Origin of the sequence: Acidisphaera sp. S103, from assembly GCF_009765975.1 — a bacterium.
Classification (GTDB): Bacteria; Pseudomonadota; Alphaproteobacteria; order Acetobacterales; family Acetobacteraceae; genus Rhodopila.
On sequence record NZ_LMUJ01000103.1, the window covers coordinates 57,484 to 111,399 of the forward strand.

Consider the following 53,916-nt stretch of genomic DNA (forward strand, 5'->3'; position numbering starts at 1 on the left):
GGCGACCCCCGCCAGCAAGGCGGACAAGACGAAGGTGGAACGGGCGAGGCGGGCGGTGTCGATGCCCAGGCTCTCCGCCATGATGCGGCTTTGTGCCAATGCCCGCATCGCCCGGCCGGTGCGGCTGGTCAGCAGGTTGGCGCACAGCAGCGTGGCTCCGGTCAGCACGACACCGATCAAGGCCGCTTCGACGCCTGTCGTGATGCCGGGAAACAGCGGTGGAATCTGGCCAAAGCCGTTGAAGCCTCCAAGGCCTGGCACGATACCGAACAGATAGAAGAAGCTGGCGCACCACGCGATGGTGGCCAGCGGCAGGTAGTGACCGGAAATGCGGGACGTGATGAGGCCAAGCAGGAAGGCTGTGCCACCGGTGATTGCCAGGCCGACGGGCAGGCCGGCGAGGGGCGGGTAGCCGCCGTACCGGCTCATCCAGGCGGTGGTGTAGGCGGCGAGGCCGACAAAGGTGGCATGGCCGAAGGATGTCTGTCCGCTGATGCCGCTGAGGAGCACCAGGCCGAGGGCTGCGATCGCGGCGATGCCGACGAAGCCGGCCAGGGTGGCCTCGTATTCGGACAACACGAACGGCAGGGCCGCGCAGAACAGGAGGGCGATGACGGTGAGGGTCAGGGGACGAGGCAGGGTCATGTCAACGTGCCATGACATGGGGCCGCGGGATTGAATGCCTCATGCCCGGTCCTCGGGATCGCCGCGCGAGAGGGATAGCCAAATCATCACCGGTATCAGCAGTGAGAACACGATGATGTTGCGGTATTCGCTGGCCCAGAAGCCGGAGAACGACTCCAACAGTCCGACGATGAGCGCACCCGCCGCCGCCAGCGGATACGATGCCAAGCCGCCGATGACGGCTGCAACGAACCCTTTCAGCCCGATCTCGAAGCCGGTGTCATACGATAGCGGCGTGATCGGAGCGATCAGCAGGCCGCTGACCGCCGCCGCGAAGCTGGCCAGCGCGAACGCGGCACGTCCGCTCAGGGCGTGATCGACGCCGATCAGGCGGGCACCGAGACGGTCGGAAGCGGCGGCGCGCAGGGCCTTGCCATACAACGTGCGGACGAAGAACCAGCGCAGGGCGCCGACCATAACCAGGCAGACCAGCCCGACACACAGTGACTGGCCGGAGACCTCGATCGGGCCGGTGTCGAAGCTGGCATCGGTCAAGGCGGGTGTGGAGACGCCCTCGGCTCCGAAACAGTACAGCGCGATGCCGATCAGGACGAAATGCAACGCCATGGAGACGATCAGCAACGCCAGCATCGACGATTCGCCCAGCGGTTCGTAGGCAAACCGATAAAGTAACGGACCCAGCGCGGTGACGATGATGAGAGCGAGGAACATAGTGATCGGCGTGGGCGCGCCGTAGTGGGTGGCAGCCCATGTGGCAAGCGTCAGGATGGCAGGTGCGATGCCGTATGGCACAACGGCTTTCAGGCGCCCCCGTGCGAGGGACAGCACCAGCGCGATCGCGCAGAGGACGTCGAGCAGCCACAGCGTGCCGGGAATCTGGTGACCGATCATAGCGGCCAGGGACAGGGCCGCGAACGACACCAGATCGCCCTGCGGGATGAAGATCACACGGGTAACGGTGAACGCAATCAACAGGCCAACGGCGAGCAACACGTAGATCGCGCCCGTGGTCAGGCCATCCTGCAGCAGCGCCAGAAGGATCGTTTGGTCCATCGTGGGATCAGCGTGGGCGTGGCAAGCGTGCTGCCCTTATGGCCCGGACACGCCCCAGAGGCATCGGGATAAGGAGGGTACGGAGAAGTATTGGGCTAAGCGGCAGACTCTCACCGTCATGGCCGGGCGTGTCCCGGCCATCCGCGCTTCGTCGGCCAGTGCGAAGATGGCCGGGGCACGCCCGCCCATGACGGAAGGGCCGGAGTCGGTTCGGCCAGACAATTCCCCGTCCACCACTTATCCTGATGCCTATAGGGACAAGCCCGGCCATGATGGTGACAGCACTCCGGCAGAGTAAATTTCTCTCCCCGCGATCACTATCCTGACGTCTATCGGGCTTGGCCGGGCGAGCCATGAATTTGGAGGAATCAGCTCCGAAAGTCGTGGGTGGCCGGGACAATCCCGGCCACGGCACGGGGGATGGGAGGCAAAAGACGTGAACCATGTCTACGGTATCAGCTTCCACTTTCCGTCCACGGCCTGCACCAGGACGCGGGCTCGGTCATCCATCCCATTATGGTCGGTGGGTGACATTGTATAGACACCGTGCGTACCCACCAGGTCGTGGGTCTTTTCAAGGTTGGCGCGCAGGGCGACTCGGAACGCTTCGGTGCCGGGTGTGGCGGTCGTCAGCGTCGCGGGGATGGCTCCCTGGAGCAACAGGAATGCGTCCTCGCTATAGCCGGCGAACGGGCTGACCGAGTCGGGGCCGAATTTCGCGATCAATGCCTTCATGAAGGTCGTGGCGGGTCCACGGGACAGGTTGCTGTCAGGCAACTGATCGTACACCACGACGGGGCCGGTGACCGCGATGGTGCCGTCGACGGCCGCACCACCGACACGCAGGAAGGCCGGGCTGACCATGCCATGGTTGCCATAGATCAACCCTTTGTAGCCACGCCGATGCAGTGCGATATCGGGCAGCGCGCCGGGTGTGCCGGAGCCGCCGATCATCACCGCATCAGGCTTTTTGGTCATCGCCTTCAATACCTGCGATTCGGCGGAGGTATCGGTGCGGGCGTAGCGTTCATCCGCCACCACCTTCATACCGTTCTTGTCCGCGCCGGCCTTGGTGGCGTCATACACTTGGTCGCCAAATCCGTCGGAATAGCCGATATAGGCAATGGTCTTGACGCCGCGCTGCTTCATGTCGCCAATCACCGCGTTGACCATCAGGCTGACCGGCTGCACGGCAGAGAAGCTGTAAGGGTCTTTCACCGGATCGTAGTCCATCGGCGCGATGGCGATCATCGGTACCTTCGCGGCATTGGCGATCGGCTGCACTGCGAGGTCCGAAGAGGTCAAGGTCGGCCCGATAATGGCATCGACGTGATCTTCCTCGATCATGCGCTGAGCAATCGACACCGCCTGGCTGGCGTCGGCAGCGTCGTCACGGACGATGTAGGTCACGCTTTTGCCGTCGATTTCCGTGGGGAAGGTGGCGAACGCGTTGCGGTAGCCGACACCCAGCGCGGCGGTAGGCCCGGTGATCGAAATAATCGCGCCGATTTTTATCTGCGCGACTGCCGGGGTCGCCAACAACCCGCCGAGCGTGGCAGCGATTCCGAATAGTCGAACAACTCGCATCATAACCCCCACCCATTTATGCCGACCGGCGACCGTCATGGACGATTGGGCATGCTGTCCACGTTATCCCCAGGTTTAAATCGGGGATGCCGTCACAGGCACCGCACGTCAATTCCGTCGCTGGCCGGTATTGTTTGTACCTCATCACATTGCATGGGTGGGATGGCCGCCGCCAGCCCCGCCATGGCTTTTTGGGCGCGCGCGCTTACGCAATTCCAGCAGGTCCGCCCGTTCGCGCGCGGCGCTGCGCATCAGCGCGTCGCGGCCATATTCGTACTGCACCGGACAGGGGATATCGGTGACGCCGTAATCCGCGGCGGCCCGCATCGCGAAACCGGTATCGACCAGATGCGGACGCGCCAATGCGACCAGGTCTGCTCGGCCAGCGGCGAGAATCGTGTTTATCTGATCTGCTGAGGTGATAGACCCCACGCACATCGTGGATAATCCGGTCTCGTTCCGAATCATGTCGGAGAACGGAACCTGGAACATCCGTCCGTAGACCGGTGCGGCATCCGCCACGGTCTGGCCGGTGGACACATCGATCAGGTCGCAGCCATGTGCGGCGAAGGTGCGGGCGATGATCGCGACATCGGGTTCGGAGATTCCGCCGTCGGCCCAGTCGGTGGCGGACAGGCGTACCGACATCGGCTTGTCGTCCGGCCATACCGCGCGCATCGCGTCGAACACCTCCAGCGGGAAGCGCAGGCGATTCTCGACCGAACCGCCATACATGTCGGTGCGGGTGTTGGTCAGCGGCGACAGGAAGCTGGCCAACAGGTAACCGTGCGCGCAGTGCAGTTCCAGCATGTCGAAATTACAGCTTTCGCCACGAATCGCAGCCAGCCGGAAGTCCTCCACCACGCGGTCCATGTCGGAGCGGTCCATTGCTCGGGGCACCTGGTTTTCCGGCGTGTACGGGATGGCCGAGGCGGAGATGATGGGCCAGCCGCCCTGCGGCAGCGGGCGGTCCATCCCGTCCCACATCAGCCGTGTGGCACCTTTGCGGCCGGCATGACCGAGTTGCAGGCAGATTTTCGCCGATCCGTTGGCATGGGTGAAGCTGACGATCCGCGTCCAGGCGGCTTTCTGCGCATCGTTCCAAAGGCCGGTGCAGCCGGGTGTGATGCGGGCATCGGCCGATGGGCAGGTCATTTCCGTGTAGATCAAGCCGGAGCCCCCGGTCGCACGGGCGCCATAGTGGACAAGGTGCCAGTCGGTGGGCATGCCGTCCCGAGCGCTGTACTGGCACATGGGGGAAACGACCACGCGGTTGACCAGATTCATGCCGCGCAAGCGAAACGGCTGGAACATCGGCGGCCGGTGGATGTCCAGGGGTTGCGCATTGCCGGCGACCTCGTACGCGAACAGGGCGTCCACTTCCTTGATGAAGGCTGGGGCACGCAGGGCGAGGTCGTCATAGGTGATGGCTTTCGATCGCGTCATCACGCCGAACGCAAAGCGTGTCGGGTGCATGGGCCAGAAGCGGCGGACATGTTCGAACCACACCAGGGAGACATCGGCGGCGTGCTGGATTTTCTCGACGGCTTCGCGGCGGCCGTTTTCGAAGCGGGCGAGGCTTTGTTGGATGGAACCGCCAGCCACGACGGCCGCGTGCAGCGCGATTGCGTCCTCCATCGCCAATTTGGTCCCGGAGCCGATGGAGAAATGCGCTGTGGCCTTGGCGTCGCCCAGCAGTACCACGTTGCCTTTCGTCCAGCGGGCACAGCGGATCATAGGGAATTGCCGCCATTGGCTGCGATTGGTGATCAGCTTGTGGCCGGCGAGCTCCTCGGCGAAGACGTCTTCCATGAAGCGGGCGGATTCGGCCTCGGTCGCCTGGTCCAGGCCGGCGCGGAGCAAGGTTTCCGGTTCTACTTCCAGCACCCAGGTGCTGGCGCCGCGTTCGTATTGATAGCAATGGGCGATGAAGATGCCCTCGGGGCGTTCCTTGAAGAAGAAGGTAAAGGCATCGAACGGGCGGGTGCTGCCCATCCAGGCGAAACGATTGGGCCGCAGGTCGGTATTCGGCTGGAAATGCGCTTCGTGGCGCGCGCGGATCGCGCTGTTGATGCCGTCCGCCGCGACGATCAGGTCGGCGTCCGGGAAATCCTCCGGCCTGGCTTCCGTGTTAAAGACCAGTTCGACACCCAGCGCCTTGGCACGGTCGTGCAGCAGCATCAGCAGCGTGCGGCGGGAGCAGCCGCAGAATCCGTTGCCGCCAACACGATGTACCGTGCCCCGGACATGGATTTCGACGTCGTCCCAGTAGGCGAACGCATCGGTGATGGCGTTGTAGCTGGGCTCATCGGCGGCGGCGAAGGTGTCCAGCGTCTGGTCGCTGAAGACGACGCCGAAGCCGAATGTGTCGTTGGGGCGGTTGCGCTCCACCACCGTGATATGCGTGTCCGGACGATCCCGCTTCAGCAGGATCGCGAAATACAGGCCCGCTGGGCCACCGCCGATCACCGCAACGCGCATGCGCACCTCGTGATAGTTTAGGCCTAAATAGTTTAGGCTTGAAGTATTTTGGGTGCAAGGCTTATATGTTGGCATGGGAGCATCGGGATGATCGGCGATCGGCAACCGACGGCAGAAATTCTCACTGGGAACGGGCGAGCCGTGGCGCTGCCGCCAACGCATGCAACGGAACCTCGTTTGAATGCGTCATCGAGCGGAATATTAAGCCCTCAGTTGGCCTTTCAGGGTTCGCGCCAGTTAGACCCCAATTTGTTTTGGGTAAGAACCACGGAATTCGATCGCTTCACGACTTGCTCCAAGCCGATCTTCTTCTCGCACCCCCGGCTATGACATGAATAACGCCGAAACGACGACGCACATGGGGCCATTGGTTGGACGCCACGCGCTGGTGACAGGCGGTGGGTCGGGCATCGGTCTGGCGACGGCCGCTGCCCTGACCGCATCAGGCGCGTTGGTGACGGTACTCGGCCGCCGTGAAGCCGTGTTGCGGGACGCGGTTGCGGCCGGTCATGCGGCATTTTCCGTCGTTGCGGACGTTACCGATGAGAATGCCACGATTGCCGCGGTCGCGACGGCCACCGAATCGCATGGTCCCATCCTGCTCCTGATCAACGCCGCCGGCGCCGCCGAGACCGCCCCCTTTCACAAGACCTCTATCGCGATGTTCGAGCGAATGTGGCGGGTCAACGTCACCGGTGCGATCGTCACGACGCAGGCTGTGCTGCCGGGGATGCTCGCCGCGGGATTCGGGCGTGTGATCAACATCGCCTCGACGGCATCGTTGAAAGGGTATCGCTATGTCACCGCCTACGTCACGGCGAAGCATGGGTTACTGGGATTCACCCGAGCGCTGGCACAGGATGTGGCGGGCAGCGGGGTTACTGTGAACGCGGTGTGTCCGGGCTTTACCGACACTGACCTGGTCGCCGACAGCATAGCCCGGATTGTCGCCCGCACCGGTCGCTCATCGGAGCAGGCCCTTGCCGACCTGACGCGGGGCAACCCGCTTGGCCGCCTGATCCGGCCGGAGGAAGTGGCTGCCAGCGTGGTGTATCTCTGCCAGACGGCGGCGGCTGGTGTGAATGGGCAAGCGCTCGCGGTGGATGGGGGTGAGACATGACGCCTGACGACGGCCATACCGTGGTTGATTTGGAAACCGCGTTGGCCGGGACGCCTGCGGGTCATAAGGAGGACCTGCGCCTTTGGCTGCGCATGCTGTCCTCGGTCAACCTGATCGAGGCCGAGGTTCGCCGCCGCTTCCGGGAGCATTTTGGCACTACGCTGCCGCGCTTCGACCTGATGGCGCAGCTCGACCGGGAGCCGGATGGACTGACATTGGGCGAAATCTCCCGCCGGATGATGGTGTCGAACGGCAACGTCACCGGTCTTGCCGCCAGTTTGGTCGCCGATGGTTCGGTGGAGCGGCGGGCGCACGCGACCGACCGGCGGACCCAGTTCCTGGCCCTGACGCCACACGGGCGGCGCGTCTTCGCACGTCAGTCGGCCGCGCACGAAGGTTGGATCGCGGAACTGTTCGCCGGCGTGTCGTCCCGCGACCGAGCCTCGCTGCATCGGCTGCTCGGCGCCGTCAAAACCGGTGTGCGGCAGGCATTGAACGAGGAGTCAGAATGAACCTCTCGACCTATCAGGCCACCAGCTTGGCGTTTTCCGTCGATGGTCCGGTGGCGACGCTGACCCTGAACCGGCCGAAGCGGAAGAACCCGATCACCTTCGACAGCTATGCCGAAATGGCAGCGATCTTCCAGGCCGCGGTGACCGAGGACGCGATCCGCGTCTTCGTGGTGACCGGCGCCGGCGGCAATTTCTGCTCCGGCGGCGACGTGCATGAGATAATCGGGCCGCTGCTGGACCGCGACACCAAAGGATTGATGGCTTTCACCAGCCTGACCGGATCGCTGGTCAAGGCGATGCGCGCCTGTTCGCAGCCGATCGTCGCGGCGGTGGATGGCGTGGCGGCGGGGGCCGGGGCGATCATCGCCATGGCGAGCGACATGCGGATCGGCACGCCGCGCGCTCGTGTGGCATTTCTGTTCAACCGGGTCGGGCTGGCCGGTTGTGATATGGGTGCATGCGCCATCCTGCCGCGCATTGTTGGGCAGGGACGGGCCTCCGATCTGCTCTATACCGGGCGAGCGCTTGGGGCGGAGGAAGGGCTGGCCTGGGGTTTCTTCAATCGGATCGTGCCAGCCGAGACCTTGGCGGCCGAAGCCGCAACCCTGGCCACGAGCTTGGCTGAGGGGCCGAGTTTCGCCAACGCTATGACCAAACGCATGCTGCAGATGGAATGGGCGATGTCCGTCGATCAGGCGATCGAGGCGGAAGCGGTGGCCCAAGCGCTATGCATGACGACGGGCGATTTCCGCCGGGCCTATGAGGCATTTGTTGCCAAGCGCAAGCCGGTATTCGCCGGCGACTGAGGGGAGGATGCGGCGTGAGCGAACTGACTATCCTGCAACCAGACGGTTGGCCGGCGCCGCGTGGGTACAGCAACGGGATCGCCGGGACGGGTCGCATGGTGGTGATCGGCGGGCAAATCGGCTGGGACGAACACGGCCGCTTTCCCAACGGTTTCGTTGCGCAGGTGGCACAGGCGCTCCGCAACGTCCTGGCAGTGCTGCGGCAAGCAGGTGGCGGCCCGGAACACATCGCTCGACTGACCTGGTATGTCGTCGATATCGAAGAATACCGTCAAGCTCTGCCAGCCCTGGGTGCGGTGTATCGGGAGACTTTGGGCCGCTGGTACCCGGCAATGACGCTGGTCCAGGTCGGTGCGCTGGTGGAACGCGAGGCTCGGGTGGAGATTGAGGCGACGGCGATCGTTGATCCGACGGGGTAGGTTGGCCGGGGGGGTGGGGTAGATTGCTTACCCGGGTTACCGGCGAAATCGTTGGGCGCGTGACGTCCTGATCTTCCCAACGAGCCAGCTTTTTAGGTTCATGCTTCGGTCGTGGGCTGACTTCATCAGCATCATCGATGCCGTCTCAAATGCGGTGTCGTCCTTATCACAGCCGAGTTCCGGGCGAGTTCCCTGAAACGGTCGATTTGAAGTGTAGTCACTCCTCTGCGTCGTCTTCCGGCTCTGGAATTACGTCAGGCGCGTCATAGTCGATTTTTAATTGGCGATCATCTGTCGGCAATCTCAGTTGCCAGGTCGCAATCGGATTCAAATTGCAAAGTCGAGCACGTCGAGCGAGTCCACCATCATCCGTATAGACATCCTCCACCCCTGCGACTTTGAATATTGCGATAATCTGACGGTCCAATTTGATCTTCTGATAGGCTTCCGCGGGATTTTTGGGATCTCCGGCGGCAAATACCCCGCGGTTCAGAAAGGCCAACTCGATCGCACACCTAGAATCAAAGGATGCGACTTCGAAAAGCCTGGAGCGAGCAATGATATCAAAATAAAGCTAGGCGTTTGGCCCAATCGCGGTCAACAGTTCAGCCATAGCGGGAGTCGGGATGATTATTTTCTGGCGCGACTTTCCAAGCGAATCGACCAAATATTCCGCCCGACGCTTAGGCATGACGACCGGTTGCTTATTGGCGTCTGTAGGAAGGCGGCTATTCGGATTGAGCAAAATGCTCAACATGGTGTTGTCAAAGCCGACTGGCTTCACAGAACCGACTCGCGCTCAGCCCTCAGAATATCATCGGCATTGTCAGGCCACACCACAGGGGCCGCCCGTAGCTTCTGGAACACCTCATGCAAGGCCTCGTCATCCAACGGCTCATACGCTTGCACAAGCATTTTGCTCAGCTTCCATTCGCCCGCTGGGGTTCGGTCCCAACTACCGATGCCGGTTACCCGGATTGGCTCGAACAGAAGCTTTGCCATTGCCTTGGCCAACGTCTTTGGCGCACTGAATCCGGAAAAAACGTCGCCCGAGACATCTTGCATTTGGATGGGAATGAATTCGGCAACCCCACCCACCTTGGTTAAGGAGCCCTCAAAGCTACTTGCTTGTCGGATACCGGAGATCGTGCCGGTATCATCGGGTGTAGGCGGGAAATCCAGAATAATGCCGGTGCGGTCGTTCAGGCTTGCAGACTGACCACCATCCTTTCTGACCATCTGGCGTATTTGGCTATACGCACGCCTTTGCGTGATGGTGCCACGTCCGCTTCGAACGGCGGTTATGTTGTCCCGCGCTTGGATCGCGACGGGAATGGGCATTTTGAAGACGGGTTTCGTGCTGGAAGACCGAATATGCACTAGATGCATATCCTCGGGCACACCGACGACATCCGCGATTTGCTGCAAGTATTGGAGCAGCCGATCGAGGGGCATGGTTTCCGGCGTATAGGCCGGAATTACGAACTCCATCTCTTCAAAATCTGCCATCTTCAGTGGAATCTAGGGAAAGAGACGACCGCATGCAAGCGGCATGAGGGCGCCTCTCGGGTTGCAATCAACGTCCAAAACAAATGGCCGATCAGGATATATGCCCCCGCCCTCCCTTACCGCCTTTGCTGAACTTGGAAAATATAATATTGCCGCGCTACTCAGCACAAAAGCCACCAAAAGCTGGCCTCTGTTTCAACCTTCGGAAAAGCGAATTTCATTCGCCGCCAATGAACCGGCCACCCGGGCTATTAGCGGTGTTGTCGTAAGACCCGTGGTGGTTGCTGTAGACTGCTGCCGAGGCCATCTGGGCGATGTCGGCACTGAGGCTGAGAACAGTCAGCGCGGCGAGGAAGATGTTTTCCATCTGGATTCTCCATCTGGGGTCGGGCGGAATGTCCGGCTGCCTTAGAAAGCAGGGTGGTCTTACGCACTACGAATGATAATCTGGTTTTTTGTATGGGATTTATGCGTTAACCGATGAAGAAGGCGCTGCTTCCGCGTCAGGAATGGTCAGGGAACTGGAATGCAACCAAAGCCAGGACCAGCGCGATCGCCCAGGCCAGGTAGATCGCGATCAGCAGGTCCCGTGATTTCAGCCGCCGAGCCAGCCACCATCCTGACGGGGCGCCAAGCGCAATGGCGGCACCGGTTGCCGGCCAGCCAAACGTGTCGCCGGCGTAGATCGCCATGACGAAGCCGACGATCATCGCGATGAACACCGGCGGGATGCAGGCCAGGATCAGCATCTCGTGCCGCATCAGGGCGCTGGCGACGATCACGAAGCCAAACAGCGCCAGTGTCGGCAAATAGGCGAGGGCTTCCTCCACGCGGGTTCAGCTACCCACTTTCAGCGTCGACACCAGACCACGCAGGCACGCCAGCACGGATAGTGGGGTCAGCAGGCCGGTTTTGGGATTCTCGGGGGTCGGCACGTTTTCGATCGTCATGGTGAAGCGTGCGGCCTCGGCTTCGACGCGGATCGTGTGGGTGTTCCGGATAACCCCGGGATCGGCCCAGATGCGGACCTGCGTGCGGATCGGCCCGATGCCCGCCAGGGCCAAGGCGGCAGCCACGTTGACGTTGGCGGGAAAACCGGCGGCGGCGTCCAGGGCGTTGCCCTCGAACACCAGCAACGGCTGGGCCAGGTCCATCACGTCGATGCGGTGCTTTTCCAGATAGGGTGCGCCGATCAGGCCCATCGGCGGCTTGCGGGTCTCAATCGTGATGCTGTCGATCGGTCCCTCGGCCGCGGCGCGCACGGCGTCCAGGCCCAGTAGCGCACCGGTCGGCACGACAATGCGGGCACCGGTTTGGCGGGCCAGCTTGGCCAGGTGCATGCGGGGTAGTAATGCGCCAACCGAGGCGGGGATGAAAATCCGCCCGGCTTCCAGGGCCGGCAGGGCGATCCGCTCGAAGATCGATGCCGGCGCGGCCTCCACCACGATGTCGGCTTCGGCCAGTTCGGGAATTTCGACGATGCGCGGCATCGATTGGAATCCGGCCAAACTGGCTCGGGTTTTGACCGGATCGCGGCCTGCCACGGCGATCAGCCGCAAGCCGTCCACGCCGGCATCGAGTGCGCGGGCCAACGGCAATCCGATAGCGCCCAGGCCAGCGATCCCGACGGTCTTGCTCATGCTTTCAACCCTTTCGGTGGGCCGATCCTTGCCCGGTTCATTGTGAAGCGCAACACTTTCCAAACGAAACCGTCGCGCCTTTTTTTGTTCAGGAGGGCGATCGCAGGCGGTTGGCGTTATCGGAGACCTGCATCGCTCTCTGTCATCAATACATGCGGTTGTCTGTGCCCGAACGAGATCGCCGCGGGTGTTAACATTAGCGAAAGGATCGCCGGCACGCACGTCTAAATCCGCATAATCCGCGTGACGCATACTGATACGTTCAGCGAAATCACCGGCCCGTCGGAAACCGGGCATTGATGGCCGATCACACAACATATCCGCGCAGGCAGATGGTCAAACAGCGATCAAATAGTGCCGGACTCCCTGGCTGGACACGCAAGAAGACGTGGCGCCAACCGTGTGGCAAAGCCGCGTGGTGGGAACAGTGTGTGTCGCCGGAGGAGGTCATGCCGCGGGAGGCCGCCAATCCGGTGCGCCCCACCGCCTGACAGGTTCAGGCCGGCGGTTCGGTTCCCGATCATGAGAGGGGGGTGGGGCGAGCAACGGGACTCGAACCCGTGACATCCAAGACCACAACCTGGCGCTCTACCAACTGAGCTATGCCCGCCATCCAGGGGGCGGCGTTTAGGCTGGTTGGCATGTCCACGTCAAGTTTGGCGTCAGGTTCGGGGTTCCGGCGGGTAGGGCCGATAACCGCGGACCCTGCCGATGGCCGCGTAGTGGTGCTCGAGATCCAGGTAGTCGCCCTGTGCGACCTCGAACGCGGCGAGCGGGTATTGCCCGGCATACCAGGCCGGGTCGAACCGCATGGGGGAACGCCGTTCCGGAAACCCATGCCGGGCAAAATGCGCGCGCCCGAACCCCGGCCCCAGGTTCTGGGCGGCCGCGACGGCGGCCAGATCCTTGTTGACGTCTATGTAGAAGGCTTCATCGAACACGGCGAGGGCCTGGTTAAGGTCGCGCGGGAAGCGTGGCGCGGCGGCGAATTGCTGGCGCAGCGTCTCGTGCGGCATTTGCCGCCAATAGGGCGCGATCTGCCGGTGCGCCTCGGCGTGACGTTCCTGCGGGATGGCGTAATTGATGGGGAAGAGAAATAATTTATAGCGGGCGTCGCCGAACGGCAGCAAATCGACGTTTGATTTCTGCATCGGATTGTACAGGCCGCTGACGGCCAGAAAGATGTTGTCGGCGCTGCGCGACAGCCAAGCCGCGAGCCAGTTGAACGTCGAGACCCCGATAACGAGGTTCTGCGATTGCCGGATCGTTTCGAACTCGACGAGCGGATCGGGATTGTGGTCGCGAACGATCGCCTCGGGGAACGCTTTCCTGATCCTGTCCATGTACAGGCACGGGTGCGTCTGGCCGACGAAGACAGGCCGCAGGCCGGTCAGGTCGGCGACCTCGCGGTAGAATTCCACGGGCGTCAGCACGTAGTCGGGGTGCGGCGCATGCAGGATGTCCTCGGCGCGGATGGGGCAGACGAGGTATTCCGGGCCATAGCCCATTGGTTCGGTAAACGGCGACACGAAGACATCCTGGTACCGTTCGGAGGGCAGAAAATTCTCCATCCGCTGGCCGAAACCGGTCCATTCGACGCGCCTGATCCTGGCTGACCATGTCATATCGGCGAGGGCTGGCAGATCGATATGCTGTTCCCGTTTCTCGACGGCAACGGGGCCGGGCGAGTCGATCGGCGGGTGGTCGATACCCCAGGCTGGCATGCTGATGTTTGAAATCCGGCAGCCCTTGACCATGTGCGCGAATTTCAACGCGACCATGTATTCGATCATCAAATTCGCCAGCCGCCCCGCCGGGTTCAGGTGGAACACAGGGCCGTCCATGTCTTGGGCTCCGTCATGTTGCCGGTTGGGGTCGTTGTATCAAATCCGGATTGATACCGACTCCCTCGGGTGGGCCAATTCCCCCATTCGTCATTCCGGGGTCAAGCCTCGTTTTGTCCGCCGGGGCTTTTGAGCGTGGCGGGTCATGGCGTGACGGTTGCGGCGCCGATCGGCGGTCAGGCGGCCAGGGCGATCATGGCCAACCCGACGGCTGCCTGAGCCGGCTCGATCACCGGCAGTCGCACCGCGTCCTGGATTGCTGTCCTGTGATGCGCCATGCCGGTGCAGCCCAGGATCAGTGTCTCGGCCCCCATTGCCGCGAGGTCCCGCCCGGCCCCGATCAGGGCCTCGCGCGCCGCGTCCGGGTCCAGCAGCGTGTCCATCGGCAGGTTCAACGCCACTTCCCCCGCCAGCCGGTCTGCCAGCCCCATCGCCCGAAGCCCGAGGCGGTGCCGGGCCTTGGAGGACTCGACAAGGGCGATGACGCCGAATTTTTCCGCGCGCGCCACCGCGGCGGCCACTGCAGAGCGGAAGATCCCCAGGACCGGCCGGGTGGTGACCGCGCGCACTGCCTCGATCCCCGGATCGGAGGCGCAGGCGATGACGTAGGCGTCGGCGTCCGTCCGCTCCACCAGCCGGCACATCGGGTCCACCACCGCGTGCCAGTCCCGCCAGGAATAGATTGCGGGCGGCCCTTCCTGCAGCGTCACGACGTCCACGGCCGGGCCGCCAGCGTGGCGGAACGGGGCCAGAACAGCGGAAATTCCCGCGGAACAGGCCTCGGAGGAATTCGGATTGATCACCAGAATACGTGCCATGCGCTTAGTTTTCCGCCCCTGGCGGTTGGGATCAAGTGACCCGATATGGTGTTGCGCCGCAGCAAGGGCTATTCTGCGGCGTGGTTGACCGCCCGAGCGTTGTTGTCCCGGCCGGTGATCGGAAGGATCTGAATATGACCCCTGTTTCCTGGCAGCCTGACCGGTCTGCTGACCCCGGCTCCTGGCCCCACCCGCCCATGACGACTGCGATCGGCCGAGGCCTGCTGGGCCGCTGCCCGGCCTGCGGCAAGTCGCATCTGTTCAACAGCTTCCTGCGCGTCGTCTCCGAATGTTCCAACTGCGGCGCCCCGCTCGGCCTGGTACGCGCCGATGACGTGCCGCCCTATATCACCATCCTGATCACCGGCCACATCATCGTGCCGTTGCTGTTCATGGTCGATCGCATGGGCGAACCGCCGATCTGGTTGATGTCCGCCATTTTCCTGCCGCTGACGCTGCTTTTGACCATCGGCCTGCTGCAGCCGATCAAGGGCGGCGTCGTGGGCATCATGATGAACCTGAACATGCTGAAAAGCGACCCCGCCGCGACATGACCGGTTCGGCCGCCACCGCGTCTCGCCTGGATAGCGTTGTCCTGGATGGCGAATCGCCCAACAACCTGTCCCCGTATATCGAGGCGGATCGTGAACAGGCGGTGGCGGACCTGGCGGCGGCCAACCATTTCGCCCCGCTGATCGGTATCGACCGTCCTGGCCCGTACGCGCTGCATCTGTCGATCCAGGAAGGCCGCCTGATCTTCGACATCCGCGACGCCGCGGATGCGCCATTGACCGCGGTCGGCTTGGCGCTGGGACCCTTCCGGCGGCTGATGAAAGACTACCAGATGCTGGTGGACAGCCACATCAAAGCGGTCGAGGAAGGCCGCGAACAGCGCATCCAGGCCATCGATGTGGGCCGGCGCGGCCTGCACAACGAAGGTGCCGAACTGATGACCCAGCGCCTCGCCGAGAAGATCGACATCGATTTCGACACCGCCCGCCGGCTGTTCACCCTGGTCTGCGTGCTGCATCAACGGGTCTCCTCACGATGAAAATAGATGGCACCGCTTATCGCAGCGTCTGGGTTGACGCCGGCGACCGCTGGTCGGTCCATATCCTGGACCAGACCAGGCTGCCCTGGTCGCTGGAGGTGCTGCGGCTGACCTCGCGCGATGAGGCGGCGCACGCGATCAAGTCGATGCAGACCCGCGGTGCCCCGCTGATCGGCGCCGTCGCCGCGTACGGGCTGTGCCTCGCCTTGCGTGCCGACGCCTCCACCGACGCGATGGAGCGCGATGCGGCGCTACTGAACGCGACCCGCCCGACGGCGGTCAACCTGCGCTGGGCGCTGGATCGGATGCTGACGCGGCTGCGCAACACGCCGGCGTCCGACCGCGTCGCCGTCGCCTACGCCGAGGCCGCCCTGATCGCCGACGAGGACGCCGCCCAGAATGAGGCGATCGGCGGTCATGGACTGCCCCTGATCGAGGCCGCTGTCCGCCCCGGCCGGCCGGTGAACGTGCTGACCCATTGCAACGCCGGCTGGCTGGCCACGGTGGATTGGGGTACGGCTTTGTCGCCGATCTATACCGCGCACAACGCCGGCATCGACCTGCATGTCTGGGTGGACGAAACCCGCCCGCGCAACCAGGGTGCCGCGCTGACCGCGTGGGAACTGGGCAAGCACGGCGTCCCGCACACCGTCGTGGCGGACAACGCCGGTGGCCATTTCATGCAGCACGGCATGGTCGACCTGGTGATCGTCGGTGCCGACCGGGTGTCCCGCACCGGCGACGCCGCCAACAAGATCGGCACTTACCTGAAGGCGCTCGCCGCGCACGACAACAGCGTTCCGTTCTGGGTGGCGATGCCGTCGTCGACGATCGACTGGACGTTGGCCGACGGCGTGGCCGACATCCCGATCGAGGAGCGATCCGCGTCCGAGGTCACCGACATGACCGGACGGTTGCCCGATGGCTCGATCGCCACGATGCGGATCGTTGCCGCCGACAGTCCCGCCGCCAACCCGGCGTTCGACGTCACGCCGGCCAGGCTGGTGACCGGACTGATCACCGAACGCGGCCGGTGTTCGGCGTCGGCGGAGGGGCTGCTGGGATTGTATCCCGAACGGCGGGCCGGGTCCTCGATTTAACGATTTCGGCGGCGATCGTCCGCGATTTCAACGTCAATAGGCCCGGCACGTCTGCCGCCAACCGCGATCAGCAGGGTTTTCAGCGCCATACTTTCGCGGAATTGGGCCAACAGGAGTGCGGACAGGACAGACACAAGGACCCACCAGACGCATTGGTCGGTCAGCCACAGGTACACGTCCACGCGGTTCTGCGATGCTCGGAGCGCGCTGCCCCACATTGCCCAGAGGACCAGGCCGACGGCCATGTGCGCGATCCTGTCGTTTGCGTTTTCGGCAAGAGCCAGCAGGGCCGGAAGGACGAACAACAGATGAATCGCTCGGTACTGGTTGCTTTCGCCTGCCAGGAAGCAGCCAACCATAAGGATGGAGCCCACGGTGAGAAAAACCTGTTTCGCATCGCACATGCGCGTCAGGCCAGGCTGCAGCTTGTATGACCAATGGAATGCCCAGCGGGCCATCACCCCAACCAGGGCGGCTTCGATCAGGACCCTGGACCACATGGGCCAATGCATGTTCAAAGCGAAAACGGCTGGAATGTTGCCGGCGCCGAAACTATCGACCGTACCGGTTGGTACCAACCGCAGCCCGCGGATGAGGTTGACCCGATCAGGCAGAAAGCACGCCACCGCAACCGCCAGGGACAGCACCACGATCACGACGCAGCGCGACCATCGCTCTCGCCACGCCAGGATCAGCAGCGTCAGCGGATAAAACTTCAAGACCGCGCCCAAAACCGCGAATGCATGACCAAGCCGCCGCAGCCGCGACGAACGCAATGCCAGCCATCCCGCCAGTATGGCGAACATAAAGACCAGCACATCGTTATTGCCACGTTCCAGCGCGTAGCCCACGGCGGGGGAGATCGCGGCGAAAGTCATGATGACGGAGTCGATCGGCCGCCGGACGGGCGGTAGCATCGTCAGGCTGACGATGAACGTCAGATCCAGTGCCAATCCGATAGGCCCCGTCCAGGACGTGGTGATCGGCAGCAGATCCAGGTGCAGCCAGGCCGGCGCATAGACATGCAGGCGCCCGCCGACGTCGCACGGATTGGTTACGTAAACGTCGATCCCGCGCCGGTAACACTCAACCGCCGATAAAATCGCGTGGGTATCCAGGAACGGAAACCGGTACGCGTTGAAGCCCATCAGCCAGAACAATGTCGTGTATGCCTGACGGGCGCCCACCAGCCACAGCGTGGCAGCCACCAGAAACAACGTACCTGCGGCCGCGGCTGGAATCAGCCGGCGGACAGCGGATGCGCCTGTCATGGATGGCTCCAGACGCCCAACACGCTTTTGCCCACACGATAAGAGAGCAGCCGGTCGATCACGCGCGACATCGGCACCATCGCCTGGTCCCACAACCGAATCTGTCCGGCGGTCGGCATGGACGACCGGAGCACCAGCCGATTGGCGAGGGACGCAAGAAATCCAACCGAGTCGAGCAGGAGCAGGCATTCCAGTCGCCCCTCGGCGGGCCCGATCCGTCGAAGCCCGCTTCGGCCATATCGGCGAAAATGGCCTATCGCCGCATCAAACGGGCTGAACAGGAATTGATGGGCCGGCACCAGAACGATCAGCCGGCCGCCGGGCAAAAGGTGCCGAAACGCGCGCTCCAGCTCCGCTGCGTCGTCTTCGATGTGTTCGACCACATCCAGATACAGGATCGCATCGAACTGTTCGGACGGATCCAACGCGTCCAATGTGCCGACAATGGTACGGGATGCGCCGGTTACCTGCCGGAGCAGATCGGCGTCGGGTTCCAGTGCGACCCATTGCTTGACCGGATCGGCGAACAGCAGGGGCAGATTGCTGCCGATGCCGGCGCCGACGTCCAGAACCCGCGGCCCGAGCCAGGGGCGTAACAGCGTGGCCACATAGGACTTCCAGTGGCGTGCCTCGGCGAACAGCGACAGTTCGGAGCCGGCATAATGCTCGCTCATGCGCTGGGCACGGTCTGTGGAAGGATGACTTCCCGCTCAACGATGAAGGAGGCCGCGTCGATGATAGGCATCATCGGACGCTGGCTCCGGCTGCTGAGCACGACGAAGGTCGTGGCGACGATCACCACCAGCATTTGCGCCAGCATGATCGCCAGATCGCCGAAGACCGTGCTGGCCCAGCCGGGAATGGCAAGATCCGTCAGGAAGCGAATGGCCGCCACGGCGAGCATCAGCAGCAGCATCAGACCGCTGGCGGCGATGGCACCGAGGAGGACGCGAACGAATATGACCTCGGAGAAGACGGACATGGCGCTGAGGCCATGGACGACCAATCCGGCCAGGTTCATCTGCGACTGCCCGGCATAGCGCCGGCCGCGCGGCAATGGGACCGCGACGGTACCAAGCCGTGACCGCATGATCGCGGCGGGTAGATTGTTCCAGAGGTCCGGCATGCGGACCAGGCGCCTGACCGCAGCGATCGGCAGCACCGAGAAGTTGCCGAAATCGATCCCGCGGCCGGTGAGCAGCCAGAACAGCCATTTGTAAATCTGGTAGCCAATCTTGAATCCCGTGCTCTCTGACCGTTCCGAGCGCCGTGCCAGCACGGCTTTACCGGGGTTCTGGAGACTGGCAGCCAGAAGTGTGGCGATGTCCTCGGGCCGATCCTCGCCATCGCAATCCATGACCACGACCGTTGCGATATCCCCGCGTTGGGCGAGAACGGACAGACCGACGGCGATGGCACGCTGATGACCGAGATTCACGGCAAGATGCACCACCTCGACACTGCGGATCGCCGTGGCGTTCGTTTCGGGAAGGCCGTTGAATGTGAAACCGGTTTGGGAGCCGTCGTTGACGGCCAGGATGTGAAAGCGGGGTTCATTGCTGCCGTATCGGCGGGCGATTTCCTCCAACAGGCGAGAAAATGACATCCAATCGTTCAGGACGGGGGTGACGATGGCGATCTCACCGGCCAATTGGGGACCCTTCACGGATGTCGAAGCGGTTGAATGCCGCGCTTCCCCTGATTCTTGCAAACTGATTCGGGACTGGCTTACCGCCCTGGGAAACACCGCTTCCCACGCATCCGCATGATGGATCGGATCGTGGAACCCGGCGCCCGGCTGCGTCTTGCCGGCATAAAAAGTCGGCTCCGGTAAGGTTTTGTTAATCGCCATCCGCCACTCTGCGCCGCGATATGCAACCACGGCGTAGGGTTTCGATTGTGTCGATCAAATTGCGGCTTCTCGGCGGTTTTCTTCTCGTCCTGTGCCTGACGATGGGCGTGGCCGCGGTCGGCTGGTCCGGCCTGAGCGGGTATGCAAGCCGTGTCGACATCGCGGCGGCCGGACAGAACGTGGCCGTCCAGATCGACGCCCTGGCCCTGGCGGCGGACCGGGCGGTGGCCGCGGGTGATCCCGACGCGATGGTCCTCCGCGATCCGCTGGACCGGGTGAAGGCCGGCATCGACGGCCTTCGGCTTGTCGTCCGCGACGATGGGGGCGCCATCGACAAGGTGCAGGGCTCGATCGACGCGTTCACGCAAAACCTGGCCGAATACGCGGTTCAGGAGCGGGCACGCAACGCGCTGGTCGCCAGCCGGTTCGCGCTGATCGGCCAGTTCGAGACCGTCGCGACCGAGATCGCCGCGGCGCAGGGTGAGGCGCTGCATGCCGCGGCCGAAACCGAGAAGGCGGGTCGTGCCGATCTGTCGGTGGCGGCTGGGTCGCTGCAGGTGCTGCCGTTCCTGATGGATGCCGCCAGCGACGTCCGCCAGGCGGCGAGCCAGTTCGTCGCCACCGACACCCCGGACACCAGGAAGGCGTTTACCGATGCCCTGGACTGGCTGGGAATGACCGCCAAGACGTCCGCCAGCCGTCAGGGCGCGGGAAGCGCCGGCCAGGACATTGCCGCCGCCGTCACCACATGGACGGCCCTGTTCGCCAAGGACCCGGATGCCGCCCGGGCGGCGGTGCCCGCGCTGGTCGACAAGATCGCCACCGCGGTCAAGAGCATCCAGGGGGGCTTTACCGCCAAGCTGGTCGCCACCTCCGCCAAGTATGACGATCAGGTATCCCAACTCGGCACCGCGACGGCCATCCGCGAGTCCGCGCTTGAGGTCGAGACTTTGGCGCTGCGCGCTCGGCTGGCAGAGCAGGCGCTGGTCTATCGCCACGATGCCGCGGCGGCCAAAATCATCACAAACGTCGCCGGGCAGATCGAGACGTCCGCCGAGGATCTGCTGTACCGGATCGTCAGCCCGGAAACCCAGACGAAATTGAAGGCGCTGATCGCGCAGATCGGCGACTACAAAAAGGGATTGGTTCGGTTGACCGAAGCCCAAGGCAAGCAGGCGACGCTGCTGCGGGATGTGAACACCGCGACCGCGACCGCCATCGCCACCGCACAGAGCCTGACCGACGCCCAGTTGGCGGCGATGCAGGATGAACGCCATCGGGCGGATATGCTGCTGGGGATTGGCGTGGCCTTGGCGCTTGTGCTGGGTTTTGCGCTGGCGTTCGCGATCGGACGCGGCATCACCCGGCCGTTGCGGATGCTGGCCGGCGTGATGGAACGGCTGGCCGGCGGCGACAAGGGCGTCGATATCCCGGGGCGCGAGCGCCGCGACGAGTTCCGCCAGGTGGCCGAGGCGGTCGCGGTGTTCCGGGACAATGCGGTCGCCATGGATCGCATGGCCGCCGAACGGGTGGAAGCCGAAGTCAAAAGCGAAGCCGAGAAACGGCAGGCGGTGCTCGGGCTGGCCGACAGTCTGGACGGCACGGTCAGTTCGGTTATCGACTCGATCGGCACGGCGGCGCATGGCCTGCAATCCACCGCCAGCGGCCTGACCGCGAGCGCGGAGGAAGCCACAAGGCAGGCAACGGCCGCATCCGGTGCGTCTGACATGGCGCTGGCGAATGTCCAGGCGGTCGCTGCGGCGGCCGAGGAGTTGTCGGTTTCGATCGCCGAGATCAGCCGCCAGACCGAATCGTCGGTCGCCGTGGCGGCGCGCGCAGTGGAAAATTCCAATCGCACCAGCAGCCGTATGATGGAACTGAGCCAGGCGGCGGTGCGGATCGAGACGGTGGTGGCGCTGATCCAGGAAATCGCCGGCCGGACTAATCTTTTGGCGCTCAACGCCACCATCGAGGCGGCGCGCGCGGGCACCGCCGGGGCCGGTTTCGCCGTGGTGGCGTCGGAGGTGAAGCAGTTGGCCGCCCAAACCGCCAAGGCGACCAGCGAGATTGCCGTGCAGATCGGCGGGATGCAGCAGGCGACGCGGGAATCGGCAAGTGCCATCGAAGGCATCGCCCGCATCATCGACGAAATGGGCGCGATCACCACGACGATCTCCGAAGCGGTGGAGCAGCAGGGTCTCGCGGCCAGCGCGATTGCGCGCAACATCCAGCAGGCGGCGTCCGGGACGGCGGACGCATCGTCCAGCATCGGCAGCGTCTCGGATGCCGCCCGGCAAACCGGGGACGCGGCCGATGCGGTGCTGTCCGCCGCAGCCGCCCTGGCCCGTGATTCCGACTCACTGCGCGGCCAGGTGCGCCAGTTCCTGCAGCAGGTGGTGAACGGTTAGAAAGCGCTCAGCTCGATAGTGCCTGGTCGATCATCTGCATCGTGTGCTGGGTGTCGCCGGCGGCCAACGCATCGCGCGCGTTCCGGATGGTGGCGATCAGCCGGTTGGTGCCCGGATCGTCGGTCTGATCGACTGGGACCGCCCGATCGAGCGCACGTGTTTCCGCCATTTCAAGCGATTGCTGTGTTGCCCCGGTCTGGCCGGCGGCGAGCGACGCCCGAGCCGCCCTGAGGTAATCCTGCGGCGTGGCGTTTGGGCCGGCGGCCGATGGCGGCAGGGTGGGCGCGATGACCGACCTGGTATCGTTAGGGGTCATGTTGCTGGCGTTGTTCGAGAGCGGCAGGGAGACACCGACGCCGGGTTCGTGGCCGGGCCGGGCGCCGGTGGCGGGGTCGAGGCCCGCTGGCGCCTGGGCCAGCGCGATGGCCGCGCTCATCCCCAGCAATGTAGCGGACGCGAACATGAGGCTACGCATGATGATGAACTCCCTATGGCTTGTGTGGTGAAATGCACGATGGGTCCGGTCATATGCGTCCCATAACCATCAGGACGACCAGGACGATGACGACAAGGCCGAGGCCACCGCTGGGGAAATAACCCCAGTGGGCGCTGTACGGCCATGCTGGAAAAACACCGGCGAGCAGTACTACGACAATAATCAAAAGTAAGAGTGAAGGCATGCTTCCGGTTCTCCTGGGCCGGCTTCCGGCGGGGGCCGGAACGCCGGATTTGGTGTCATTTTGAAGCGTATCCTTTAGGCCGCCGGCCGGGTTTCGGGCCTTGCCGGTGGTTTGCCGCGCTTTGCCATCGACCCGCGGCGTCGCATCGCCGATAACGTTTCCTTCTCCGAACCAATTGCCTGTCGGCCTAACCCTTGGCCAGTGGTGCGTGCCTACTGGGCCCGAACGACAGGCGCCGGGTTACCGTGTGGTGTTGGCGTCGTGGGTGATGGTGTGGCCGGCATCGGAGATGTCACGGCCGGCGCCGGCCGTCGTGTTGCACGCACCCAGCAGGGGCGCCATGCCGATCAGGACCAGAAGCGTCAGGGCAATCGAGATGTTCTTACGCATGATACGAGTTTCCTTATGTATTCCAGGGTTGGCAGAAATCGACCCAAGACGATGTGATCGCCCGGGCAACGGCCACGGCTGATCTGGATTTATCCATGGCCCAACAGGTTGGGACGGTATGGCGAAACGTGACGAACGCTCTTCTTCGTCAAAGCAATCAGGGTTGAACTGCGCAAAATTTGCTTTGGCCATGCAGCCGACCGGTTTGTTTCATATCGCCCTCCGATCCACATATTTGATATCGCCATGGGTCAGGCCGATTTCCAGGGGCGCTATGTCCTGACGTCGCCAGAACGACCAATATAACGGTTTGTTGATCCGATAAAAGATAAGGAATTCCTGGCAACATACACGCGCTATACTCCCGGTTGGTGTGGTCGTTGTTGATCACGGAACTTTTTAGTTCAAATATTTGTTTAGAAATGCCGGTGGTGACTGGCCGTCGATACATCAGCCCTCGTCATGGCCCGGTGCTCAGTCTGAGCCAGCACCTTGCCGTGGCAGATGGCCGGGACTGGCGTGTACAGACCGGAGTCAAGCCAGTCAGTCCGGGCCATGACGAGCCGGCGTCAACCGCGATTGGGATCGGACCACACGGTCCGCATGCTCGGTATGACAATCTGCTCCTTATCGACTGACACCCGCCCTGCGGCGTTCATGGGATGAACGCGACAGAACGGTCCATGGATAAGGGCGTCGAGCCCGCTCTCGCTCTTGTGCCCGACCGGTTCGGGTCTCGTGCGCGCGGAAGGTCTTGGGTGGCCGAACCAGGTTCCGCCGTCACGCCGGACCTGCGTCCTTTCGGCGGGCGCCGGTGGGGTCTGGATGCCTCGCCGGCTATGCTGGTTTCGCTGCCGGGAAGGTTCGCCGGGCCTCGATCAGAAGCGGAATGCGAGGGACGCCGAACCGAACTGGTGCAGGCCGCCGGTCTGGCCATGGAACTCCTGCGTCTGGGCGACGTAGGCGACGGTCAGCCGCATGCCGTAGGCCATGACGGCGAAACCGCCCTGGAATTCGGCGACATCCCATACCGTGGAGACATGCGGGCCGCCGCGGAACGGAGAGGATTGCAGCAGCAGGTCATAGGCGACCGCCTGGCCGTCGGCGCCGGCGAACACATACCAGGCAAACGGCCGGGTCGGCACGAAGACGTCGCCTCCGCTGAGGCCGGGACGAATGCGCGGCACACCGAAATCGGAATCGAGGCCCTGGCCGAAGCGGAAGGTCACGCCGGTCTGGACGTAATCCCGCAGGTCGCCCAGCCCGATCGTCAGGGATGGCAGGGCGTCGGTTTCCAGCCCGGCCACGGTACCCATGGGCAGGCGCCAGGTGCGTTCATGCAGGATTTCGCCGATCGGGGTGTTCTGGATCTGGCTGCCCCAGCCGTTGGTATGGTTCTGGCCGATCAGGTCGTGAAAGCTGTTCTGCAGTTCCTCGGCGCCGGAGGCGGGGCCGACCAGGCCGAGGCTGACGGTCAGGACGCTTCTGGTGTCGGCGGTGTCGCTGATCAGGGAGAAATTGCCGAGGAGAACGCCGGCGAAGGGACGGTCGAACGGGCTGGGGACGGCGAAGGATGTCCCGGCGGGCGTGTAGATCTGCTGAGCGAGGTCGAAAGCGATCCGCTGCTGGCCGCTGCCCCACAGGGTACGGCCGAGATCCGCCAGGAAGTTGGGAACCTGGCCGGTGGGGGACGTCCAGCCGAGGCGCAGGCCGTTGACGTAGAACCGGTCCGGCGGTGTGCCGGTGGTGATCGAGGCGTTCTCGTCCTGCAAGGTCCAGATACTGGCGGTATCGGCGGCCGCCTGCGCATGCGCGGCGAAGGCCGGCAGCACGAGAGTTCCGGCGAGTACCGTGAGGGTCCGAAGGTTCATGAAGCGGGGCTTTGAGCGTGAGAGGGCAGCGGGAACGCGAGACATGATAGGTAACGCAACGTTTCGTCAACACTTGAGGTGTAGGGGATGACGGCGTAGTTTCACAAGGAAATCGGATGGGTGGCCGAGCGGTTTAAGGCAGCGGTCTTGAAAACCGCCGTACGTGTAAGCGTACCGTGGGTTCGAATCCCACCCCATCCGCCATTTTCGGTGCAAATCCGGGCGCCAGTGACCGCTGAGTGCGGGGCGAGCGAGTCACACGTGCCTTAGTTGCTGAAGTAGAGCTTCAGCGGTGTGTCGGCGCCGATGATTCGGCGCTGTTCCGGGTCGGGAACCCACAGCCTGAAGTCGTCGATTGTCTGTTGATAGGTGACCTTGCCCTCGAATGAGGCGAAGGGCGCATCGCTGCCCCACAGCAGCCGTTCGGGCCCGGCCACCTCCAGCAGCTTCGTGGCGTAGGGCATCAGAGAGTCTCGCCCCATGCGGTAGCCGGCGGACAGCTTGACCCAGGTGCGGCCGTTGGCAACGGCGCGCAGCACGGTCTGGAAGGTCGGACAGTCCAGGCCCAGCCTGACGTCGGGATAGCCGAAATGGTCGAGCACGGTGTTGACACCGCTGGCCTCCACCGTCGGCATGATCGCCGGCAGGCGGCCGGGGCCGACATGCAGGTGGACGTGCCAGTCGAGATCGCGGATGCGGCGCAGCAGGCGCTTCCATTCGTAGGATTCGATGTTGGGCAGGCGGTCGTCGGATAGCGAAATCCACACCAGGCGGACGCCGTTGATCCCATCGGCCGCCATTTTCTCCATCGTGTAGAGATCGAGGGTTGGATCGGCGATGATGGTGCCGCGCAGGCGCTTGTGCCGGCGCACCGCTCGTATCACGTGGTCGTTATAGGTGCCGTAGAGGCTGGCGCCGGCGATCACCCCATACTGGACGCCGAACTGGTCGAAGGTCGCCAGCACCTGCTGCACGGTGAAGTCGTAGTCGGGGGTGTGGCGGGGCTTGTCGACGAACGGCAGGGTCTTGTCGAACAGGTGGAAATGGCAGTCGACCAAGGGGGCGTCGGTCATGGGGACTTCCTTCGATCTGGCGGTCATGCCTGGCGGGCGATGGGTTTCGGCTGCAGGAAGATCGCCACACCGCCGATGAAGGCGCAGACGCCCACCGCCAGCAGAGCGGGCGGAAAGGTGCCGGTCGCCTGCCGTATTGCCCCGATCATCCACGGCGCAACGAAGCCCGACAGGTTACCGATCGATACCACCATGGCGATGCCGACCGCGGCGGTCTTGTCGGAGAAACTCTCGCTAATGCCGGACAGGAACGGGCCTTTGACCGCGAAGGTGCCGATGGCGGACACCGACAGCGCGATCAGCGTCCACACCGGGGAGTCAATCCAGAAGCAGGCGGCCATGCCGATCGCCGACACGATGCCGGCGATGGCGGTGTGCCAGGTGCGTTCCCGGGCTTTGTCCGAGTGCCTTGCCCACACGATCATGGCGACGGCGCCGCAGAGAAACGGAATGGCGGAGACGAAACCGGTCTCGACATTGGTCAGGCCGAAGCTTTTGACGATCTGCGGCAGCCACAGCGCCAGGCCGTAGCTGGGAATGCCGGTGCCGAAGAACACCAGCGACAGGACGATCACGCGCGGGTCGGCGAGCAGGCGCAGGGACTGCAGCAGGTTCAGCTTGGGGGTTTTCTCGGGGTGTTGGGCGCGTTCGCGTTCGAGCGTGCGTTGAATCCAGTCGCGTTCCTCGGGCTTCAGCCATTTCGCTTCCGCCGGCGTATCGGTCAGGGTGAACCAGATGATGATGCCCAACAGGATGGCGGGCACCGCCTCCAGGATATACAGCCACTGCCAGCCCTTGAAGCCCAGCACGCCGTTCAAACCGAGCAGGGCGCCGGAGATGGGGGCGCCGATGACGCTGGAGAGTGGGATGCCGATCGCGAACATACTGATGTAGCGCGCTCTATAGCTACGGGGCAGCCAATAGGTCAGGTAGAGCATGACGCCGGGGAAGAACCCGGCCTCGACGGCGCCCAGCAGGAAGCGGACGATGTAGAAGGAGGTGACGGAGTTGACGAAGAACATCGCGCCGGCGACTAGTCCGCAACACACCATGATGCGGGCGAGCCAGATGCGGGCGCCGATTTTCTCCATCAGGTAGTTGCTGGGTGTTTCGAAGATCAGGTAGGCGAGGAAGAACAGTCCGGCGCCGAAACCGAACACCGAGGGCGACATGTGCAGGTCGCGGGACGCGGTGATGGCGGCGAAGCCGATGTTAACACGGTCCATATACGAAATGATATAGCTGACCGCCAGCACAGGGACGCAGCGCAAGGCGACACGCCACAGCAGCTTGCGGGCGAATTCGGAATTCTCGTCGGCTAAGGCGGTCGCGTCACTCATGGTCGTCTCCCGGTCGCTGTCCCGATCTGTAAGGCGGATCGTCGAACTGCCGGGAGTCGGCGAACTCTGTATCCTGGGCCGTCATGTCCACCGGGTTGGCGTTGATCGCCGGCGGCCAAGTGCCGTGAAGAGCGACGGATCGTCAAGACCGTAGGGGCGTTCGAATGCGGGCGACTGCCAGCACGTCTCGGTCGTTTTCGACCCGTCCGGAGTGGATCGCGCATAGCCCACATGAAGGTGCGGCACTGGACCGACGTCGAAGTCCTGCATTTCATCGACCGTCATGTGCTGTTCGGACGCGGGGTCGGCCATGTCGATGCTCATTTGCTTGCCGCGGTTCGATTGACCGCCGGCGCGGGGCTTTGGACCAACGACCGAAGACTGCATGGCGTCGCCGATGAACTGGGGTTGGCAACGGTTCGGCACCGCGGGTCATAGGATCGCGGTGCTCAATCGTCGTCCGGCACCAGCCCCTTCAGTCCATCCAGCAACGGCCCCAGATGCTTGCGATAGTTCCGCCAGCGGCCCACCGAACTGCTGTACAACGGTTGCCGCACCTGCCAGAGGCTCGCGGTGAACACTGGGCGTTCGGTCTCGTGGAACGCCAGGCACGCCGGCTCCCAGTCCAAGCCTAGGAAGGCGATTAGCCGCCGGCTCTGTGCTTCCAGGTTGGCGACCAGGTCCTCATATCGGACCTCAAGGATGCGCAGTGGCACTACCGCGCGCCAATGTGCCAACAGCCAGTCTATCTCTCGAAACCGTACGGCCAGTTCTGTCTGATCGGTGGACCACGCCTGGCCCTCGGCGAATTGCTGAAAATGGCAGGACAGGCACACGTCGCGCGGATCGCGGCGACACACGATGACCCGAGCGCGGGGAAACAGCACGGCGATCTGGCCCAGTATCCGGCAGTTGTCCGGCATCTTGTCGATCACGCGCACCGCGTCGCCGCCCTGTTCGCGCATCCAGTCGAGATGCGCCGTGGCCGCCCCTCGCACCGCCTCGCGGTCCCACGCGGCGGGCGGACGATGCATGTCCCCGCCGTTCAGCGTCCGAACGATATTGCTGACATCCTTGCTTTCGCCGGTGCCGAAAACCTCGCTGTGGCTGGCGGCGATCTGCTCCACCAGCGAGGTCCCGGACCGAGGCATGCCGACAATGAACACCGGCAATTCCGACGGATCCCCCCAACCGGCGGTGGCCGTAAACTGCTGACGGGTGAAGGTGGAAATCGCCCAATCGACGTAGCGTCGCAGTCCGGGACCGTCGAAGGCCATGCCGGCGTCGTTCCAGACGGTTCTGATGAGCCGGTTGGCCGCATCGAATGCCGTGAAGGCGGTGTCGTAATCACCGCTCCGGTCCAGCAATGTGCCCATCGCCATCCCGGCGGAAATTCTCTCCCGCAGCGGCTCCGCCGCGTTGTCTAGGGTGGCATGCAGCCGTGAAATTTCGGCCGCGTCGCCGTCGTGCCGGCCGATCGCGGTCAGTCCCCGTCGTGCCTCGGCCGAGTCCGGTTTCAGCGCGAGCGCCTTGCGGCAACAGTCTTCCGCCTCGGCGAAACGGCCCATTGCCGTGAGGTTGGCGCCGAGAGCGAGCCACATTTCGGTGCGATCCGGGGCCAGCGCCAGGGTGCGGCGGGCGGCGGCGGTGGACCGGTCGAGATCCCGTAAACGCCGAGCGGTCACCGCGACGGCCGTGTGCGTATCGGGGTTTTCGGGATCCAGGACGGCGGCCTTTTCGTGCCACATCAACGCCTGATCCAGCCGGTCGAGGCTTGCGAAGCTGGTGCCGAGGTTGATCATGGCATCGATCCGACCGGGGTCCAATGCGAGCAGGGCCGTCAGTGTCTCGACCGAGGCCGCTGTGTCGTTCAGGCGGATCATGGCGTTGCCGAGCAGGGCGAGGATATCGGATGAGTTCGGCGCCAAGACGACGGCTCGGCGTAAAGCACCGACCGCGCCGGCATCGTCGTCCAGGCCGATCAGGATCGTCCCAAATTCAGATGCGCCTCGGCCAGATCGGGGTCCAGGGCGATGGCGCGCCTTGCCAGATCCGCCGCGGCCTGCGGTGCGCCGGTCATCAACTTGGCCCGGGACAGGTTGCTGAGTGCCTCGGGGAAGTCGGGATCGGCCGCCAAGGCGTGGGTCAACAGCGCGATGGCCTGCCAGGGGTCGCCGCGTTCCTGCATGATGACGCCGAGAAGATTGAGCGCGTCGGGGTCATCTGGATCGTGGCGCAGAACCGCTCGGTAGCCCGCTTCGGCCAGCTCCAACCGCCCGGCTTCGTGCTGTGCCAGCGCGGCGGCGAGGGTTTGTTGCTGGTTGGGATCGTCCGGGCGGGGCATCGGCAAGGGGCGATCAGTCCGGTTGCCGCGTCAACGCGAACTGGACCAATTCGTCCCGCATCAGCTTGCCGTTGGCGTTGCGTGGCAGCCCCTTTACCTGAAGAATGAATCTCGGCGATTTCTCCGCCAGCCTGGCGTGACAGAGCGCCTTCAGGGCGGCGGTTTCCACGGGCGTGCCGGCGACGATCGCGGCCCAGATCCGCATCACCCCCATGCTGTCCGGCACGGCGAACACGGCGGCGTCGGTCACCTGGGGCAGCGACAGCAACACATCCTCGATCACAAGCGGGCTGACTTTGATGCCACCGCTGTTGATGAAGTCGCCGGCGCGTCCGGACACCGTCAGCAAGCCTTCGCCCGACACCGAACCGATGTCGCCGGAATAGAACCATCCGTCCCGGAAGACGCTGTCGGATGGCGCCCCATCGTCACCGAGATGGCCGGCGATGCAGTTCGCACCCCTGATCCGCAGAATCCCCTCGGCGTTCGGCGGCATTGGCTGGTCTTCGGCATCCACCACCTGGACCTCGACGCCGGGATGTACCAGGCCCACGGCGCGCGGGTCGCCACCCAAGGCGGCGAACGGCCCGGATGCGATGCCGCCGGCCTCGGTCGCGCCGTAATGGGATATAAGGCGGGCGCATAGTTTGTGCTCAGCCAGCGTACGCAGGCGGGATGGCAGGGCGCTTCCGCTGACCTCGATACTGACCAGTGATGGCAAGGGTTGGGCGTCATCCGGCAGCGCGCCGACGAGTTTTTGCAGCGAAACCGGCGCGATCGCCATTGAGTCGACCCGGTGGCGCCGGATGGCCATGACGGCTTGCGCCGGATTGGTCAGCACAAGGGTGCCTCCGCTCCAGAACGTGCGGAGCACCTGTGTCAGTCCCCAGGTGATGCCCATGCCCACCGCACAGATATGCACGGACCGTGGCAAACTGGACGCACGCCAGTTGTCCATCACCCGGCCGGTCATGAGGTCATGGCTGACGGCGGAGAATTTCGGCACACCGGTGGTGCCGGAAGACGCGAAGATCCGAAAGATCGCCGAACCGCCGGAATGGATGGGCATGGGGGACGGTTCTGTTCCGGACATGGACCCGGATGCGGGCAAACCGGTCCAAAGCCGCTCGATCGGCATGCTGTGCACGCCCGGTTTCGCGGTTCGGCCGCCTTCCGTGATGCAGAAGTTCATGCGTTCGGCGGGCAGGGTTATGTCGGCGGTCTCCACGCCCAGCCGTGCCAGCGCCATCGCGGCCACCAGCGCGGCCATTTCGTTCGGGCCGGCCATCGCCAGTCCGACGGTTTGCCCGCTAACGACGCCCAACCCGGCGAGATGCGCCGCCATCGCGTCGATCATCCGATCGAAATCGCGGTACGACACGCCGGCATGATCGGCGCCGATAACGGCCAGGGTGCCGGGGTTGAGCAACGCGAGGCGACGAATGGGGGCGGTGATGTTCATGGTGCCAGGGACAGATCGGATCGCACATGCCGAAGGCGGCAGCCGGCATGGTAGCACGACGGCTGAAAAAGCCGCTTCAACGGCGCGTCGCCGATGCACCGCCGTCCATCCCTGGCACGCCGGCGATCAGGCTTTGGACGGGCGCTTACGCCTGAGCCTGCGCACCAGGCCGGTCGCGACGCCGCCCAATGCCAGGACGGAAAGGGTCGCCGGCTCCGGCACGGACGGGGCCGTGATCACGCCGCTGATCGCATAAATAGGCTGCGTGCTGGCGTCGGGATAGGCGAAGCCGGTGCTCAACATATCCGAGGTGAAAAAATCCCATCCGGTGACCGGGGTCGATGTCCCCAGTTGTTGCCCGGACACCCCGGTCCCGTCCGCGTTTGAGCCGGTCCAGACGTAGGCACCAAAGTTCGGGCTGCCGTTTTCGTCCTCATCGATCAGGTTCAGGATGGAACCGGCGAACAGGGCGTTGGTCGAGGTGGCCACCTCGGTGGTGCCATCGACCAGGAATATCGGCACGTTGGCGTTGCAACTGGTGCCGCATGAGATGTTGCTGGCGGCACTCTCCGTCGACGTGCTGGTGATCGCATACCATAGCGTGCTCGGCAGGCTTGAATTGCCATCGGCCTGGGAGGTGGCGAAATCGTTGTAGGTGCTTTCAGCCGTCGAGGTGGCCGTTGTCAGTCCATCCGTGACGAATGCCAGCCGGTATTGGGTCACGCCGGCCGGCGGGACGAAGGTGGGGGTTGCCAGTGCGGCGCTGGATGCACCGAGGAGGCAAACGGCGGTGAAGGAAGCGCCCAACCAGGGGCCGTCCCATCCCAGTACGCCCCGGCGATCATCCTCGCTGGCCGTTGCACGGGGCGGCCAGGCGGCGGGCGGCATGATGGCGGGTGTCTTCGGCATGTCGGGCATCGGCTTTCTGTTTCATCGACAATTCGTAACCGGAGGTTGCATGCAAATAACGCGCCGGAGAAATTATTGCCGCTATTCAAGGATATACGACGCCCATGCTGGAATAAACGCACGGTTGTGTAAAGTTTTCCGACACTTAAGATGATTCGGCCGGGGTGTCGCCCTCGCGGGCTGCCAGCGGCAAAGCGCTGGGCGCGACCCCGGCTTGTGGGTAAGGTAGGCCATGGTTGAATCGTTACAGCGCACGAAAGTTGGCCGGCTTGGCAGCGAGGATGCCAGGCGTCTCGATGATGATGGCTTTCTTCTGTTACGTGGCGCTGTTCCGACCGATTGGACCGAGTCACTTCGCACGGCGTTCGAGGCCGGTGAACGGCCTTCCCACGCGTGGCCGGTCCCGCGCGGCCATGATTGGCGCCATGCGTTGCTCGATCTCGACCCCGCGGTGCAACGTGTCTGCCGCCTGCCGATGCTGCTCGCCGCCGCGTATCATATCGTGCGGCTGCCGTTCTTTCTGGCGCAGGTTGAGGGGCGCGAACCGCGGCTTGGCGGCGGCATGCAGTTGCTTCACCGGGACGGGCCCGAGTCCAGCCTGACACCGACGGTTTCCGCCCTGGCCTTCCTTGACCCGTTCGGGCCGGACAATGGCGCCACGCAGGTCGTGCCGGGCACGCATCAAGGCGAGGGTCGAAAGGTCCCGCCAGGACGGGACCATCCGCGGGCCATGCCACTATCCGGGCAGGCCGGCGATATCCTGGTCTTCAGCGCCAACCTGCTGCACGGCGCGACCCGCAACCACAGCGGCGAGCCACGCCGCTCGCTGCTGATCTGCTATGCCGCGGTCTCGCAGCGGGATGACCATCGGGCGACCAGGACGATGCGGGCTGTACGGATGGAGACCGACGAGGTGTTCGACGCTTGAGGTGCGGCGGCGATTGGGCGCTTACGAGGCGACGATGGGGTGTCCCTTGGCGTACAGCAAGAGGGCGGCGTCCAGGCTGTCGCAAACCTGTTGGAGCAGGGTCTCGCCAACCGCCGGTCCGATCGCCGTTTCCCAGGCTTTGACGGCGTCCACCATGTCGTAGACCGCCCTGAGCAGGGCCACGGCGGCGGGGTAGCCGTCTGGGGTGGTGTCCCGGGTACGGGACATCCAGTGATCGATCCGTTGATGGGCGAAGGCGGCGAAGCCTTCGGGGCCGGCGGTGATCCCGGATCGGTTGGCGCGGGAGGTGTAGCGGTTGGTTTTCTCGATCCAGCCGTGGGTGTCGGCGTAGGACAGATGGTGGATACAGACGCCCTGGTCGGCGTCGAATTGGGTGACCCGGTCGGAATGGCGGACGATCCCGGCGTGGACGGTGCGGGAGAAGGTGACGGCGCCCCGGCGGAACAGCCGGACGTGGTGTTCCGGCCAGTAGTAGGCGCGTTCGTCGTGGCGGCCAAGGATGTAGTGGCGCAGGGGGAATTCGTAGACCTCGGCGGTGGGGGCGGCGAGTTCGGCGTGGATGGCGGCGGCGGATTCGGGGCTGAGGCATTCGTCGTCGTCCATGAACAGGATCCATTCATGGCGGCAGAGTGACAAAGCGAGGGTACGAGTTTCCTCGACTGTGGGGGTCCAGGGGACGGTGACAACCTGGTCGGCGTGGGCCTCGGCGATGGGGCGGGTGGCGTCGGTAGAGGATTTGTCGACGACGATGAGTTCGTCGGCGAAGCGGAGGGCGCGCAGGCAGGTGCCGAGAATGGCAGCGCGGTTGTAGGCGATGACGAAGGCGCTGAGTTTGGGGCGCGGCATGCGGGGGCCTCGGTGGGGTGTGGCGGGCGACCGTATGCGGGGTTGGTTAACGGGGCGTTAATGGGTGGGGTGAACCGGCTGGGGGCAGATGGCCGGGACTTCGCCCGGCCATGATGGTGAGAGCGGGATTAACGCCCTAGCGTTCATCCAGGAACGCGAGGATTTCCCGACCGACTTCGGTTGGCTGGTCGAGTTCGGCCAGGTGGCCGGCGTTGGCGATGATTTGTGTCGTGGTGGGGCCGGTGATGCCTTTGGCGAAGGTTTCGGCGTAGGCGCGGGGCATGATCTTGTCGTGTTCGCCCCATAGCAGAAGCGTGGGGGCCTTGATCAGGCGCAGGCGTTTTTCCAGGCGGGTGTTGCCCAGCGGCCAGAAGATGCGGGCGGCGGCCTCGTTGGAGCGGACTTGCTCGATCGGCCATTCGACGGAGTTTTCGCCGACGGGCGGGGCTTTCAGGGCCTTCCAGATCTCGGGGTCGGCGCACATCAGGCCGGGGACAGCGTCGCCGCGCTGCGCCCAGGGGTCGGTGGGCGGGTTGTTCACGTCGAACAGGCCAAACGGGGCGATCAGGGCGAGTTTGCCGACGCTGGCGGGCCAGAGCGCGGCGACCTCGGCGACCAGGGAGGCACCGACCGAACTGCCGGCCAGGTCGGCGCCGGCGAGACCGGCCTGATCGAGGATTTCCCTGACCGCGACCAGCCAGTCGAGGTGGGAGTCGAGCACGGTGTGGCCCCGGTCGCCGCCGGGGAAGCCGGGCAGGGACGGGACGATCACGGTGCGGGTCTGGGCGAGTTCGTCCAGGAAGGGGATCCAGCGGGGCAGGCCGCCAAAACCGGCGAGGAAGCCGAGTTTCGGGCCGGTGCCCTTGCGCCAGATGCGCGTGGAGAAGCCGTTGACCTCGATGGTCATCGTTTCGGGGTCAGTCACGTTTTGCTCCGTGGCACATTTCGCTCCGTTGTTAGTCGGGGGACCGCTACCGGCGCCGTGGTTGGTCCAGGCGTGGATGGCGGGCCTGCGCCCGCCATGACGTTGAATGGGCCTGCGGCCGCTTGTTATTCGGCGGCCAGCCTGGGCGTGTAGGCGGGGACCTCGGCGCGCTGGCTGGTGTCCATCGGGTTGGGCCACCAGTGGTCGGTCCAACTGGCGTGGACGTCCCGCAGTTTCGGCATCACCTGTTCGGCGAACAGCTTGGTGTTGTAGCGGGTCAGGTCCTTGCTCATGTTGCCGTATTGCAACAGCAGCATCAGGTGGCCGACGTTCAGTTGGGTGGCGACTTCGCGAAGCTGTTCGGCGACCTCGTCGGGGGAGCCGATGATGACGTAGCCGTTCTCGACGATCTTATCCATCTCGCGGGCGACGGAGGCGAAACGTTCGCCGGTGGATTTGCCGCGGACGACGGAATCGGCGGCCTGCCTGATCTGGCTTTGGATGCCGGCGCGCTGGCTGCCTTCGCTGGTGTAGCCGGGTGGCGTGGCCCATTTCGGATCGACGTGCAGGCAGCGGCCGTAGAAGTATTCGGCGGCTTCGGAGTATAGGTCGAACGCCTGCTGGCGGGATTCGGCGACGCCGACGAATTGCAGGAAGCCGGCCTGGTATGGGTTGCGGTCCTTCCCCAGCCGGTCCATTTCCGCCCAGAACCCATCCATCGTCGCTCGGCCGGCTTTGTAGCCGTAGTAGGACAGGTAGCAGTAGACGTAATTCATTTCGGCGCACCAGCGCCAGGTTTCCACGCTGCCGCCGCCGGGGACCCAGATCGGCGGATGCGGGTTCTGCACCGGGCGCGGCCAGATGTTGATGTAGCGCTGCTGGTTGAAGCGGCCGTTGAAGGCGAAGGTGTCTTTCTCGGTCCAGGCGCGGACAACGAGGTCGTGCGCTTCGTGATAGCGATCGCGCAACTGGCTGGGGTTTGTGCCGTAGGCGTAGCAGGTGTCCATCGGCGTGCCGACGGGGAAGCCGGCGATCAGGCGGCCGCCGGAGATGCAGTCGATCATCGCGAATTCTTCCGCCACGCGCGTGGGCGGGTTGTACAGCGCCAGCGAGTTGCCCATGACGCAGATCGCGGTGTCCCGGGTGCGGCGGGCGAGGGAGGAGGCGATCAGGTTGGGCGACGGCATCAGGCCGTAGCCGTTGGAGTGGTGCTCGTTCACGCAGACGGCGTCGAAGCCGACCTCGGCGGCGTATTCGAGTTCGTCCATGAAGTCGTTGTACATCAGGTGGGCGCGCTTGGGGTCGAACAGCGTGGAGTGGATGTCCACCCAGACCGACGGATTGGCCTCCCGGAAGTCCTCCGGCAGTTCCGTGTAGGGCATCAGATGGAACCACATCAGCTTCATGGGCGACCTCCGGGTTGGCTACTGGTCAGTATTGCTGGGGGCCAGTGGGTATGTCAATTTTCGATGGCGATTTTGCCCGATACGCGGTGGCCCGCGGACTCCACCGTGATTGAAACGATTGGCCCGGCCTGGACCTGGGTCGCGCCGCAGTGCAGACTTCCCGAGCAGGAGTTTCAAACAGATTCAGACGCTCCGCTCAGGCAAGTAGCGCGCCCAGACGCGCACGGGAGAGACACGATGGCTTCGACGTTAGTTGCTACGCCGGCGGCAGAGATTACGGCCAGATTGGACCGTCTGCCGATGACCCGCCACATGTGGATGTTGGTGCTGCTAATATCGCTTGGGGGATGGTTCGATACGTATGCGATCTTTCTGACCGGATCCATCGCGCCGGGCATGTTTGCAGACAAGATCTTCACCCCCACTACGGTTTCCGTGTTTGGCTTCACCGGCCTGGCGTCGTTCATCGCCGCGCTGTTCGGCGGCCTGTTCATCGGCACGATGTTCTTCACCCGGGCGGCCGACCGGTTTGGACGAAGAACGGTATTCACCTTTTCGCTTGTCTGGTATTGTGTCGCCACGCTGATCATGGCGTTCCAATATACGCCGAATGGTGTGAACCTGTGGCGCTTCATCGCCGGCATCGGTATCGGCGTTGAGCTGGTCACCGTCGATACATTCATTTCGGAGTTAGTGCCGAAACGCGAGCGCGGCAAAACCTTCGCCATCCAGCAATCCATCGGGTTCATCCCCGTCCCCGTCGTCGCCCTGCTGGCCTGGCTGCTGAACGGTACGGCCCCGTTCGGTTTGTCGGGCTGGCGCTGGGTGGTCATCATCGGGTCGGTCGGCGCGATCATCGTCTGGGTCGTCCGCTTCTCGTTGCCGGAATCACCCCGCTGGCTGGCCCAGCAGGGCCGCGTCGACGACGCCGATCGCGTCATGCGCGCCATCGAAGCGAAGGTCGCAGCCCAGAACGGAGGGACGCTGCCGGCGCCGGAACCACCGGTGGCCGAGGATCCGCGCAAGGGCAAGTTGTCGGAAATCTTCAACCCGACCTATCGCAGCCGCACGATCATGCTGTCGGTGGCGAACTTCTTCCAGACCATCGGCTTCTACGGTTTCGCGAACTGGGTGCCCACGCTGCTGATCGCCAAGGGCATCCACATCTCGCAGACCCTGGAATATTCGTTCATCATCGCGTTCGCCTATCCGCTGTTCCCGCTGTTCAGCAGTATGTTCGCTGATCGTATCGAACGTAAGTGGCAGGTCTGCATTTCGTGTATCGGGATCGCGGTGTTCGGCATCGCCTTCGCGTTCCAGACGAGTGCCGGCCCGTTGATCGTCATCGGCACGTTGCAGACGATGATGAACGCATGGCTGTCGTTCTCGGCGCATAACTATCAGTCGGAACTGTTCCCAACCCGGGTGCGAGCCACGGCAGTGGGATTCGTCTATTCGTGGAGCCGGTTCAGTACCATCTTCACCGGCTTCATTATCGCCTGGATCCTGCAGCAATTCGGCGTGCCGGCGGTGTTCATGTTCGTCGCCAGCGCGATGGCCGTCGTCGTGCTGTCGATCGCGGTGTTCGGCCCGCGGACCAACGCTCTGTCGCTGGAGGAGATCGCCCGGGAACTGCCGCAGGAGGGGTAACCCGTCTGACACCATCGTGGCGGGCGCAGGCCTGCCACGATGGGGCCGGGCGCCATCTCCGTTGGTCGCCTGAAGTGCTGACCGACAATGTGCGGCAAGACAGCCGCGACAATGGTCGGCTCGAGTGCGGCCATGAAAGTCGCGATCACGGCCTGGCGACCGCGATGGACATCCTGCCACTCGTTCAGAAATTCATGCGGCCGATGCCGTTGAGGACTGCGCGTAGCTGCTTTGCTTCGCCGCCGCCGAAGGTGCCTTCAAACCTGTCCTGGGCGGCCTGCCAGAGAACGGTCGACTCCTTCAGCTTCTCCAGGCCTTTGGGCGTCAGGCGCACCAGCCGGATCCGTTTGTTTTTGGGGTCTTGATTGATGGTGACCAACCCATCGCGTTCGAGCGGAGCGAGGTTGTGGGTGAGTGCGCTCCGGCAGAGCACCAGTTCATCGGCAAGTTCGCCCATCGTCGGCGCGCCGGCACGGCTGATGTAGCCGAGGATGGATCGCTGCGTGGTCTTGAGACCGCACTGCGCGATGTACGAATCGTAGATCAGGGATACCCGCCGCATCGCCCGGCGCAATGCCGTTGCATTGCATCGTCCGCATTCGGGCATCTCGCTCCACTGCAGAGGGGGATCGTCGTCAACCATCGGGGCTCCGGCGGAAGTTACTTGCATATTCAAATATCGTAGGTGACTATGCGCCATTTCGCAAGGTTGCATATCCAACTGTTCAGGAAGAACCGGTGCGATCCTATGGTCTGGTTGCCGGCGTGTGGCACGGCCGGGGGATTGGATTCGGCGTTGCCAACCGGCCTCGTACGGCGGTGACCATCAGGCAAACCATTCGTCGTCGGGCTCGGTCTGTTCCTGAACTTGAGTATGCAACTGTTTGTCGATGTTTGAATATTCAACTGTCAAAGGCGCCTTCAGATGTCGCGGCTGTCCACCTTCCTCATCCTGCTTTGCGTGTCCGTCCCCTCCTTCATGATCAACCTCGACGCGAATATCGTCGCGGTGTCGCTGCCATCGATCGCGCATTCCCTCGGTGCGTCTTTTGCCGACGTCGAGTGGGTCATTAGCGCCTATACGCTGACCTTTGCTTCCTTTGTCCTTCCCGGCGGTACGCTCGGGGACCGCTTCGGCCGGAAGCGCATCCTTCTCATCGGACTCTTCCTTTTTACGACTGCGTCGTTCGTCTGTGGCGCGGCACCGAACGCCTTGGCGATCAATCTAGCCCGAGCGGTCCAGGGTTTGGGGGCGGCGTTCCAGCTAAGCGCCGCGCTCGCCATCCTGTCGTTCGAATTTCGCGGCCCAGCCAGGGCGAAGGCAATCGCCTTCTGGGGGACGGTCATCGGGGTTGCCATGACCCTTGGCCCGATTTGTGGGGGCTTCATCACCCAGACGATCGGGTGGGAATGGGCCTTCTATGTCAATATCCCGATCGGGGTGGTTTTGATGATCGTGACGTCGATTGCGGTGAAGGACTCACGCGATCCATTGACGACCCGCCTCGATCTTCTTGGTTTGGTTCTGTTTTCCGGCGCGCTGTTTTCCGCCACGTTCGCCTTGATCACCGGCAATCAACACGGGTGGGGCAGCCACGGCGTGGTGGGTGCATTCGTCGCGGCGGCCATCCTGTCAGTCGCATTCGTCATCGCTGAAACGAGGCAGGCGCGACCCATGGTCGACCTGTCGTATTTCCGGCATCCGACCTATATCGGCGCCACCATCGCGACCTTGGGGTCCGCGACCGTCAACGCGACGACGCTGACCTATTTGCCACTGTATTTTCAGAGCGCTCTCGACGGCTCACCGCAGTCGGCCGGCCTGATGATCCTGCCGGTGGCGCTGCCGATGTTCATCATTCCCCGGATCGTCAGTGCCTATCTGTCCCATCGCGTTTCCGGCCGCGACCTGGTTTCGATCGGCCTGCTGCTGAGTGGCGTGGGGCTTCTGTCGCTCGGGTATGGAGCGGCGAGGCAGAGCTTTGAACAGATGGTGCCGGGCCTCGTCCTTGTCGGCATGGGTGCCGGCTTCATGAATGGAGAAATCGCACGCGTCAGCATGACTGTCTTCTCACCCGAACGAGCGGGCATGGCGGCTGGGATGGGCGGCACGGTTCGCTTTGCCGGCATTGTTCTCGCCTTTGCCGCCCTCGGTGCGGTTCTGTTCGCGGTCATTGTGCGGGACCTCTCCGGGTTGGCGCCCGATGCGCGGTCGCTGGCTCAGCAATTGATGTCCGGAGCGCACCTCGACGGGTTGCCTTCCGAGGCGACGGCGATCGTCGCCCAGGGCTATTCCACGATCTTTACCATTGTCGGCGTTCTCATCCTCGCAGCGACGTTCGCTGCCTGGCGCCTGATCAGCGAAAAGGACACGGCGCCGGTATCCGCCTTGCCCGCAGCTGCCGCGGTGACCGCTGAGTGAAGGCATGAACCACGCGATCGAACGTTCGGGAGGGTTCGACCCCGCCGATCATGGCCTACCGCCGCCCGTCCAGCCGGGGCTCCGACCGCTGAGGCTGCACGATCCGTGGCTCCTGCCGCTGGAAAGGCCGTGTGTTCGGCGATGGCGCCAGCCGCTCCCGAGGTTCGTGGTCGTCATACAGGTCCTGCGCCGCCGGCGGGATCGGCGGGCGGTCGTCGGCGCGAACGTCGCGCCGCTGCGCCTGCTGGATCGGGGCGTAGACGTCCTCGAAATCGATCTCTTGCGGACCCGCCGGCAGCCGCAACGCCAGGTGGCGGATTTCCTGCTGGATCTCGTCCAGCCGGGTCTCGATCACTTCCAGGCGGGTTTTGACCCCCAGGACGCTGAACGGCATGAACAGGAAGGCCAGCGCATATAGCAAGGCGGGCACGAGAAGCACGAGTGGCACCCACCAGGGTACCCAGTCGGGTAGGGCAAACGGCATGTTCATGCCGGATTCCTAGCACCGAACCGCCGGGGCGTGGATGGATTTCTCGGTCCGCGCGTGCGAACGTCGCGGGATGTTGCTGCTGATCCCCGGTCCCGTCACCACCCGTCCCGAAGTACGCCAGGCGCTGACCCGGGACCTGGCCCCGTGGGATAACGAGTTCCGCCACTTTCTCACCCGCGTGCGGGAACGGATCCTGCGGCTGGCCGGCGGGGTGGAGGGCGTGCATGCGACGTTGCCGCTGCAGGGCTGCGGCCACTTCATTACCGAAGCGGCCGTGCGCACGTTCCTGCCGCCCGGCGGCCGCATCCTGATCCCGGCCACCGGCGCCTATGCCGACCATATGATCCGCCTGGTTCGGGAGGCTGGGCGCGTCCCGATATCCTTGCCGATGGGCCCGACTGACACCACTGATCCACAGGCGGTCGCCGCGGCGCTGGCGGCGGACCCGACGCTGACCCATGTCGGAATTGTCTATTCGGAGACCGGCAGCGGGGTGATCCACGACGTGCAGGCGGTCGGTGCTGTGGTGCGGGCCGCCGGACGGCGGATGATCATCGACGCTGTCTCGGCCTTCGGCGCTTTGCCATTGGATATGTCCGAACAGCCCGAGGTCGATGCCGCCGTCTTCTCCACCAACAAATGCCTGGAAGCGCTGGCCGGCGTCGCTTTCGCCGTGGCTCGGATCGATCGCCTGCTGGCGTGTGCCGGCAACGCGGGAAGCTGGTCGTTCGACCTGTCGAACGTCTACGACCACGCGATGCGCAATGGTTGGGGCAGTTTCCGCTTCACACCACCGGCACAGCTTCTCGCAGCGCTGGACGTCGCGCTGGACTATCTCGACGCGGAAGGCCAATCGGCCCGCCTGGCCCGCTACACCGCCAGTGCGCGCATCCTGTACGAAGGCATGCGTGATCTTGGGCTGACGCCGTGGCTGCCGGCATCGCGCCAGGGACCGGTGATCGTCGTCACCCACGCCCCCGCCGACCCGGCCTGGGACCTGCAGGCGTTCGTCGATGCGTTGAAACTTCGGGGAATTCTGATAAGCAACTTCTACAACACGCCATCACCCACGTTCCGCGTCGGTTGCATCGGTGCGATCACACCCGGCGACATGGCGGGTGCGGTTCAGGCCATGGACCACGTGTTGCGTGAACTCGGCATAAAAGACAGAGGGGCCATCCAAACATGAATCCGGATCTCGAAATCGCCCGCGCGGCCAAGCTGCGCCCAATTCAGGATATCGCTACCAAACTCGGCATCCCCGAGGATGCGGTCGAACCCTATGGCCGCCACAAGGCGAAGATCGGCCTGGATTTTATCAACGGCCTGGAATCGCGTCCCGACGGCGCGCTGGTCCTGGTCACCGGGATCAATCCGACCCCGGCCGGGGAGGGCAAGACCACCACGACGGTCGGCCTCGGCGATGCGTTGAACCGGATCGGCCAACGCACCGCCATTTGCCTGCGGGAACCCAGCCTGGGTCCCAGTTTCGGCATGAAGGGCGGCGCGGCGGGCGGCGGTTACGCCCAGGTCGTGCCAATGGACCAGATCAACCTGCATTTCACCGGCGATTTCCATGCCATCACCGCGGCCAACAACCTGCTGGCCGCGATGATCGACAACTCGATCTATTGGGGGAATCCGCTGGGCATCGATGCCCGCCGCATTACCTGGCGCCGCTGCATGGACATGAACGACCGAGCGCTGCGGAGCATCGTGGGCAGTCTGGGCGGGGTTGCGAATGGATTTCCGCGGGAAGACGGGTTCGACATCTCCGTCGCGTCAGAGGTCATGGCGGTGTTCTGCCTGTCGCGCGGGCTGCCGGACCTGCAGGCGCGCCTCGGCAAGATGGTCATCGGCCAGACCCGCGACGGCAAGAACGTCACCGCCGCCGACCTGAAGGCCGATGGCGCCTTGTCGGTGCTGCTGAAGGATGCTGTCGCGCCCAATTTGGTGCAGACGCTGGAGGGGTCGCCCGCGCTGGTGCATGGTGGCCCGTTCGCCAACATTGCGCACGGCTGCAACTCCGTCATGGCGACGCGGCTCGGCCTGAAACTGGCCGATGTGGTGGTGACGGAGGCCGGCTTCGGCGCCGATCTGGGGGGTGAGAAGTTCCTCGACATCAAGTGCCGGTCGGCTGGGTTGAAGCCGTCCTGCGCGGTGGTGGTGGCGACGGTGCGGGCGCTGAAGATGCATGGCGGCGTTGCCCGCAACGCGCTGGGGCCGGAGAATGTGGAGGCGGTGAAGCGCGGTATCGCCAACCTGCAGCGCCACGTCGAGAACATGCACAAATTCGGCCTGCCTGTGGTGGTTGCGGTCAATCACTTCACCTCCGACACCGAGGCGGAATTCGCCGCAATCAAGGATGCCATGGCGGCGATCGGCACCGAGGCCATCTCCTGCACCCATTGGGCGCATGGCGGCGCCGGCGCCGAGGCCCTGGCTCGGGCCGTGGTCAACCGGATCGAGGCGGGCGAGGCGGCCTACAAGCCGCTGTATCCGCTGGAGATGAAGCTGGCCGACAAGGTGCGCACCATCGCGAAGGAGATCTATCGGGCGTCGGATATCTCGGTGCCGGATGCGGTGGCGCGGAAGCTGAAGTCGTTCGAGGACGCCGGTTTCGGCGACGTCCCGGTGTGTATCGCGAAAACGCAGTACAGCTTTACCTCCGATCCCACGGTGATGGGTGCCCCGACCGGGCATGTGCTGCCGATCCGGGAGGTGCGGCTGTCCGCTGGGGCCGGTTTCGTGGTCGCGATCTGCGGTGACATCATGACCATGCCGGGACTGCCGCGCGTGCCGTCCGCCGAGGCGATCCACCTGCGCGAGGACGGGGAGATCGAGGGCCTGTTCTGACCGCCATCATGGTATGTCACCATGCGTTCGGAACTTCTCCATGGACTCGAGAGCATTGGTGACAACTGTGAGTTCGGCATCGTCCAGCGGCATCATGGGGTAGAGCCGCTGGGCCTGCTGCGGTGGGTGGGGCTGAAATTCGACATGCTGCTGAACGCCCTCGACGACGGATTCGCCGCGATGGGCCGAGTCGAGAATCTTCGACTGCGGACGCTCAACACCGAATACCTGGTGCTCGATATCAGCTACGGCATCACCTACCATCCGTTCGTCCACATCGACCGCATGACCCCCGACGAACTGATCGCTCGGGAGGTCGTGCGGATCGGCTTCCTGCGGGACAAATTCCTGGCCGACCTGCGGGAGGCACGGAAAATCCTGGTGTTCAAGCAGCAGGACAACCTGACCGAGGCAGCCGCCGGCGGCCTGCTGCGCTGGTTGGCCGCCTACGGGCCGAACAAACTGCTCTATGTCGTGGCGACGGACTCGAAGCGATGCGGCACTGTGGATCTGGTGGATAACGGTCTGGCACGCTTGGCGGCCCGTTTTGGCGTCAGTACCGACGCCGCATGCTGCGAAGAACCGCCAACCCGTGCTATCGTGCTGCGCCCCCAGTCCGTCAGCCCCTGTGGCTGGCCAGAACAGCACGGTCCAACACGCGGCGGCAGCGAGAGGAAGCCATGGCCAAGCAGTTTGCGCGTATCGAACCCGCTCATGCCGCCTTCATCGGCCAGCAGCATATCTTTTTCACGGGTTCGGCCGCCGCCACCGGCCGGGTCAACATCTCGCCACGGGAGATCGGTGCCTTTCGCGTGCTGGACCCGACTACGGTCGCCTACCTGGACCAGACCGGTAGCGGCAACGAGACCGCGGCGCATCTGCGGCTGCCCGGCCGGCTGACCATCATGTTCTGCGGGTTTGAGAACGTCCCGGTGATTTTGCGTGTATATGGCAAGGGGCGGTCCTTGCCGCGCGGCACGGCCGAATACGCTGCCCTGCTGGCAACCGGCTACGACAACCAGGAACCGCTAGGCGTCCGCCAGATCATCCGGCTGGATGTCGAACTGGTGCAGACAAGCTGCGGCTACGGCGTGCCGCTGTTCGACTACCGGGAAGAACGTCCCACGCTGCGGCGCTGGGCGGAGAACAAGGGTGAGGACGGCCTGGCGGCCTATCGCCGCGAAAAGAACGTCCGCAGCATCGACGGTTTCGACACCGGTGTCGCCGCCGGTCAACTCGCCCTTACGGATTAAGCCGCGTGATCTTCGACAACCTGCCACTGATTTTCGTCTGTGTCCTCGGCTACCTGCTGGGGTCCATTCCGTTTGGCCTGCTGCTGACCAAATCCGCCGGCCTGGGCGATATCCGCGGTATCGGATCGGGCAATATCGGCGCGACCAACGTGCTGCGGACCGGCAGCAAGGGCTTGGCCGCCGCGACCCTGGTGCTGGACGCGCTGAAGGGCGCCGCCGCCGTGCTGATCGCCCGGACACTGGTGTACGACCAGGATATCGTGCTGTTCGCCGGCTTGGCCGCTGTCCTGGGCCATTTGTTCCCGGTGTGGCTGGGGTTCAAGGGCGGCAAGGGCGTGGCCACCGGCCTGGGGGTCCTGCTCGCCGTCGCATGGCCTGCCGGGGTCGCCGCCTGCGCCATCTGGCTGCTGGTTTTCGCCGCCACAAGGCTATCGTCGCTGGCGGCGCTGGCGGCCTTCGCCTCCACCCCCTGCACCGCGCTGATCCTGGAAGATTTCAGCGTCGTTAAGCTTGCCTTTACCATTGCCGTGCTTGTGTTCGTCCGCCACCAGGCCAACATCCGCCGCCTGCTCGACGGCACCGAACCACGCTTCGGCCGCGGCAAAACGGGACACGCCTGACCTGGCCCGCCCGTATTTCCGCCGGCGGCACACAAGGACGCCGCCAGCATGTCAACTTGGACAAACCGGATCGATCACCTTCGCCTGATCCGCACCGACAGTGTCGGCCCGATCACCTACCGCCGCCTGCTCGACCGCTACCACACGCCCGCCGCCGCGCTTGACGCACTACCCCGGCTGGTTCGGGCCGGGGGAAAGACGACGACGCCGGCGATACCGCCGGCGCCGGAAGCGGAGCGCGAACTGGAACGCACCGACGCGGCCGGCGGCCGGATGATCTTCTTGGGCGACGACGATTATCCCCCCCTGCTGGCCATGATGGACGATGCGCCACCCTGCCTGATCGTCGGTGGTGACGCCGGATTGGCCCAGCAGCGTTGCGTCGCGACGGTGGGCGGCCGCAACGCCTCCGCCAACGGCCAGCGTATGGCGGAGACCCTGGCCGCGGATCTGGCCGCGTCCGTTGTCGTCGTCTCCGGCCTCGCGCGCGGCATCGACACCGCTGCGCACCAGGGCGCGATGCGCGCCGGCCGGACAATCGCCGTGGTTGCCGGCGGGATCGACCAGCCCTACCCGCCTGAGAACGCCGACCTGCATCGCCGCATTGCCGCCACTCACCTGCTGGTCACCGAAGCCCCCGTCGGCACCGTCCCACAGGCGCGACATTTCCCCCGCCGCAACCGGATCATCGCCGGGCTGTCCCTGGGCGTGGTGGTGGTGGAGGCCGCGCTGCGTTCCGGCAGCCTGATCACGGCGAGGCTCGCACAGGAGGCGGGGCGGGAAGTCTTCGCCGTTCCCGGTTCGCCACTCGATCCACGTGCCCGCGGCGGCAACGACCTGATCCGGCAGGGGGCGATCATGGTGGAGACCGCCGCCGACGTGCTGGACAACCTGCCGCCGGAACCGAGCGCCCGGCGGCCGCGCAGATCCGGCTTAGAGGAGCCGGAGCAAGCGTCGCTGGAGGGCTTCCGGGGAGCGGAAGACGGGCCGGATGCGCGCGCTCAGGTCCTCGCGTTGTTATCGCCGGAACCGACAATGGTTGACGATCTGGTGCGGCACTGCCACTTGTCCCCGTCCGTCACAATGGCGGTTTTACTGGAACTGGAGTTGGCGGGGCGTGTAGAGACCCTTGCCGGCAGCCGGGTGGCACTCTTGCCGGACGCGATTGAGTAGGATACCGCACCCATCAATGTCAGATGTCGTCGTCGTTGAATCCCCCGCCAAGGCCAAGACCATCAACCGCTATCTGGGTGGCGGCTACACGGTTCTCGCCAGTTTTGGACACGTGCGAGACCTGCCGCCGAAGGATGGCAGCGTCCGGCCGGACCAGGATTTCGCGATGGACTGGGAGGCTGACTCACGGGGCGACAAGCAGGTCGGCGCCATCGCCAAGGCGCTGAAAGGTGCCAAGACCTTGTATCTCGCCACCGATCCGGATCGCGAAGGCGAGGCGATTTCGTGGCACGTGAAGGCGATGCTGGGGGAAAAGAACGCGCTGAAGGGCGTAACGGTCCACCGCATCACGTTCAACGAGATCACCCGCAACGCCATCCGGTACGCCGTGGCGCATCCGCGAGACCTGGATCAGCCGCTGATCGAGGCCTACTTGGCCAGACGCGCGCTGGACTATCTGGTGGGGTTCACGCTGTCGCCGGTGCTGTGGCGCAAACTGCCTGGCAGCCGCAGTGCCGGCCGCGTCCAATCCGTGGCGCTGCGGCTGATCTGCGACCGCGAGGCTGAGATCGAAGTCTTCAAGGCCCGCGAATACTGGACCATTGAGGCGCTGTTCCTGACCCCTGGCGGTGCGCCCTTCACCGCGCGCTTGACGCACCTGAACGGCAAGCGGCTCGATCAATTCGACCTGAACAACGAAGTGCTCGCCCTGGCGGCGAAGGCCGCCGTCGAGGCCGGCGTGTTCACCGTCGGTTCGGTGGAGCGCAAGCGGGTCAAGCGCAATCCGCCGCCGCCGTTCACCACGTCCACGTTGCAGCAGGAAGCGTCCCGGAAGCTGGGGTTCGGGGCGCAGCAGACGATGCGGCTGGCGCAGGGGCTGTACGAAGGTGTCGACATCGACGGCGAGACCACCGGCCTGATTACCTATATGCGGACCGACGGCGTGCAGATGGCGGGCGAGGCAATCGCCAGCATCCGCGACCACGTCAGCGGCAGTTTCGGTGCCAATTATTTGCCCGCGGCGCCGCGGGAATACACCAGCAAGGCCAAGAACGCGCAGGAAGCGCATGAGGCGATCCGTCCTACCGACGTGACCCGCACGCCCGACCAGATCGTCCACGGCTTGAACAGCGACCAGCGCCGGCTGTACGAACTGATCTGGAAGCGCGCCGTGGCCTCGCAGATGCAGTCGGCGGAGCTGGACCAGGTCAGCGTCGATGTCGTTGATGGCAAAGGTGTGAAATTACGGGCGAACGGGTCGATCGTCGCCTTCGACGGCTTCCTGAAGCTGTACCGCGAGGACACCGACGACGCGTCGGACGAAGACGACAACCGGATGCTGCCGCCGATGAGCGAGCGCGATCCGCTGAAACGCCAGAAGGTGGATGCCAGCCAGCATTTCACTCAGCCGCCGCCGCGCTACTCGGAGGCCAGCCTGGTCAAGAAGATGGAGGAATTGGGCATCGGCCGCCCGTCTACCTACGCCTCCATTCTGTCGGTGCTGCAGGACCGGAACTATGTGAAGCTGGACAAGCGGCGCTTCGTGCCGGAGGACCGCGGCCGGCTGGTCACTGCATTCCTGGTCAGTTTCTTCGAACATTACGTCGATACCGGCTTCACCGCCGGGCTGGAGGAAAAGCTCGACGAGATTTCCGCCGGTCAGTTGGACTGGCGGACGGTGATGCACGCGTTCTGGGATGAATTTTCCAAGGCGGTCGAGCAGACTCGCGACCTGAAGATCAGTGACGTCATCAACGCGCTGGACCAGGACCTGGGTCCGCATTTCTTTCCGGCGCGGGAGGACGGTTCGGACCCGCGAATTTGTGCCGCCTGCGGCAACGGCCGGCTGGGTTTGAAACTTGGTCGTTACGGCAGCTTCATTGGTTGTTCGAACTATCCGGCGTGCCAGTACACCCGCCGGCTGGCGATCGACGCCGGCGAAGAGGGCGGCGAGACGCTGAAAGAAGGGATGCGGTCGCTCGGCCACCACCCGGATACCGGCGAGGAGGTCACTGTCCGCCGCGGCCCGTATGGGCTGTATGTGCAGTTGGGCGAGAACGGCGAAGACAAGAAGGTCCGTCCCAAGCGCACGTCGCTGGCACGCGGCATGGACGGCGAAAGCCTGACGCTGGACCAGGCGCTGGGCCTGCTGGCGCTGCCGCGCGAGATCGGGCTGCATCCGGAGACCAAGGAAAAGATCGAGGCTGGTATCGGGCGGTTCGGGCCGTACGTGAAGATGGGGGCGGTCTTCGGGTCGCTGGACAAAGACGACGACGTGCTGGCGCTGGGGTTGAACCGAGCGGTTGACCTGCTGGCGAAGAAGCTGGCGAGCGTGCGGACGATCGGGCCGCATCCGGGTGACAAGGAACTGGTCAGCGTGCGGAAAGGCCGGTTTGGCCCCTATGTCCAACACGCCAAGACGGTCGCCAACCTGCCGCGCGGCGTGTCGATGGACGATATCACGCTGGAGGAGGCGGTTGCGCTGTTGGCCGAAAAGGGCAAGGCGCTGAAGCCGCGTGGCGCGGCTGGCCGGAAGGGAAAGATGCCGGCGAAGGCCGCCGCGGCGGAGAAGGCGCCCCGCAAGGCGCCGGCCGTGAAGGCGGCGCCCGCGAAGAAGAAAGCCGCACCGAAGAAGAAGGCCGCTGCGAAATCGGGAGCCAAAGCCGGCGCGAAGATGCCGCGCCGGGCGGCAGAGTAAGTATTACCTCACGGAGGGCTCCGATAGAAAGTCGGTCTCCACGGCCGTTGATGTCATACCACGTGTGGACGGCCCGTGGGGTTCAAGGAGGGTTGGCAAGATTCTGACATTGGATCGAATGCGATCATATGTCCGGCCTTTGACGCAGGGCCATGCCCGCTGGCCCAGATGGGTTCCGCGAACGACATCCAAACAACCACGCGGTTTGTCATAACCACAGGTATCAACGGATTGTGCCGTTCGTCGGTTCGACCGATAGCCATCTCTTGTTTGCCCTCAAACCCCTGGCAGTCGCGCGCGGTTCAGGCGGCGACCGGCTGACGCCGGTATGCTTCCCCGCGCGACATCATCGCCCAGATAATCTGAGCGGTCTTGTTGGCCAGAGCGACCGCGGCCAGCTTGCGTGGCTTGCGCTCCAGCAGTTGCAGAAGCCACGCCGAGGCAGACGTGCTGCCTGGTTTGGCGAAGCGGACGACGGACGTGGCGCCAACAACCAGCAATTGCCGCAACCTTTCATTCCCGGCCTTGCTGATCTTGCCCATTCGTTGCTTGCCGCCGGTGGAATGTTCCTTCGGCGTCAGGCCCAACCACGCAGCGAAGTGTCGCCCGGATGCAAAGTTCCGTGGCTCCACCGTCAAGGCCATGGTGATCGCCCCGATCGGGCCAATCCCCGAGATCTCGGCGAGCAACTGGCTGACGGGGTTGGCCTTGTGTAGCGCGGCCAATTCGCCATCCAAAGCCCTCACGCGCTGATTCAGTGCGTCGATGTGCGCGCCCATCTGCTCGAACATCGCCTGGGCTGCGGCGGGGAGGGAGCTGTCCGCGGTCAGAACGCTCAGCAGCGCTATGACGTTGACTGTTCCTTTGGCAGCCACCACACTAACGCCGGGCCATAACGAAGCGAGAGTCGGCCTCAACCGCGGCTGATGTCAGTTCAGTGCGTCCATGTGCTGCAGGGCGTCGCGCAGCGGTTGGCTGGGTAAAGCCAGCAGCCCGTGATAGGGCGTGTCGAAATCCAAGATGATGTAGAGCGAGGACGCAACGGACAGGCCGCAGCACAGGATGGTCGCATAGACCACCCGGTTGCGTGGCGCGCTGAGGCCGAACATCGCGAACACCAGCATCAGCCAGAACACCAGCAATCCCAGGAATGGCCAGGAGACGGTGCTGTGCGCGGTTTCTATCAGTGTCCACCGGGTTTCCAGCGTGTTCGTCATGCGGCTGCGCAGCGCCGCGCTCACGTGCTCGTGGAAAAGGTCGCCGGATGGCAACATGTCGATCATCCGAGCCAAATCACTCAGCATGTCGCCAAGCTGCCGGCATTCGGTTGGAATGGACCGATCGCACGCCAGGTTGGTGGGATATCGTCCGGGCGGCATGGGTTCGTCGGGCCAAGTGTCGACGATGGCAGCCGCGGTATAGGCGCGCAGCAATGTTCGGGCTGCGTCGGCGTCCGGGCCGAACTCCCGAAGTCGCTGGTTCAGTTCGATCAATTGCACCGCATAGCCGCGCATGACGTCGGATTGGTTGTCGAAGCGGGCCTTCACACCGGCGGTCAGCAGCCCCAGCACCAAGGCGGCGAAGGTGACCAGCATGGTGATGACAAGGCGCATCGAATCGAGGGTGTCTCGATTGAAATGCCGATCGGACAGGGCGCGCCGCAGCCAGAACCCCACGACGCTGCTGCCGCAGAGCAGTCCGAGACTCAGCAGTGACTCCACAAGGGGCTGCATGGCCAGGCGAGATTATCCACACTGGACGATTTGCGCGACATTGGTACGCTCGATCTGGTTGAGTGCTGCCGCAGGCGTGACTGGCGTCTCACCCAGGCCCGCCTCATCTGAGTCTCATGACCAAACGCCGCAGCAGCACCCTGCCCGCCATGATGACCCAACTGACCCTGGCATCGTGGGAAACCATCTACCGTCGTTCACTGATGATGGCGCAGGGCACCTGCTCCGCCGCGGAATATCAGCGCATGGTCGTGGAAAAAGTCGCCGCCATGCAGGCATCGGCGCTCGCGCTGCTGACCGGCCGAGGCAATGCCGCCGTTCTTGCCCCGTATCTGGTCCGCTCCCGCGCCAATGCCCGGCGCTTGCGCCGGAAGTAATTCCAACCGGGGGACTGTCCAACCGTTGGGGGATCATGGTGCTTCGGCAAAGATCGGGTCTGTATTGGCGATCCGGTCAAACCGATGCCCAAACCCGGGACCGGGCGTGCCATTGTAGACCGCGCAACGAACTTGGAGCAGCAGATCGGCGCCATTTCGTGACCATCGCATCTGCTGGGATTTGTTCACGCGCCGATTGACCAGGAAGTTCGCTGTGCCCTCGGTGACCGAAGTTCCGACGCGCAGGCTGCACGGAAGCGTTTGGCATAGTCGACCAGCCACGCGGCTTGGCCTCTGAGATATTTATCGATTGCGTGCCACAGCTTGCGCGATGCCACGCCCTTCGCGCCCTGGCTGTGCCCCCCTTTGAAGACATGCATGACCTTGCGGATCCGGTTGATGCTGCGCTGGGCATTCTTCGCTTTGCCGTTCCAAATGCGCCAGTGCAGACATTCGCCTTCGCCGTCACCCGGTCAGGGCCGTCGGTCGACAAATTCCGAGCCGCCAGCTTCGTGTGTTGCAAACGCATCGCGATATGAAACCCGTCTGAAATCGGTGGTTGCGTGACTCCCGCGCTGGTCAGAGTCGTGCGCAGACCCGGACAACCACCGGGGAAAGCGGTCACCTTGGTGGCGTCGGTCCGGCCCGCGGTTTCAAGGGTTCGCTGGATCAGCGCGGTGATGTCGGTCTCGGATCTGGTGACGGCGCCAAAGACCTGACGGCCACCAGTCTCCGTTTCGATGTTGCCGACGCGGACCTCGCCGAACAGCGCCGCAACCCGGTGACGCCGCCAATCTTTCATGTGGCACCTTCCGCCGCATGACTGACAGTCCGGCCGAAAAATCGCATGGTGGCGGGCCTGCGCAGCGACGACCTCCTGTTGAACTTGCACCAGCAGCTGCTTCGCCTCGGCCAGCGTCAAACCTAAGTTCGGGATGTCACTGAGACCATCAGGTCGACTGGTCTCTATCACGTCGAACCTTCGAGACTGACCGTCCATCTCCGTCCCGACCAAACGCAGCGTCCATTCCATCCGCGAACCTCCAGCCGGCAACATACCCGACCGGTCGCATCGCTCCGATCATGATCCCCCAATCACTGGACGGTCCCCCATCGAGGTAAGCCGATCTCGCCTCATGCCTTATCATAACGGCTCAGGCGCGCACGTACGAGTGGTTTGTCGCCTTAATTAAACGACTAGTGAGTAACTATGCATACAAAGAACGGAGCGACGTCGTGCCGCCACCTTCGTCGTGAGGGTAATTTTCTGCGACTGCCGAATCTCAGTGTCTGTCCGGGATCAAAGCGAGTCATTGGAATCGGTTAAGGTGAGGGGTTGACCGGCTCGGATCGAATGTGAGTCCCTGCTAGGCCTCACTTGACGAGGTGCCTCATGTGGACCCCAGAGACCCGTCGCCTGCATGACCGCAAGGGCCTGCGCTACACCCATGACCTGAGGGATGAGGAGTGGGGCTTGATCGCGCCGCTGATACCCTCTGCCAAGCGAGGGGGCAACAAACGGACAGTGGATGTGCGGGAAATTGTCAATGGTATCATGTATATCCTTGGCACTGGGTGCCAATGGCGAGACATCCCGAAGGACCTTCCGCCGCGTAGCACGATCCATGGTTATCTTGATCGCTGGGACTACGATGGGACGCTGCAACGCATCCATCATGCGCTCTATGTGCAATGCCGGGAACTGGCTGAACGGGAAGCCAGCCCGACCGCCGCGGTGATCGACAGTCAAAGCGTGAAGAGCGCCGAAAAAGGGGGGCATGCATCGATCCGCATGGCTACGACGCAGGGAAGAAGATCAAGGGGAAGAAGCGGCATATCGTCGTCGATACAACGGGCCTGCTGATGCAGGCCATCGTGCATGCCGCCGACATTCAGGACCGTGATGGCGGAGCCATGCTGATGGCCACATTGTTCGGGTTGTATCCGTTTCTTCTGAAGCTTTTCGCCGATGGCGGATATCAGGGGCCGCGCTTTCGTGACGCCATGCAAACCATCATGGCTCAGGTCGATGTCGAGATCGTCAAGCGGTCGGACCCAATCAAAGCCTTCACCATTTTGCCCAAACGATGGGTCGTCGAACGGACCTTTGCCTGGCTCAATCGCTGTCGCCGCCTGGCCAAGGATTGGGAATGCCTAAACCGAAAGGCTCGCGCCTTCCTGCTGTTCGCATCGGTGCGCCTTATGCTGCGTAGACTTGCAAGATCAATGCGATGATCCCGGACTGTTGGGGTGGACGGCCCCACGGCATCAAGTGCCAGAATTGGGGCCGTTAGCAACCAAGACCGGAGCCGACCATGACCCAATATAAGCGC

The 53,916-nt window shown here is 64.0% G+C and carries 52 protein-coding genes, 2 tRNA genes and 1 pseudogene; 21 read left to right on the forward strand and 34 right to left on the reverse strand.

Translation table 11 applies throughout. From position 1 onward, the window contains the following. The 4 genes from GSQ89_RS38870 to GSQ89_RS34145 all read right to left on the reverse strand — a co-directional run. A partial coding sequence (locus tag GSQ89_RS38870) for a branched-chain amino acid ABC transporter permease (RefSeq protein ID WP_216856549.1) occupies positions 1 to 645 on the reverse strand: 645 nt, incomplete at its 3' end. 39 nt (positions 646 to 684) lie between these two features. Next, positions 685 to 1,698 carry a branched-chain amino acid ABC transporter permease gene (locus GSQ89_RS34135; protein ID WP_158932574.1) on the reverse strand — a complete coding sequence of 338 codons (1,014 nt, stop codon included), beginning with the start codon at positions 1,696 to 1,698 and terminating at the stop codon, positions 685 to 687. Positions 1,699 to 2,145: 447 nt separating this feature from the next. Further along, positions 2,146 to 3,285, reverse strand: coding sequence for an ABC transporter substrate-binding protein (locus GSQ89_RS34140; protein ID WP_158932575.1), 1,140 nt, complete (start codon positions 3,283 to 3,285; stop codon positions 2,146 to 2,148). 144 nt (positions 3,286 to 3,429) lie between these two features. Next, positions 3,430 to 5,766 (reverse strand): bifunctional salicylyl-CoA 5-hydroxylase/oxidoreductase, encoded by a 2,337-nt coding sequence (locus tag GSQ89_RS34145; RefSeq protein ID WP_158932576.1) that lies wholly within the window; start codon positions 5,764 to 5,766, stop codon positions 3,430 to 3,432. A gap of 331 nt (positions 5,767 to 6,097) precedes the next feature. Here GSQ89_RS34145 and GSQ89_RS34150 point away from each other — a divergent pair, with 331 nt between their 5' ends. Genes GSQ89_RS34150 through GSQ89_RS34165 form a run of 4 tightly spaced genes read left to right on the forward strand, consistent with a single transcriptional unit; the run spans position 6,098 to position 8,623 of the window. After that, a complete protein-coding gene (locus GSQ89_RS34150; protein WP_254073508.1) occupies positions 6,098 to 6,886 on the forward strand; it encodes an SDR family NAD(P)-dependent oxidoreductase in 789 nt (262 codons plus the stop codon). Continuing rightward, complete coding sequence (locus GSQ89_RS34155) at positions 6,883 to 7,398, forward strand: MarR family winged helix-turn-helix transcriptional regulator (RefSeq protein WP_158932577.1); 516 nt, start codon at positions 6,883 to 6,885, stop codon at positions 7,396 to 7,398. Before GSQ89_RS34150 ends, GSQ89_RS34155 begins: the two co-directional genes overlap by 4 nt. Further along, positions 7,395 to 8,204: an enoyl-CoA hydratase family protein gene (locus tag GSQ89_RS34160; protein WP_158932578.1), complete on the forward strand. Its 810-nt coding sequence runs from the start codon at positions 7,395 to 7,397 to the stop codon at positions 8,202 to 8,204. The genes GSQ89_RS34155 and GSQ89_RS34160 overlap by 4 nt, the downstream gene beginning before the upstream one ends. Positions 8,205 to 8,218: 14 nt before the next feature. Further along, positions 8,219 to 8,623, forward strand: a complete 405-nt coding sequence (locus GSQ89_RS34165; RefSeq protein WP_254073509.1) for a RidA family protein — start codon at positions 8,219 to 8,221, stop codon at positions 8,621 to 8,623. Between the two features lie 217 nt (positions 8,624 to 8,840). Here the strand turns inward: GSQ89_RS34165 and GSQ89_RS34170 are convergent, their stop codons facing one another. From GSQ89_RS34170 to GSQ89_RS34205, 8 genes are all read right to left on the reverse strand, one after another. Continuing rightward, positions 8,841 to 9,125: a hypothetical protein gene (locus GSQ89_RS34170; protein ID WP_158932579.1), complete on the reverse strand. Its 285-nt coding sequence runs from the start codon at positions 9,123 to 9,125 to the stop codon at positions 8,841 to 8,843. Positions 9,126 to 9,403: 278 nt separating this feature from the next. Then, positions 9,404 to 10,132: a hypothetical protein gene (locus GSQ89_RS34175; RefSeq protein ID WP_158932580.1), complete on the reverse strand. Its 729-nt coding sequence runs from the start codon at positions 10,130 to 10,132 to the stop codon at positions 9,404 to 9,406. Between the two features lie 217 nt (positions 10,133 to 10,349). Further along, positions 10,350 to 10,499 (reverse strand): hypothetical protein, encoded by a 150-nt coding sequence (locus GSQ89_RS34180; protein WP_158932581.1) that lies wholly within the window; start codon positions 10,497 to 10,499, stop codon positions 10,350 to 10,352. A 136-nt stretch (positions 10,500 to 10,635) separates the two neighbouring features. Further along, positions 10,636 to 10,962: a hypothetical protein gene (locus GSQ89_RS34185; RefSeq protein ID WP_158932582.1), complete on the reverse strand. Its 327-nt coding sequence runs from the start codon at positions 10,960 to 10,962 to the stop codon at positions 10,636 to 10,638. A 6-nt stretch (positions 10,963 to 10,968) separates the two neighbouring features. Further along, positions 10,969 to 11,772 (reverse strand): aspartate dehydrogenase, encoded by an 804-nt coding sequence (locus GSQ89_RS34190; RefSeq protein WP_158932583.1) that lies wholly within the window; start codon positions 11,770 to 11,772, stop codon positions 10,969 to 10,971. 534 nt (positions 11,773 to 12,306) lie between these two features. Next, positions 12,307 to 12,382: transfer RNA gene (locus GSQ89_RS34195), tRNA-His, on the reverse strand. A 52-nt stretch (positions 12,383 to 12,434) separates the two neighbouring features. Continuing rightward, the gene (locus GSQ89_RS34200; protein WP_158932584.1) at positions 12,435 to 13,616 is read right to left on the reverse strand and encodes a hypothetical protein; all 1,182 of its coding nucleotides are present in this window, start codon (positions 13,614 to 13,616) and stop codon (positions 12,435 to 12,437) included. 176 nt (positions 13,617 to 13,792) lie between these two features. After that, on the reverse strand, positions 13,793 to 14,434 hold the full coding sequence (locus tag GSQ89_RS34205) for an aspartate/glutamate racemase family protein (protein ID WP_158932585.1): 642 nt from the start codon (positions 14,432 to 14,434) through the stop codon (positions 13,793 to 13,795). 197 nt (positions 14,435 to 14,631) lie between these two features. Between GSQ89_RS34205 and GSQ89_RS34210 the strand changes: the two genes are divergently transcribed. The 3 genes from GSQ89_RS34210 to mtnA are packed head-to-tail and all read left to right on the forward strand — an operon-like array spanning position 14,632 to position 16,585. Further along, complete coding sequence (locus tag GSQ89_RS34210) at positions 14,632 to 14,988, forward strand: DUF983 domain-containing protein (RefSeq protein WP_158932586.1); 357 nt, start codon at positions 14,632 to 14,634, stop codon at positions 14,986 to 14,988. Further along, the gene (locus tag GSQ89_RS34215; protein ID WP_158932587.1) at positions 14,985 to 15,485 is read left to right on the forward strand and encodes a UPF0262 family protein; all 501 of its coding nucleotides are present in this window, start codon (positions 14,985 to 14,987) and stop codon (positions 15,483 to 15,485) included. The genes GSQ89_RS34210 and GSQ89_RS34215 overlap by 4 nt, the downstream gene beginning before the upstream one ends. Continuing rightward, positions 15,482 to 16,585: an S-methyl-5-thioribose-1-phosphate isomerase gene (mtnA, locus tag GSQ89_RS34220; RefSeq protein WP_158932588.1), complete on the forward strand. Its 1,104-nt coding sequence runs from the start codon at positions 15,482 to 15,484 to the stop codon at positions 16,583 to 16,585. The genes GSQ89_RS34215 and mtnA overlap by 4 nt, the downstream gene beginning before the upstream one ends. Here the strand turns inward: mtnA and GSQ89_RS34225 are convergent. The 3 genes from GSQ89_RS34225 to GSQ89_RS34235 are packed head-to-tail and all read right to left on the reverse strand — an operon-like array spanning position 16,582 to position 19,708. After that, positions 16,582 to 17,856 (reverse strand): hypothetical protein, encoded by a 1,275-nt coding sequence (locus tag GSQ89_RS34225; RefSeq protein ID WP_158932589.1) that lies wholly within the window; start codon positions 17,854 to 17,856, stop codon positions 16,582 to 16,584. The genes mtnA and GSQ89_RS34225 overlap by 4 nt on opposite strands. After that, a complete protein-coding gene (locus tag GSQ89_RS34230; protein WP_158932590.1) occupies positions 17,853 to 18,530 on the reverse strand; it encodes a bifunctional 2-polyprenyl-6-hydroxyphenol methylase/3-demethylubiquinol 3-O-methyltransferase UbiG in 678 nt (225 codons plus the stop codon). The genes GSQ89_RS34225 and GSQ89_RS34230 overlap by 4 nt, the downstream gene beginning before the upstream one ends. Beyond that, positions 18,527 to 19,708 (reverse strand): glycosyltransferase family 2 protein, encoded by a 1,182-nt coding sequence (locus GSQ89_RS34235; protein WP_158932591.1) that lies wholly within the window; start codon positions 19,706 to 19,708, stop codon positions 18,527 to 18,529. The genes GSQ89_RS34230 and GSQ89_RS34235 overlap by 4 nt, the downstream gene beginning before the upstream one ends. Positions 19,709 to 19,755: 47 nt before the next feature. On the opposite strand from GSQ89_RS34235, the gene GSQ89_RS34240 reads away from it, so the two are divergent. Continuing rightward, positions 19,756 to 22,116, forward strand: a complete 2,361-nt coding sequence (locus GSQ89_RS34240; protein ID WP_158932592.1) for a methyl-accepting chemotaxis protein — start codon at positions 19,756 to 19,758, stop codon at positions 22,114 to 22,116. Between the two features lie 7 nt (positions 22,117 to 22,123). On the opposite strand, the gene GSQ89_RS34245 is transcribed toward GSQ89_RS34240, so the two are convergent. The 4 genes from GSQ89_RS34245 to GSQ89_RS34260 form a co-directional block, all read right to left on the reverse strand. Then, positions 22,124 to 22,591, reverse strand: a complete 468-nt coding sequence (locus tag GSQ89_RS34245; protein ID WP_158932593.1) for a hypothetical protein — start codon at positions 22,589 to 22,591, stop codon at positions 22,124 to 22,126. A 49-nt stretch (positions 22,592 to 22,640) separates the two neighbouring features. Beyond that, on the reverse strand, positions 22,641 to 22,796 hold the full coding sequence (locus tag GSQ89_RS34250; protein WP_158932594.1) for a DUF3309 family protein: 156 nt from the start codon (positions 22,794 to 22,796) through the stop codon (positions 22,641 to 22,643). Positions 22,797 to 23,036: 240 nt separating this feature from the next. Continuing rightward, entirely contained in the window at positions 23,037 to 23,186 is a 150-nt protein-coding gene (locus GSQ89_RS34255) for an entericidin A/B family lipoprotein (protein WP_174254971.1), read from the reverse strand. Positions 23,187 to 24,064: 878 nt separating this feature from the next. Next, on the reverse strand, positions 24,065 to 25,057 hold the full coding sequence (locus tag GSQ89_RS34260) for a lipid A deacylase LpxR family protein (RefSeq protein ID WP_158932595.1): 993 nt from the start codon (positions 25,055 to 25,057) through the stop codon (positions 24,065 to 24,067). A gap of 114 nt (positions 25,058 to 25,171) precedes the next feature. Here GSQ89_RS34260 and GSQ89_RS34265 point away from each other — a divergent pair. Beyond that, positions 25,172 to 25,261 (forward strand) — tRNA-Ser (locus GSQ89_RS34265). A gap of 62 nt (positions 25,262 to 25,323) precedes the next feature. On the opposite strand, the gene GSQ89_RS34270 is transcribed toward GSQ89_RS34265, so the two are convergent. Next, positions 25,324 to 26,130, reverse strand: a complete 807-nt coding sequence (locus tag GSQ89_RS34270; protein ID WP_158932596.1) for an amidohydrolase — start codon at positions 26,128 to 26,130, stop codon at positions 25,324 to 25,326. A 23-nt stretch (positions 26,131 to 26,153) separates the two neighbouring features. Next, positions 26,154 to 27,470: an MFS transporter gene (locus GSQ89_RS34275; RefSeq protein WP_158932597.1), complete on the reverse strand. Its 1,317-nt coding sequence runs from the start codon at positions 27,468 to 27,470 to the stop codon at positions 26,154 to 26,156. A gap of 231 nt (positions 27,471 to 27,701) precedes the next feature. On the opposite strand from GSQ89_RS34275, the gene GSQ89_RS34280 reads away from it, so the two are divergent. Then, positions 27,702 to 27,908, forward strand: coding sequence for a hypothetical protein (locus tag GSQ89_RS34280; protein WP_158932598.1), 207 nt, complete (start codon positions 27,702 to 27,704; stop codon positions 27,906 to 27,908). Between the two features lie 11 nt (positions 27,909 to 27,919). Here the strand turns inward: GSQ89_RS34280 and GSQ89_RS34285 are convergent, their stop codons facing one another. The 4 genes from GSQ89_RS34285 to GSQ89_RS34300 form a co-directional block, all read right to left on the reverse strand. After that, positions 27,920 to 29,398 (reverse strand): sulfotransferase, encoded by a 1,479-nt coding sequence (locus GSQ89_RS34285; protein WP_158932599.1) that lies wholly within the window; start codon positions 29,396 to 29,398, stop codon positions 27,920 to 27,922. A 53-nt stretch (positions 29,399 to 29,451) separates the two neighbouring features. After that, on the reverse strand, positions 29,452 to 29,814 hold the full coding sequence (locus tag GSQ89_RS34290) for a tetratricopeptide repeat protein (RefSeq protein ID WP_254073513.1): 363 nt from the start codon (positions 29,812 to 29,814) through the stop codon (positions 29,452 to 29,454). 13 nt (positions 29,815 to 29,827) lie between these two features. Beyond that, positions 29,828 to 31,276, reverse strand: a complete 1,449-nt coding sequence (locus tag GSQ89_RS34295) for a class I adenylate-forming enzyme family protein (protein WP_158932601.1) — start codon at positions 31,274 to 31,276, stop codon at positions 29,828 to 29,830. A 126-nt stretch (positions 31,277 to 31,402) separates the two neighbouring features. Then, entirely contained in the window at positions 31,403 to 32,185 is a 783-nt protein-coding gene (locus GSQ89_RS34300) for a PEP-CTERM sorting domain-containing protein (RefSeq protein WP_158932602.1), read from the reverse strand. 232 nt (positions 32,186 to 32,417) lie between these two features. Here GSQ89_RS34300 and GSQ89_RS34305 point away from each other — a divergent pair, with 232 nt between their 5' ends. Then, complete coding sequence (locus GSQ89_RS34305) at positions 32,418 to 33,113, forward strand: phytanoyl-CoA dioxygenase family protein (RefSeq protein ID WP_158932603.1); 696 nt, start codon at positions 32,418 to 32,420, stop codon at positions 33,111 to 33,113. A gap of 21 nt (positions 33,114 to 33,134) precedes the next feature. Here the strand turns inward: GSQ89_RS34305 and GSQ89_RS34310 are convergent, their stop codons facing one another. The 3 genes from GSQ89_RS34310 to GSQ89_RS34320 all read right to left on the reverse strand — a co-directional run bounded on the left by GSQ89_RS34310 (position 33,135) and on the right by GSQ89_RS34320 (position 36,311). Further along, the gene (locus GSQ89_RS34310; RefSeq protein ID WP_158932604.1) at positions 33,135 to 33,980 is read right to left on the reverse strand and encodes a glycosyltransferase family 2 protein; all 846 of its coding nucleotides are present in this window, start codon (positions 33,978 to 33,980) and stop codon (positions 33,135 to 33,137) included. 136 nt (positions 33,981 to 34,116) lie between these two features. Continuing rightward, a complete protein-coding gene (locus GSQ89_RS34315; RefSeq protein ID WP_158932605.1) occupies positions 34,117 to 34,905 on the reverse strand; it encodes an alpha/beta fold hydrolase in 789 nt (262 codons plus the stop codon). 125 nt (positions 34,906 to 35,030) lie between these two features. Beyond that, complete coding sequence (locus GSQ89_RS34320; protein WP_158932606.1) at positions 35,031 to 36,311, reverse strand: LLM class flavin-dependent oxidoreductase; 1,281 nt, start codon at positions 36,309 to 36,311, stop codon at positions 35,031 to 35,033. A 237-nt stretch (positions 36,312 to 36,548) separates the two neighbouring features. Between GSQ89_RS34320 and GSQ89_RS34325 the strand changes: the two genes are divergently transcribed. Continuing rightward, positions 36,549 to 37,961, forward strand: coding sequence for an MFS transporter (locus GSQ89_RS34325; protein WP_158932607.1), 1,413 nt, complete (start codon positions 36,549 to 36,551; stop codon positions 37,959 to 37,961). Between the two features lie 184 nt (positions 37,962 to 38,145). Here the strand turns inward: GSQ89_RS34325 and GSQ89_RS34330 are convergent, their stop codons facing one another. Further along, complete coding sequence (locus GSQ89_RS34330; RefSeq protein WP_216856550.1) at positions 38,146 to 38,604, reverse strand: MarR family winged helix-turn-helix transcriptional regulator; 459 nt, start codon at positions 38,602 to 38,604, stop codon at positions 38,146 to 38,148. 282 nt (positions 38,605 to 38,886) lie between these two features. Here GSQ89_RS34330 and GSQ89_RS34335 point away from each other — a divergent pair, with 282 nt between their 5' ends. Continuing rightward, positions 38,887 to 40,383: an MFS transporter gene (locus tag GSQ89_RS34335; RefSeq protein ID WP_158932608.1), complete on the forward strand. Its 1,497-nt coding sequence runs from the start codon at positions 38,887 to 38,889 to the stop codon at positions 40,381 to 40,383. Positions 40,384 to 40,438: 55 nt separating this feature from the next. On the opposite strand, the gene GSQ89_RS34340 is transcribed toward GSQ89_RS34335, so the two are convergent. Then, complete coding sequence (locus tag GSQ89_RS34340; RefSeq protein WP_158932609.1) at positions 40,439 to 40,873, reverse strand: hypothetical protein; 435 nt, start codon at positions 40,871 to 40,873, stop codon at positions 40,439 to 40,441. Positions 40,874 to 40,907: 34 nt separating this feature from the next. Between GSQ89_RS34340 and GSQ89_RS34345 the strand changes: the two genes are divergently transcribed. Both GSQ89_RS34345 and GSQ89_RS34350 read left to right on the forward strand, forming a co-directional pair. After that, the gene (locus tag GSQ89_RS34345; RefSeq protein ID WP_254073510.1) at positions 40,908 to 42,062 is read left to right on the forward strand and encodes a 2-aminoethylphosphonate--pyruvate transaminase; all 1,155 of its coding nucleotides are present in this window, start codon (positions 40,908 to 40,910) and stop codon (positions 42,060 to 42,062) included. Beyond that, positions 42,059 to 43,729, forward strand: coding sequence for a formate--tetrahydrofolate ligase (locus GSQ89_RS34350; RefSeq protein WP_158932610.1), 1,671 nt, complete (start codon positions 42,059 to 42,061; stop codon positions 43,727 to 43,729). Before GSQ89_RS34345 ends, GSQ89_RS34350 begins: the two co-directional genes overlap by 4 nt. Positions 43,730 to 43,735: 6 nt before the next feature. Here the strand turns inward: GSQ89_RS34350 and GSQ89_RS34355 are convergent, their stop codons facing one another. Beyond that, positions 43,736 to 44,377, reverse strand: a complete 642-nt coding sequence (locus GSQ89_RS34355; protein WP_158932611.1) for a hypothetical protein — start codon at positions 44,375 to 44,377, stop codon at positions 43,736 to 43,738. A gap of 32 nt (positions 44,378 to 44,409) precedes the next feature. Between GSQ89_RS34355 and GSQ89_RS34360 the strand changes: the two genes are divergently transcribed. Genes GSQ89_RS34360 through topA form a run of 4 tightly spaced genes read left to right on the forward strand, consistent with a single transcriptional unit; the run spans position 44,410 to position 49,473 of the window. Continuing rightward, a complete protein-coding gene (locus GSQ89_RS34360) occupies positions 44,410 to 44,982 on the forward strand; it encodes a pyridoxamine 5'-phosphate oxidase family protein (protein ID WP_158932612.1) in 573 nt (190 codons plus the stop codon). Between the two features lie 5 nt (positions 44,983 to 44,987). Beyond that, positions 44,988 to 45,602, forward strand: coding sequence for a glycerol-3-phosphate 1-O-acyltransferase PlsY (gene plsY / locus GSQ89_RS34365; protein WP_254073511.1), 615 nt, complete (start codon positions 44,988 to 44,990; stop codon positions 45,600 to 45,602). A 48-nt stretch (positions 45,603 to 45,650) separates the two neighbouring features. Further along, on the forward strand, positions 45,651 to 46,775 hold the full coding sequence (gene dprA, locus GSQ89_RS34370; RefSeq protein ID WP_158932613.1) for a DNA-processing protein DprA: 1,125 nt from the start codon (positions 45,651 to 45,653) through the stop codon (positions 46,773 to 46,775). A gap of 16 nt (positions 46,776 to 46,791) precedes the next feature. Continuing rightward, entirely contained in the window at positions 46,792 to 49,473 is a 2,682-nt protein-coding gene (gene topA, locus GSQ89_RS34375; RefSeq protein WP_158932614.1) for a type I DNA topoisomerase, read from the forward strand. Between the two features lie 302 nt (positions 49,474 to 49,775). On the opposite strand, the gene GSQ89_RS34380 is transcribed toward topA, so the two are convergent. Next, entirely contained in the window at positions 49,776 to 50,348 is a 573-nt protein-coding gene (locus tag GSQ89_RS34380; RefSeq protein ID WP_254073512.1) for an IS110 family transposase, read from the reverse strand. A gap of 54 nt (positions 50,349 to 50,402) precedes the next feature. Further along, positions 50,403 to 51,206 (reverse strand): hypothetical protein, encoded by an 804-nt coding sequence (locus GSQ89_RS34385; protein WP_158932615.1) that lies wholly within the window; start codon positions 51,204 to 51,206, stop codon positions 50,403 to 50,405. 116 nt (positions 51,207 to 51,322) lie between these two features. Between GSQ89_RS34385 and GSQ89_RS34390 the strand changes: the two genes are divergently transcribed. Further along, positions 51,323 to 51,583 (forward strand): hypothetical protein, encoded by a 261-nt coding sequence (locus GSQ89_RS34390; RefSeq protein ID WP_158932616.1) that lies wholly within the window; start codon positions 51,323 to 51,325, stop codon positions 51,581 to 51,583. A gap of 76 nt (positions 51,584 to 51,659) precedes the next feature. On the opposite strand, the gene GSQ89_RS34395 is transcribed toward GSQ89_RS34390, so the two are convergent. Further along, positions 51,660 to 52,616 carry a hypothetical protein gene (locus GSQ89_RS34395; protein WP_158932617.1) on the reverse strand — a complete coding sequence of 319 codons (957 nt, stop codon included), beginning with the start codon at positions 52,614 to 52,616 and terminating at the stop codon, positions 51,660 to 51,662. A gap of 360 nt (positions 52,617 to 52,976) precedes the next feature. On the opposite strand from GSQ89_RS34395, the pseudogene GSQ89_RS34400 reads away from it, so the two are divergent. Then, positions 52,977 to 53,818, forward strand: a pseudogene (locus GSQ89_RS34400) (IS5 family transposase). Positions 53,819 to 53,916: the final 98 nt, after the last annotated feature.

Coding starts and splice junctions, on each gene's coding strand:
- GSQ89_RS34135 (WP_158932574.1), bottom strand. CDS start 1,698: ATGGACCAAACGATCCTTCTGGCGCTGCTGCAGGATGGCCTGACCACG.
- GSQ89_RS34140 (WP_158932575.1), bottom strand. CDS start 3,285: ATGCGAGTTGTTCGACTATTCGGAATCGCTGCCACGCTCGGCGGGTTG.
- GSQ89_RS34145 (WP_158932576.1), bottom strand. CDS start 5,766: ATGCGCGTTGCGGTGATCGGCGGTGGCCCAGCGGGCCTGTATTTCGCG.
- GSQ89_RS34150 (WP_254073508.1), top strand. CDS start 6,098: ATGAATAACGCCGAAACGACGACGCACATGGGGCCATTGGTTGGACGC.
- GSQ89_RS34155 (WP_158932577.1), top strand. CDS start 6,883: ATGACGCCTGACGACGGCCATACCGTGGTTGATTTGGAAACCGCGTTG.
- GSQ89_RS34160 (WP_158932578.1), top strand. CDS start 7,395: ATGAACCTCTCGACCTATCAGGCCACCAGCTTGGCGTTTTCCGTCGAT.
- GSQ89_RS34175 (WP_158932580.1), bottom strand. CDS start 10,132: ATGGCAGATTTTGAAGAGATGGAGTTCGTAATTCCGGCCTATACGCCG.
- GSQ89_RS34180 (WP_158932581.1), bottom strand. CDS start 10,499: ATGGAAAACATCTTCCTCGCCGCGCTGACTGTTCTCAGCCTCAGTGCC.
- GSQ89_RS34190 (WP_158932583.1), bottom strand. CDS start 11,772: ATGAGCAAGACCGTCGGGATCGCTGGCCTGGGCGCTATCGGATTGCCG.
- GSQ89_RS34200 (WP_158932584.1), bottom strand. CDS start 13,616: ATGGACGGCCCTGTGTTCCACCTGAACCCGGCGGGGCGGCTGGCGAAT.
- GSQ89_RS34205 (WP_158932585.1), bottom strand. CDS start 14,434: ATGGCACGTATTCTGGTGATCAATCCGAATTCCTCCGAGGCCTGTTCC.
- GSQ89_RS34210 (WP_158932586.1), top strand. CDS start 14,632: ATGACGACTGCGATCGGCCGAGGCCTGCTGGGCCGCTGCCCGGCCTGC.
- GSQ89_RS34215 (WP_158932587.1), top strand. CDS start 14,985: ATGACCGGTTCGGCCGCCACCGCGTCTCGCCTGGATAGCGTTGTCCTG.
- mtnA (WP_158932588.1), top strand. CDS start 15,482: ATGAAAATAGATGGCACCGCTTATCGCAGCGTCTGGGTTGACGCCGGC.
- GSQ89_RS34225 (WP_158932589.1), bottom strand. CDS start 17,856: ATGACAGGCGCATCCGCTGTCCGCCGGCTGATTCCAGCCGCGGCCGCA.
- GSQ89_RS34230 (WP_158932590.1), bottom strand. CDS start 18,530: ATGAGCGAGCATTATGCCGGCTCCGAACTGTCGCTGTTCGCCGAGGCA.
- GSQ89_RS34235 (WP_158932591.1), bottom strand. CDS start 19,708: ATGGCGATTAACAAAACCTTACCGGAGCCGACTTTTTATGCCGGCAAG.
- GSQ89_RS34245 (WP_158932593.1), bottom strand. CDS start 22,591: ATGCGTAGCCTCATGTTCGCGTCCGCTACATTGCTGGGGATGAGCGCG.
- GSQ89_RS34250 (WP_158932594.1), bottom strand. CDS start 22,796: ATGCCTTCACTCTTACTTTTGATTATTGTCGTAGTACTGCTCGCCGGT.
- GSQ89_RS34255 (WP_174254971.1), bottom strand. CDS start 23,186: ATGCGTAAGAACATCTCGATTGCCCTGACGCTTCTGGTCCTGATCGGC.
- GSQ89_RS34260 (WP_158932595.1), bottom strand. CDS start 25,057: ATGAACCTTCGGACCCTCACGGTACTCGCCGGAACTCTCGTGCTGCCG.
- GSQ89_RS34270 (WP_158932596.1), bottom strand. CDS start 26,130: ATGACCGACGCCCCCTTGGTCGACTGCCATTTCCACCTGTTCGACAAG.
- GSQ89_RS34275 (WP_158932597.1), bottom strand. CDS start 27,470: ATGAGTGACGCGACCGCCTTAGCCGACGAGAATTCCGAATTCGCCCGC.
- GSQ89_RS34280 (WP_158932598.1), top strand. CDS start 27,702: ATGAAGGTGCGGCACTGGACCGACGTCGAAGTCCTGCATTTCATCGAC.
- GSQ89_RS34290 (WP_254073513.1), bottom strand. CDS start 29,814: ATGCCCCGCCCGGACGATCCCAACCAGCAACAAACCCTCGCCGCCGCG.
- GSQ89_RS34295 (WP_158932601.1), bottom strand. CDS start 31,276: ATGAACATCACCGCCCCCATTCGTCGCCTCGCGTTGCTCAACCCCGGC.
- GSQ89_RS34300 (WP_158932602.1), bottom strand. CDS start 32,185: ATGCCGAAGACACCCGCCATCATGCCGCCCGCCGCCTGGCCGCCCCGT.
- GSQ89_RS34305 (WP_158932603.1), top strand. CDS start 32,418: ATGGTTGAATCGTTACAGCGCACGAAAGTTGGCCGGCTTGGCAGCGAG.
- GSQ89_RS34310 (WP_158932604.1), bottom strand. CDS start 33,980: ATGCCGCGCCCCAAACTCAGCGCCTTCGTCATCGCCTACAACCGCGCT.
- GSQ89_RS34320 (WP_158932606.1), bottom strand. CDS start 36,311: ATGAAGCTGATGTGGTTCCATCTGATGCCCTACACGGAACTGCCGGAG.
- GSQ89_RS34325 (WP_158932607.1), top strand. CDS start 36,549: ATGGCTTCGACGTTAGTTGCTACGCCGGCGGCAGAGATTACGGCCAGA.
- GSQ89_RS34330 (WP_216856550.1), bottom strand. CDS start 38,604: ATGGTTGACGACGATCCCCCTCTGCAGTGGAGCGAGATGCCCGAATGC.
- GSQ89_RS34335 (WP_158932608.1), top strand. CDS start 38,887: ATGTCGCGGCTGTCCACCTTCCTCATCCTGCTTTGCGTGTCCGTCCCC.
- GSQ89_RS34340 (WP_158932609.1), bottom strand. CDS start 40,873: ATGAACATGCCGTTTGCCCTACCCGACTGGGTACCCTGGTGGGTGCCA.
- GSQ89_RS34345 (WP_254073510.1), top strand. CDS start 40,908: ATGGATTTCTCGGTCCGCGCGTGCGAACGTCGCGGGATGTTGCTGCTG.
- GSQ89_RS34350 (WP_158932610.1), top strand. CDS start 42,059: ATGAATCCGGATCTCGAAATCGCCCGCGCGGCCAAGCTGCGCCCAATT.
- GSQ89_RS34360 (WP_158932612.1), top strand. CDS start 44,410: ATGGCCAAGCAGTTTGCGCGTATCGAACCCGCTCATGCCGCCTTCATC.
- dprA (WP_158932613.1), top strand. CDS start 45,651: ATGTCAACTTGGACAAACCGGATCGATCACCTTCGCCTGATCCGCACC.
- topA (WP_158932614.1), top strand. CDS start 46,792: ATGTCAGATGTCGTCGTCGTTGAATCCCCCGCCAAGGCCAAGACCATC.
- GSQ89_RS34385 (WP_158932615.1), bottom strand. CDS start 51,206: ATGCAGCCCCTTGTGGAGTCACTGCTGAGTCTCGGACTGCTCTGCGGC.
- GSQ89_RS34390 (WP_158932616.1), top strand. CDS start 51,323: ATGACCAAACGCCGCAGCAGCACCCTGCCCGCCATGATGACCCAACTG.
- GSQ89_RS34395 (WP_158932617.1), bottom strand. CDS start 52,616: ATGGAATGGACGCTGCGTTTGGTCGGGACGGAGATGGACGGTCAGTCT.